52 protein-coding genes and 1 tRNA gene (2 of these 53 running past the window's edge) are annotated in these 57,098 nt (G+C 71.7%); 26 read left to right on the top strand and 27 right to left on the bottom strand.

The window, feature by feature from the left end; translation table 11 throughout:
• A protein-coding gene (locus MILUP08_RS28195) for a hypothetical protein (RefSeq protein ID WP_007464213.1) crosses the window boundary here: on the top strand, positions 1 to 4 show its 3' end. 887 nt of this gene lie to the left of the window's left edge; 4 of the gene's 891 nt are visible here — the last part of the coding sequence; the start codon falls outside the window, past its left edge; its stop codon occupies positions 2 to 4.
• Positions 1 to 1,590, top strand: coding sequence for a replication initiator (locus tag MILUP08_RS28200; RefSeq protein WP_007464215.1), 1,590 nt, complete (start codon positions 1 to 3; stop codon positions 1,588 to 1,590). The genes MILUP08_RS28195 and MILUP08_RS28200 overlap by 4 nt, the downstream gene beginning before the upstream one ends.
• An 87-nt stretch (positions 1,591 to 1,677) precedes the next feature.
• Complete coding sequence (locus MILUP08_RS28205; RefSeq protein WP_007464216.1) at positions 1,678 to 1,881, top strand: hypothetical protein; 204 nt, start codon at positions 1,678 to 1,680, stop codon at positions 1,879 to 1,881.
• The gene (locus MILUP08_RS28210; protein WP_007464218.1) at positions 1,878 to 2,072 is read left to right on the top strand and encodes a helix-turn-helix transcriptional regulator; all 195 of its coding nucleotides are present in this window, start codon (positions 1,878 to 1,880) and stop codon (positions 2,070 to 2,072) included. The genes MILUP08_RS28205 and MILUP08_RS28210 overlap by 4 nt, the downstream gene beginning before the upstream one ends.
• Position 2,073: 1 nt before the next feature.
• Positions 2,074 to 3,315, top strand: coding sequence for a tyrosine-type recombinase/integrase (locus tag MILUP08_RS36990; protein ID WP_007464220.1), 1,242 nt, complete (start codon positions 2,074 to 2,076; stop codon positions 3,313 to 3,315).
• A gap of 213 nt (positions 3,316 to 3,528) precedes the next feature.
• Entirely contained in the window at positions 3,529 to 4,587 is a 1,059-nt protein-coding gene (locus tag MILUP08_RS28220; protein ID WP_039908925.1) for a mechanosensitive ion channel family protein, read from the top strand.
• Positions 4,588 to 4,821: 234 nt separating this feature from the next.
• Positions 4,822 to 6,201: an MFS transporter gene (locus MILUP08_RS28225; protein WP_039906737.1), complete on the top strand. Its 1,380-nt coding sequence runs from the start codon at positions 4,822 to 4,824 to the stop codon at positions 6,199 to 6,201.
• A 110-nt stretch (positions 6,202 to 6,311) separates the two neighbouring features.
• Positions 6,312 to 6,701 carry a globin gene (locus tag MILUP08_RS28230; RefSeq protein ID WP_193376587.1) on the top strand — a complete coding sequence of 130 codons (390 nt, stop codon included), beginning with the start codon at positions 6,312 to 6,314 and terminating at the stop codon, positions 6,699 to 6,701.
• A gap of 34 nt (positions 6,702 to 6,735) precedes the next feature.
• Here MILUP08_RS28230 and MILUP08_RS28235 read toward each other — a convergent pair whose 3' ends face one another.
• The 4 genes from MILUP08_RS28235 to ettA form a co-directional block, all read right to left on the bottom strand.
• Positions 6,736 to 7,320, bottom strand: a complete 585-nt coding sequence (locus tag MILUP08_RS28235) for a type III secretion system chaperone family protein (RefSeq protein ID WP_007464224.1) — start codon at positions 7,318 to 7,320, stop codon at positions 6,736 to 6,738.
• A 132-nt stretch (positions 7,321 to 7,452) separates the two neighbouring features.
• Entirely contained in the window at positions 7,453 to 8,184 is a 732-nt protein-coding gene (locus tag MILUP08_RS28240) for a DUF8185 domain-containing protein (protein ID WP_007464225.1), read from the bottom strand.
• Positions 8,181 to 8,627, bottom strand: a complete 447-nt coding sequence (locus tag MILUP08_RS28245; protein WP_007464226.1) for an acyl-CoA thioesterase — start codon at positions 8,625 to 8,627, stop codon at positions 8,181 to 8,183. Before MILUP08_RS28245 ends, MILUP08_RS28240 begins: the two co-directional genes overlap by 4 nt.
• Entirely contained in the window at positions 8,627 to 10,303 is a 1,677-nt protein-coding gene (gene ettA / locus MILUP08_RS28250; RefSeq protein WP_007464227.1) for an energy-dependent translational throttle protein EttA, read from the bottom strand. Before ettA ends, MILUP08_RS28245 begins: the two co-directional genes overlap by 1 nt.
• 429 nt (positions 10,304 to 10,732) lie before the next feature.
• Here ettA and MILUP08_RS28255 point away from each other — a divergent pair, with 429 nt between their 5' ends.
• Both MILUP08_RS28255 and otsB read left to right on the top strand, forming a co-directional pair.
• Positions 10,733 to 12,133 carry an alpha,alpha-trehalose-phosphate synthase (UDP-forming) gene (locus MILUP08_RS28255; RefSeq protein WP_007464229.1) on the top strand — a complete coding sequence of 467 codons (1,401 nt, stop codon included), beginning with the start codon at positions 10,733 to 10,735 and terminating at the stop codon, positions 12,131 to 12,133.
• A gap of 41 nt (positions 12,134 to 12,174) precedes the next feature.
• Positions 12,175 to 14,739, top strand: a complete 2,565-nt coding sequence (gene otsB / locus MILUP08_RS28260; protein WP_051066075.1) for a trehalose-phosphatase — start codon at positions 12,175 to 12,177, stop codon at positions 14,737 to 14,739.
• A gap of 383 nt (positions 14,740 to 15,122) precedes the next feature.
• Here the strand turns inward: otsB and cobA are convergent, their stop codons facing one another.
• From cobA to cobC, 3 genes are read right to left on the bottom strand one after another with little or no spacing between them, the layout of a single operon-like run.
• Positions 15,123 to 16,403, bottom strand: coding sequence for a uroporphyrinogen-III C-methyltransferase (gene cobA, locus MILUP08_RS28265; protein WP_007464232.1), 1,281 nt, complete (start codon positions 16,401 to 16,403; stop codon positions 15,123 to 15,125).
• A gap of 40 nt (positions 16,404 to 16,443) precedes the next feature.
• Positions 16,444 to 17,523: a nicotinate-nucleotide--dimethylbenzimidazole phosphoribosyltransferase gene (gene cobT, locus MILUP08_RS28270; protein ID WP_039906739.1), complete on the bottom strand. Its 1,080-nt coding sequence runs from the start codon at positions 17,521 to 17,523 to the stop codon at positions 16,444 to 16,446.
• Positions 17,523 to 18,623 (bottom strand): Rv2231c family histidinol phosphate aminotransferase CobC, encoded by a 1,101-nt coding sequence (gene cobC, locus MILUP08_RS28275; protein WP_039908927.1) that lies wholly within the window; start codon positions 18,621 to 18,623, stop codon positions 17,523 to 17,525. The genes cobT and cobC overlap by 1 nt, the downstream gene beginning before the upstream one ends.
• A 122-nt stretch (positions 18,624 to 18,745) precedes the next feature.
• On the opposite strand from cobC, the gene MILUP08_RS28280 reads away from it, so the two are divergent.
• Complete coding sequence (locus tag MILUP08_RS28280) at positions 18,746 to 20,875, top strand: transglycosylase domain-containing protein (protein WP_007464235.1); 2,130 nt, start codon at positions 18,746 to 18,748, stop codon at positions 20,873 to 20,875.
• A gap of 9 nt (positions 20,876 to 20,884) precedes the next feature.
• Here the strand turns inward: MILUP08_RS28280 and MILUP08_RS28285 are convergent, their stop codons facing one another.
• Together MILUP08_RS28285 and MILUP08_RS28290 are read right to left on the bottom strand one after the other, a co-directional pair.
• The gene (locus MILUP08_RS28285) at positions 20,885 to 21,454 is read right to left on the bottom strand and encodes a GNAT family N-acetyltransferase (RefSeq protein ID WP_007464236.1); all 570 of its coding nucleotides are present in this window, start codon (positions 21,452 to 21,454) and stop codon (positions 20,885 to 20,887) included.
• Complete coding sequence (locus MILUP08_RS28290; RefSeq protein WP_007464237.1) at positions 21,451 to 22,857, bottom strand: cobyrinic acid a,c-diamide synthase CobB; 1,407 nt, start codon at positions 22,855 to 22,857, stop codon at positions 21,451 to 21,453. Before MILUP08_RS28290 ends, MILUP08_RS28285 begins: the two co-directional genes overlap by 4 nt.
• Positions 22,858 to 23,029: 172 nt before the next feature.
• Between MILUP08_RS28290 and MILUP08_RS28295 the strand changes: the two genes are divergently transcribed.
• On the top strand, positions 23,030 to 23,851 hold the full coding sequence (locus MILUP08_RS28295) for an SURF1 family cytochrome oxidase biogenesis protein (RefSeq protein WP_007464238.1): 822 nt from the start codon (positions 23,030 to 23,032) through the stop codon (positions 23,849 to 23,851).
• Positions 23,852 to 23,894: 43 nt separating this feature from the next.
• On the opposite strand, the gene MILUP08_RS28300 is transcribed toward MILUP08_RS28295, so the two are convergent.
• From MILUP08_RS28300 to MILUP08_RS28320, 5 genes are all read right to left on the bottom strand, one after another.
• Positions 23,895 to 25,487, bottom strand: a complete 1,593-nt coding sequence (locus MILUP08_RS28300; RefSeq protein ID WP_007464239.1) for an ATP-dependent DNA ligase — start codon at positions 25,485 to 25,487, stop codon at positions 23,895 to 23,897.
• A gap of 88 nt (positions 25,488 to 25,575) precedes the next feature.
• On the bottom strand, positions 25,576 to 25,782 hold the full coding sequence (locus tag MILUP08_RS28305; protein ID WP_007464240.1) for a hypothetical protein: 207 nt from the start codon (positions 25,780 to 25,782) through the stop codon (positions 25,576 to 25,578).
• A gap of 66 nt (positions 25,783 to 25,848) precedes the next feature.
• Positions 25,849 to 27,192 carry a dipeptidase gene (locus MILUP08_RS28310; RefSeq protein ID WP_193376648.1) on the bottom strand — a complete coding sequence of 448 codons (1,344 nt, stop codon included), beginning with the start codon at positions 27,190 to 27,192 and terminating at the stop codon, positions 25,849 to 25,851.
• 36 nt (positions 27,193 to 27,228) lie between these two features.
• On the bottom strand, positions 27,229 to 28,374 hold the full coding sequence (locus MILUP08_RS28315; protein WP_007464242.1) for a M48 family metallopeptidase: 1,146 nt from the start codon (positions 28,372 to 28,374) through the stop codon (positions 27,229 to 27,231).
• A gap of 68 nt (positions 28,375 to 28,442) precedes the next feature.
• Entirely contained in the window at positions 28,443 to 29,105 is a 663-nt protein-coding gene (locus MILUP08_RS28320) for a uridine kinase family protein (RefSeq protein WP_007464243.1), read from the bottom strand.
• Positions 29,106 to 29,495: 390 nt separating this feature from the next.
• Here MILUP08_RS28320 and MILUP08_RS28325 point away from each other — a divergent pair, with 390 nt between their 5' ends.
• Positions 29,496 to 29,897 carry a rhodanese-like domain-containing protein gene (locus MILUP08_RS28325; protein ID WP_039908933.1) on the top strand — a complete coding sequence of 134 codons (402 nt, stop codon included), beginning with the start codon at positions 29,496 to 29,498 and terminating at the stop codon, positions 29,895 to 29,897.
• Between the two features lie 77 nt (positions 29,898 to 29,974).
• Here MILUP08_RS28325 and MILUP08_RS28330 read toward each other — a convergent pair whose 3' ends face one another.
• The 3 genes from MILUP08_RS28330 to MILUP08_RS28340 all read right to left on the bottom strand — a co-directional run bounded on the left by MILUP08_RS28330 (position 29,975) and on the right by MILUP08_RS28340 (position 33,646).
• A complete protein-coding gene (locus MILUP08_RS28330; RefSeq protein WP_007464245.1) occupies positions 29,975 to 31,516 on the bottom strand; it encodes a cobyric acid synthase in 1,542 nt (513 codons plus the stop codon).
• Positions 31,513 to 32,751, bottom strand: a complete 1,239-nt coding sequence (locus MILUP08_RS28335) for a cobalamin biosynthesis protein (protein ID WP_007464246.1) — start codon at positions 32,749 to 32,751, stop codon at positions 31,513 to 31,515. The genes MILUP08_RS28330 and MILUP08_RS28335 overlap by 4 nt, the downstream gene beginning before the upstream one ends.
• A gap of 103 nt (positions 32,752 to 32,854) precedes the next feature.
• Complete coding sequence (locus MILUP08_RS28340; RefSeq protein ID WP_007464247.1) at positions 32,855 to 33,646, bottom strand: single-stranded DNA-binding protein; 792 nt, start codon at positions 33,644 to 33,646, stop codon at positions 32,855 to 32,857.
• 304 nt (positions 33,647 to 33,950) lie between these two features.
• Between MILUP08_RS28340 and MILUP08_RS28345 the strand changes: the two genes are divergently transcribed.
• Both MILUP08_RS28345 and MILUP08_RS28350 read left to right on the top strand, forming a co-directional pair.
• Entirely contained in the window at positions 33,951 to 34,367 is a 417-nt protein-coding gene (locus MILUP08_RS28345; RefSeq protein ID WP_007464249.1) for an HPF/RaiA family ribosome-associated protein, read from the top strand.
• Between the two features lie 154 nt (positions 34,368 to 34,521).
• Positions 34,522 to 35,619, top strand: a complete 1,098-nt coding sequence (locus tag MILUP08_RS28350) for an alpha/beta hydrolase (protein ID WP_083915933.1) — start codon at positions 34,522 to 34,524, stop codon at positions 35,617 to 35,619.
• Positions 35,620 to 35,765: 146 nt separating this feature from the next.
• Here MILUP08_RS28350 and MILUP08_RS28355 read toward each other — a convergent pair whose 3' ends face one another.
• Positions 35,766 to 36,461, bottom strand: coding sequence for a hypothetical protein (locus tag MILUP08_RS28355; protein WP_007464252.1), 696 nt, complete (start codon positions 36,459 to 36,461; stop codon positions 35,766 to 35,768).
• A 158-nt stretch (positions 36,462 to 36,619) separates the two neighbouring features.
• On the opposite strand from MILUP08_RS28355, the gene MILUP08_RS28360 reads away from it, so the two are divergent.
• A tRNA-Arg gene (locus MILUP08_RS28360) sits at positions 36,620 to 36,692 on the top strand.
• A gap of 1,112 nt (positions 36,693 to 37,804) precedes the next feature.
• A complete protein-coding gene (locus MILUP08_RS34055; protein WP_144057033.1) occupies positions 37,805 to 38,746 on the top strand; it encodes a hypothetical protein in 942 nt (313 codons plus the stop codon).
• 231 nt (positions 38,747 to 38,977) lie between these two features.
• On the opposite strand, the gene MILUP08_RS28370 is transcribed toward MILUP08_RS34055, so the two are convergent.
• Entirely contained in the window at positions 38,978 to 40,129 is a 1,152-nt protein-coding gene (locus MILUP08_RS28370; RefSeq protein ID WP_167626072.1) for an ankyrin repeat domain-containing protein, read from the bottom strand.
• A 161-nt stretch (positions 40,130 to 40,290) separates the two neighbouring features.
• On the opposite strand from MILUP08_RS28370, the gene MILUP08_RS28375 reads away from it, so the two are divergent.
• Positions 40,291 to 41,229 (top strand): SMP-30/gluconolactonase/LRE family protein, encoded by a 939-nt coding sequence (locus tag MILUP08_RS28375; RefSeq protein ID WP_007464270.1) that lies wholly within the window; start codon positions 40,291 to 40,293, stop codon positions 41,227 to 41,229.
• Between the two features lie 520 nt (positions 41,230 to 41,749).
• Here MILUP08_RS28375 and MILUP08_RS28380 read toward each other — a convergent pair.
• Entirely contained in the window at positions 41,750 to 42,031 is a 282-nt protein-coding gene (locus MILUP08_RS28380; RefSeq protein ID WP_337588126.1) for a GntR family transcriptional regulator, read from the bottom strand.
• Positions 42,032 to 42,118: 87 nt separating this feature from the next.
• Between MILUP08_RS28380 and MILUP08_RS34995 the strand changes: the two genes are divergently transcribed.
• The gene (locus tag MILUP08_RS34995; protein ID WP_007464279.1) at positions 42,119 to 44,251 is read left to right on the top strand and encodes an RCC1 domain-containing protein; all 2,133 of its coding nucleotides are present in this window, start codon (positions 42,119 to 42,121) and stop codon (positions 44,249 to 44,251) included.
• Between the two features lie 91 nt (positions 44,252 to 44,342).
• Here the strand turns inward: MILUP08_RS34995 and MILUP08_RS28395 are convergent, their stop codons facing one another.
• Positions 44,343 to 45,209 (bottom strand): hypothetical protein, encoded by an 867-nt coding sequence (locus tag MILUP08_RS28395; protein ID WP_144057035.1) that lies wholly within the window; start codon positions 45,207 to 45,209, stop codon positions 44,343 to 44,345.
• Between the two features lie 300 nt (positions 45,210 to 45,509).
• Between MILUP08_RS28395 and MILUP08_RS28400 the strand changes: the two genes are divergently transcribed.
• Positions 45,510 to 46,403, top strand: a complete 894-nt coding sequence (locus tag MILUP08_RS28400; RefSeq protein WP_007464283.1) for a septum formation family protein — start codon at positions 45,510 to 45,512, stop codon at positions 46,401 to 46,403.
• Between the two features lie 6 nt (positions 46,404 to 46,409).
• Here MILUP08_RS28400 and MILUP08_RS28405 read toward each other — a convergent pair whose 3' ends face one another.
• Positions 46,410 to 47,444, bottom strand: coding sequence for a hypothetical protein (locus MILUP08_RS28405; RefSeq protein WP_007464285.1), 1,035 nt, complete (start codon positions 47,442 to 47,444; stop codon positions 46,410 to 46,412).
• Between the two features lie 260 nt (positions 47,445 to 47,704).
• Here MILUP08_RS28405 and MILUP08_RS28410 point away from each other — a divergent pair, with 260 nt between their 5' ends.
• From MILUP08_RS28410 to MILUP08_RS28435, 6 genes are all read left to right on the top strand, one after another.
• Positions 47,705 to 48,088 (top strand): hypothetical protein, encoded by a 384-nt coding sequence (locus tag MILUP08_RS28410; protein ID WP_039906747.1) that lies wholly within the window; start codon positions 47,705 to 47,707, stop codon positions 48,086 to 48,088.
• A gap of 80 nt (positions 48,089 to 48,168) precedes the next feature.
• Positions 48,169 to 48,564, top strand: coding sequence for a VOC family protein (locus MILUP08_RS28415; RefSeq protein ID WP_007464290.1), 396 nt, complete (start codon positions 48,169 to 48,171; stop codon positions 48,562 to 48,564).
• Between the two features lie 118 nt (positions 48,565 to 48,682).
• Positions 48,683 to 49,861 (top strand): sensor histidine kinase, encoded by a 1,179-nt coding sequence (locus MILUP08_RS28420; protein ID WP_007464291.1) that lies wholly within the window; start codon positions 48,683 to 48,685, stop codon positions 49,859 to 49,861.
• The gene (locus tag MILUP08_RS28425) at positions 49,851 to 51,068 is read left to right on the top strand and encodes a hypothetical protein (protein ID WP_007464293.1); all 1,218 of its coding nucleotides are present in this window, start codon (positions 49,851 to 49,853) and stop codon (positions 51,066 to 51,068) included. Before MILUP08_RS28420 ends, MILUP08_RS28425 begins: the two co-directional genes overlap by 11 nt.
• A complete protein-coding gene (locus MILUP08_RS28430; protein WP_007464295.1) occupies positions 51,041 to 51,754 on the top strand; it encodes a response regulator transcription factor in 714 nt (237 codons plus the stop codon). The genes MILUP08_RS28425 and MILUP08_RS28430 overlap by 28 nt, the downstream gene beginning before the upstream one ends.
• Positions 51,755 to 51,825: 71 nt before the next feature.
• Positions 51,826 to 52,539, top strand: a complete 714-nt coding sequence (locus tag MILUP08_RS28435) for a hypothetical protein (protein ID WP_007464296.1) — start codon at positions 51,826 to 51,828, stop codon at positions 52,537 to 52,539.
• A gap of 93 nt (positions 52,540 to 52,632) precedes the next feature.
• Here MILUP08_RS28435 and MILUP08_RS28440 read toward each other — a convergent pair whose 3' ends face one another.
• From MILUP08_RS28440 to MILUP08_RS28460, 5 genes are all read right to left on the bottom strand, one after another.
• Positions 52,633 to 53,385 carry a lysophospholipid acyltransferase family protein gene (locus tag MILUP08_RS28440; protein ID WP_007464298.1) on the bottom strand — a complete coding sequence of 251 codons (753 nt, stop codon included), beginning with the start codon at positions 53,383 to 53,385 and terminating at the stop codon, positions 52,633 to 52,635.
• A gap of 104 nt (positions 53,386 to 53,489) precedes the next feature.
• Positions 53,490 to 55,550, bottom strand: coding sequence for an amylo-alpha-1,6-glucosidase (locus MILUP08_RS28445; protein ID WP_007464299.1), 2,061 nt, complete (start codon positions 55,548 to 55,550; stop codon positions 53,490 to 53,492).
• Entirely contained in the window at positions 55,550 to 55,921 is a 372-nt protein-coding gene (locus MILUP08_RS28450) for an SCP2 sterol-binding domain-containing protein (protein ID WP_007464302.1), read from the bottom strand. The genes MILUP08_RS28445 and MILUP08_RS28450 overlap by 1 nt, the downstream gene beginning before the upstream one ends.
• A gap of 300 nt (positions 55,922 to 56,221) precedes the next feature.
• Positions 56,222 to 56,638, bottom strand: coding sequence for a CBS domain-containing protein (locus MILUP08_RS28455; RefSeq protein ID WP_007464304.1), 417 nt, complete (start codon positions 56,636 to 56,638; stop codon positions 56,222 to 56,224).
• A gap of 92 nt (positions 56,639 to 56,730) precedes the next feature.
• A protein-coding gene (locus tag MILUP08_RS28460) for a TMEM175 family protein (protein ID WP_007464306.1) crosses the window boundary here: on the bottom strand, positions 56,731 to 57,098 show its 3' portion. The gene runs 331 nt beyond the window's last position; only the last 368 of its 699 coding nucleotides appear in the window; the start codon falls outside the window, past its right edge; it ends in the stop codon at positions 56,731 to 56,733.

Genomic DNA, 57,098 nt, shown 5'->3' on the forward strand with positions numbered 1-57,098 from the left:
GTGACGTCCTCGACGTTGCCTCTCGCGCCCGAAACCACCACGGTTTCGGGCACGGGAGCCTCCGCTGAGTCCGCCGGCTACTGGCCCTGGGCTACCCCGACCCGCACCACCCGCAACCTGACCGCCGACGGGTGGGTACGCGGGCACGATCCCCGCACCGTCGCGTCAGGGCGTGCCCGCGCCCAAGACCCCGACTACCCCGAATGGCTCGGCCACGTCCGCGCCGCCTCCGCGTGCAAGCACCCGATCCGCCTGGCCGGGCAGATCCACGTCAACGACGCCGACGGCAACCGCATGGCCACCGTCGACACCGAGGACATGCCCGACGGCGCGATCTACACCCCCTGCGGCAACCGCCGCGCCGCCGTCTGCCCGTCCTGCGCCGAGCTGTACCGACGCGACACCTACCACCTCATCAAAGCCGGCCTGCAAGGCGACCGATGGGGACTACCACCGCTCAACGAGCACATCGCCATCTTCCTCACCGCCACCGCCCCATCCTTCGGGCCGGTGCACCACCGAGTCGTGAAGGTCCACGCCGCCGACTGCCGCAAGAAGGACGGCTGCACCTGCCGGCCCTCGGTCTGCCACCCATTCGGCCGCACCTGCCCCCACGGCCAGGAGCTGCGCTGCGGGCAACGCCACAAGGCCGCCGACACCCAGCTCGGCCAGCCGCTGTGCCTGGACTGCTACGACCACGTCGGCCAAGTCGTGTGGAACCACGAGGCACCCGAGCTGTGGCGCCGCACCATCCAACAAGCCGACCGGGAACTACGCCGCCTCGGCCGCGCCCACGGCGTCGACCTGCGCCGCCGCTACATCAAGGTCTACGAATTCCAGGTACGCGGCGTCATCCACTACCACGCCCTCATCCGCCTCGACGGCTACAACCCCGACTGCCCTGAGGCGATCGTCCCGCCGCCGGCCGGCATCACCCGGCAGATGTTCGCCGACGCCGTGGAAGCCGCCTTCCTCAAGACGGCCTACACCTCCGCGTCGCACCCCGCCAACGGCGGGCAGGGCTGGCACATCGCCTGGGGCGACAAGGGCCTGGACCTCAAGCACGTCAACGCCCCCGGCCACGAAGTCAACCTCGCCCAGATCACCGGCTACATCGCCAAGTACGTCACCAAGAGCACCGAGGTAACCGGCCTGAGCCTGCGCCGCGTCGACGACCTCTCCGTCGAAATCCACGGCGACCCGGGCACCCACCTCGGACGGCTCATCCGCGCCTGCTGGGACCTCGGCGAGCACCCCGACTACACGCGGCTTCGCCGCTGGGCGCACCAGTTCGGCTACGGCGGACACATCGCCACCAAGAGCCGCGCCTTCTCCGTCACCCTCGGTTTCCTCCGGTTGCAGCGGACCATCTGGCGGCGCACCGAGGGCCACCCGCACACCTGGGACGACGAGCAAACCGAGCGGGTCATCTACGAACTCGGCTACCAGGCAACCGGCTGGATCACCACCGGCGACGCCCTGCTCGCCAACACCGCCGCCGCCATGGCCCGCGCACAACACCTCGCCGGCATCGACGCCCTGGCCGACGAACTCGCCGCCACTCGCGCGGTCCGACCCCTGGCCGCTTGACACGTACGTGTCAACGCCAGTGAAGCCGTTCCTTGACAACTCCACAGCGCACGCAACACCCCACCCACCCGACCTGGAAGGAGCGTCATGCCCGCACACCCCCGCCCCCTGGTCGCGGTCCGGCTCATCGGCCCGACCGCCACCGTCAAAGCCCACGCCGCAACCATCGCGGCTCAACTCACCGCCTACTACGGCCGCGAACGGGTCACCTGCCGCACCAGCACCCGTTCCGCCGGCTACAGCGGCGAAAGCCGCGCCTACATCACCCTCAGTCGAAAGGAGCCACGATGACCGCACCCGCCCCTACCCCGACGCCGGACCTCTGGTCGATCGGCGACACAGCGGCGTTCCTGCGGGTTCCCGTTGGCACCCTGTACCAATGGCGGCACCGCCGGACCGGCCCGCGTGCCTTCAAGGTCGGCCGGCACCTGCGCTACGACCCGGCCGACGTCCGGGCCTGGCTGGAAGATCAGGCGGCCTGACATGGCAATCGATGACCTTTGGTATCTCAAGAAACGCAACCCGGATACGAAGAAGTTCATCCCCTCGAAGCGACACGGCCGAGGAAAGCGCTGGCGAGTGCGCTACACCGACGCCGACAACAACGACCGCGAAAAGCTGTTCGACCTCAAGCGCGACGCGGAAACCTTCGACCTCAACTGTCGCTCGGGCGTCGCCGCAGAGGTCAAGGTGAGCCGCGAGATAGGCCAGCTCACCTTTGCTCAATATGCGCAGCGGTGGCAGGAATCACGCGAGTCGGGGTGGAGTGTGGAGACCCGCCGACGTGTTCCGCAGAATCTTCGGAAACGTCTTCTGCCGGCTTTCGGCGAACAATCCATCCGATCGATCACCCTGACCGATGTGATGGCCTGGCTCGGTCGACTGCTGGACGATCACACCGCGAAGTCATCCATCGGCCTCTACTTCGGCGTTCTCAAGACCATCATGAACGCTGCCGTCGTCGACAAGGTGCTTGACGACAACCCCTGCGACGGCGTGAACCTCTCGCACGTGCTGCGGGGGATGTCACGGGCACCGAAGTGGGTGCCGACCGAGGACCAGGTGCTCAAGCTCGCCGGGGTCGTACCCCGACGATTCCGTGCGGCCATCTGGCTGGGAGCCGGCGAAGGGTTGCGCATCGGTGAAGTCCTGGGCATGGAGAACAGCTCGCGGTGCATGGATGTTGCCGCCGAAGAGTTGCATGTTGTCCAGCAGTTGCGGCACTCCCGGGAGCACTTCGGAGGCTTCTACCTTGCCGCGCCAAAGAGCGGATCGGCCGGGACAGTCGATCTGGACGCCGTGGTCGCCGAGGAAGTGACCGCTCACGTCAACGAGGTTGGCCCCGTCGAATTTGAACTGCCGGACATCACCAGCGACAGGCGGGTCACCCGTCCTGCGGCTCTCCTGTTCACCACCACGCGAGGAAAGCTGATAACCGATCGGTATTGGTCGGAGCTGTGGGAGGACTGGCGATCAGCCGCAGACTGGCCCAGAGAGGGAACGTTCCACTCCCTTCGCCACTTCTTCGCCACCACCCTGATGAGCAACGGCGTCGAGCCCCAGGAGGTGCAGCACGCACTGCGGCACGCCAGCCTACGGATCACGCTGGAAACCTACGTGCACTGGCTGCCGAAGAAGGACCGGCCGCGCGGCCTGATCGGGCAGATCCTCCGCCCCGCCAAGGGCAGTCGGACCGGCCCTACCGGTGACCAAGATCAGCATTAGTTTGTGCCCTGGTTGTGCCGGATGATCTTCCCTCAGCGTCCTTGCAGGTCAGAACCGGTCCGGGTTGCCCAATCAGGGATTGCACGTACTAATCCGGGGTCGGACATGAAGCTCTTTCCCGCACCTGTCACGATGGCCGGTTCGCCCCGGTCCGACCCGGCGCTCGGGCGCATCTCACCCGGCCGGTGGGTCGGCGGCGGCAGGTCCGCGACGTTGCGGTACGAAGACAGGGTGAGTGCCGCCAGCGTGACGCCCCTTGCCCTGCCCGACGCCGTATCGGTGAACTGTCAGGGCAGCACCTCCTGTGAATGGATCTACGGGATCACCAGGTCGGCCTGGTTCGCCGAGGGCAGCTACTGGATCCTGCTCAAACCGCTGCGGGTGCTGCTGATACTGGCGCTGGCGATGGTGGCCCGCTGGGCGCTGCACCGGACGATCAACCGGCTGGTCCGGACGACCACCGACGGCGCGGTGCCGACCATGCTGCGGCCGCTGCGCGAGCGGGTGCCCACGGCCGCGGTCGACCCGGCCGAGTTCGTGCCGGAGCGCCGCCGGCAACGGGCCGAGGCGATCGGCTCGGTGCTGCGCAGCCTGACCACCGCGTTCGTCTTCGGCATCGCGTTGCTGATGATCCTGCGCGAGTTCAGCTTCGACCTCGCCCCGCTGCTGGCCAGCGCCGGGATCGCCGGCGTCGCCCTGGGCTTCGGCGCGCAGAGCCTGGTCAAGGACCTGATCGCCGGGCTCTTCATGCTCATCGAGGACCAGTACGGCGTGGGCGACAACGTCGACCTGGGCGAGGCGACGGGTGTCGTGGAGTCGGTCGGGCTGCGGGTCACCACGGTCCGCGACGGACGCGGCGTGCTCTGGTACATCCGCAACGGCGAGATCATTCGCGTCGGCAACAAGAGCCAGGGCTGGGCGCTTGTGGTCGTGGACCTGCCGATCGGCTTCAGCGGCACCGAGGAGGCAAACGCCGTGCTGCGGACGGCGGCGGCCTCGGTGGCGCTGGACCCGGAGCTGTCACCGCAGATCGTGGAGGCGCCGGAGGTGCTGGGCGTCGAGCAGATGACTGTCGACGGCGCCGTGATCCGTACGGTGGTGAAGACGACTGCCGACGGCCAGTTCGCGGTGGGCCGGGAGCTGCGCCGCAGGTTGGCGGAGGCGCTGGAGAACTCGGGCATCACCGCGCAGATCGCCGCCGCCCGCATCTATCCCGGTGTGTCGAGCCGGCCGCTGCCGGAGGGTGAGACCGGCCAGGGTGGCGCCACCTGACGCCGGCGACACTGGCCGGCAATACAGGGGTCGCGAGCCGCTCGGCCCCTCAGGTATCGTCCGTTCGTTCAGTCGGGGATGCGACGAGCGAGCCGTTCGCACTAGCTAGTTGTCAGACGATCGGGCAGAATCCCGAGCACGCGTTCCCGCCGGAGCGTGGTCACATCCTCGCTGATCAGTAGATCTGACGAGTGTTCCCGGCCCGGCCGCCACGAGTTGCCGTTCCGGGGGCCGATGGAGGCGACGGTGCCCGACGAGCGACCTTCCGCGGAAGGCCCGGCCACTTTTCGCGAAGTGTTCGCCCAGCGCGAGTTCCGCGCTGTCTTCACCGCCGGGGCCCTGTCCTGGGTCGGTGACTACGTCGCCAAGGCCGCCGTGACCCTGCTCGTCTACCAGCAGACCAGGTCCGTCGCGCTCTCCGCCGCCGCGTTCGCGGTCAGCTACCTGCCGTGGTTGCTCGGCGGCCCGCTGCTCGCCGCGCTTGCCGAGCGGCACCCGTACCGCCGGGTGATGGTGGCGTGCGACGTCATCCGCATGGTGCTGATGCTGCTCATCGCCCTCCCCGACCTGCCCGTTCCGGCGCTGCTGGGGCTCCTCTTCGCCGCCACGCTGGCCAACCCGCCGAGCCAGGCCGCGAAGTCCGCGCTGCTACCGCAGATCCTCGCCGGGGACCGGCTGGTGGTCGGGTTGTCGCTGAACGCCAGCATCGGGCAGGCGGCCCAGGTCGTCGGTTACCTGCTCGGCACCGTCGTCGCCTCGATCGACCCGACTGTCGCGCTGCTGTTCAACGCGGCCACCTTCGGCCTGTCGGCGCTGCTGGTCCGCGTCGGTGTGCGGGAGCGACAGGCCACGATGACCAGCGCGCACCGCTCGCACCTGCTCCGGGAGACGGGCCAGGGGTTCCAGATCGTATTCGGCACGCCGGTGCTGCGGGCCATCGCGGTGCTGGTGTTCAGCGCGCTGCTGTTCTCGATCATTCCGGAGGGGTTGGCCGCGGCCTGGGCCAACAAGGGCTCGCACGGTGGCATGGACGCGGGCACCGCGCAAGCGGTGATCATGGCGGCCAACCCGGTGGGCTACATCCTGGGCGGGCTGCTGGTGAGCCGGCTGTTCGGCCCGACCCGCCGACTGACGCTGATGCGACCCCTCGCGGTGTTCTCCCCGCTGGTGCTGGTGCCGGCGCTGTTCGACCCGCCACCGCTGGTGGTGGCGTTGCTGGCCGCCCTGTGCGGGTTCGCGGTCGCCGGGATGATGCCGATGGCCAACGGGCTCTTCGTCCAGGCTCTGCCGGACGGGTTCCGGGCCCGCGCCTTCGGCGTGATGGCCACCGGCGTGCAGGTCATCCAGGGTTTCGCGGTGCTGGCCACCGGGCTGCTCGCCGAGCGGTTCTCCATTCCGGTGGTGGTCGGGGTCTGGAGCGCCGCCGGGGTGCTGCTGATGACCATCGCCGCCCTGCGCTGGCCGGACAAGCAGACGGTGGACGACGCCATCGCCAGGGCCGCCGCGGCCAACGCCGAGCCGACGCCCGATCCGGGCGGTACCGCCGTCGGCGCCACACCGACGGGCGCCCACCTCCGGCCCGCCGACGGCCCCCGCCGGCACGCGGTCACCTGATCGCGACGGCGTGAGCGGACGCACGGTCTCCGGGTCGGGCCGGCGGCTGACGCACCTGGCAGGATGGAACGGTGAACCCCGCAGGTGAATCCGACCGTCCCGCTGCGTCGATGACCCTCTTCGAAGCGGTCGGCGGCGAACCCACCTTCCGCCGGCTGGTGGACGAGTTCTACGTCGGCGTCGCCACCGATCCCCTGCTGCGACCCATGTACCCGGAGGAGGACCTGGGCCCGGCGTCGGACCGGTTGACCCTGTTCCTCATGCAGTACTGGGGCGGGCCGAACACCTACTCCGCTCAGCGCGGGCACCCGCGGCTGCGCATGCGGCACGCCCCGTTCCGGATCGGCGTGGCCGAGCGGGACGCCTGGCTGCGGCACATGCGCCAGGCGGTGGACCGGCTCGACCTGGAGCCGCAGCTCGCCGTCGCCCTCTGGGACTACCTGGAGCGGGCCGCGTACTTCATGGTCAACGCCATGGAGGACCCGGCCGAGCGCGCCTGACGGCGCGCTCGGGGCACGGAGGCCGCGGGCGGCCTCAGAGCAGCGCGCCCTCGTCGTGCAGCCAGTCCACGAAGCTGGTGGCCACGGCCGCACCGCAGTCGAGCATCTCGACCAGCAGAGCGTCGTGGGTGCCGGCGCCCAGCGGCACCTGCAACTCGGCGTAGATCGGCAGTTGCCCGCGCTCGGTCGGGTCACCGATGTACGCCTTGCAGAAGCGGCGGGTGTGGTTCCACTCGTTGACCACCCGGTAGGCCCGGTCGGCCCAGTCCGGCGGAACCGTGGCGTGCGGGCGGGCCCGCATGACCAGGATCTCGTCCTCGGGGCCCTCGAGGGTCACCAGCACCGCGTGCCGCTCCCACATGGCCAGCAGGTTGCCGTCGCCGTCGGCCAGGTAGCGCACGTCGAGCAGGTCGAGTGCGTCACAGACGCGGCGCAGGCTCACCGGCTCGATGGTCGCCGGCATCTCGGTCAGTACGGGTCGGTCGCTGCCCGGGCAGTCGTCCCCCGGCTGGCGAGGGTTCGGCGGTCCGACCCGGACCGCGCTGTCCACTGTGATCCCGCTTCGGGTTTCCGGATCGCCGCCGTCGGCGGGACCGGGGCGCCATGACCACCACGGCATCGCTCGTCGCACCTCACTCCCCAGCGGATCCAGCCGCCTACGGTGCGTTGGATCCGAGGATGGACGGTACCCGGACAGCCGGGTTGAAGCATCCCCCCAACGGCCGCACCGGCCCAGAAGAATGAGCAGGGGTCATCCGTTCGGATGAGGGGTGAGGGGTGTCACGGCAAGATCGGTGGCCTTCTGCAACCAGGCCGCTCCGTATGGTGCCACCAGGCCCACCCAACGGCCGGCCACCCGCACCTGCACCTCGGAGCGGGCCGGAGGACCGGCCGGGTCGCCGACCGCGCCGAGGAAGCCCATCCGGACCAGGCCCTGCACCAGCCGCTGCGGCACCTCGACGGCGGGGCCCGGCGGATCGTCCGGTGTGACCAGCACGGCCACGTGGTCGAGCAGCGCGTCGCGCAACGCGCGCTGACCCACCGCCCGGCCCGCCACCCCCTGCTCGCTCGCGGTGCGCAGGGTGCCCGCCGCCGCGTCGGCGATCCGCCGCAGCTCCACGCCGGGCAGCACCTCCACCGACTCGCTGCGCGTCGGTGGCAGCGGCCAGCGCCACTGCGCGTCCCGGCGGGCCGGCAACGTCGCGCCACCGCGCTCCAGCTCGGCAAGCAGGTCGGCGGCGCCCACGGTGACGTCTCCGGCCGCCGCACCGGCGACCGTCCGGGCCACCAGCACCTGCCACGGCAGCCGGGCGAACAGGGCGACCCGGCCGGGTGCGCCGGCCGGCCGCAGCCGGACCGGCGCCGCCCGGTCCAGCCGGACCAGCCGGGCCAGGAAGGCGCCCGCGTCGGCCACGCCTGTCACGCCGTGCCCGGACGGCGACGCCGCCACCCGGTCCGGGCCGGCGGTGCCCGGTCCCGTCACGCCCCGCCGCCCTGCGGGGCGTACGTGAGCAGGAAATCCCGCTCCTCGGCGGTGATCCGCCGGGGCACCTGGCGGGTCAGGTCGAACGGCACCAGCACCGAGCGGGCGCGACTGGCCAGCACCTCGCCGTCGTACAGCTCGTACGCGACGGTGAACCGCGACGCCTTGATCTCCTCCACCCACAGCTCGATGCGGACGGTGGGGGCGGCCTCCGCGGTGGCCCGACCCAGCGCGTAGTCGACCGGGCGCAGGTAGTCGACCTCGTGCCGACGGATCACCACTCCGTCGGCGAACGAGCCCACTCCCCAGGCCCGGCCGCCGGCGAACATCAACGCCACCCGTGCCTCCTCGTAGAGCGTGAGGAAGCGCGAGTTGTTGACGTGGCCGTACGCGTCCAGGTCGGACCAGCGCAGCGTGCAGTGGTAGACGAACCGGTCGGACATCAGTCGCGGGTCAGCTTGCGGTAGGTCACCCGGTGCGGCCGGGCAGCCTCCGCGCCGAGGCGGTCGATCTTGTTCTTCTCGTACGCCTCGAAGTTGCCCTCGAACCAGAACCACTTGGCCGGGTCCTGGTCGTCGCCCTCCCAGGCCAGAATGTGCGTGGAGACGCGGTCCAGGAACATCCGGTCGTGGGAGATGACCACGGCGCAGCCGGGGAACTCCAGCAGGGCGTTCTCCAGGCTGGAGAGCGTCTCCACGTCCAGGTCGTTCGTCGGCTCGTCGAGCAGGATGACGTTGCCGCCGATCTTCAGGGTCAGCGCCAGGTTGAGCCGGTTGCGCTCGCCGCCGGAGAGCACCTTGGTCGGCTTCTGCTGGTCCGGGCCCTTGAACCCGAACGCGGCGATGTACGCCCGCGACGGCATCTCGACCTTGCCGACCATCAGGTAGTCCAGCCCGTCGGAGACGACCTCCCAGACGGTCTTGTCGCCGTCGAGGCCCTGCCGGTTCTGGTCGACGTACGACAGCGAGACGGTGGGGCCGACGCGGACCTCGCCGCCGGTCGGCTCCTCCAGCCCGACGATGGTCTTGAACAGCGTGGTCTTGCCGACGCCGTTCGGGCCGATGATGCCGACGATGCCGTTACGCGGCAGCGAGAACGACAGGTTGTCGATCAGCAGCCGGTCACCGAAGCCCTTGCTGAGGCCGTTCGCCTCGATCACGGTGCTGCCCAGGCGCGGGCCCGGCGGGATCTGGATCTCCTCGAAGTCCAGCTTGCGGGTCTTCTCCGCCTCGTTGGCCATCTCGTCGTACCGGTCCAGGCGGGCCTTGGACTTGGTCTGCCGGGCCTTGGCGTTGGAGCGGACCCACTCCAGTTCCTCGGTAAGGCGCTTCTTCATCTTGGCGTCGCGACGACCCTCGACGGCCAGCCGGGCGGCCTTCTTCTCCAGGTAGGTGGAGTAGTTGCCCTCGTAGCCGATGGCCCGGCCGCGGTCCAGCTCCAGGATCCAGCCGGCCACCTTGTCCAGGAAGTACCGGTCGTGGGTGATCGCCATGACGGTGCCGGCGTACTTGGCCAGGTGCTGCTCCAGCCACGAGACGCTCTCCGCGTCCAGGTGGTTGGTGGGCTCGTCGAGCAGCAGCAGGTCGGGCGCCTCCAGCAGCAGCTTGCAGAGCGCCACGCGGCGCCGCTCGCCACCGGAGAGCTGGGTCACGTCGGCGTCCGGCGGCGGGCAGCGCAGCGCGTCCATGGCGAGTTCGAGCTTGGAGTCGATGTCCCACGCGTCGGCGTGGTCCAGCTCCTCCTGGAGCTTGCCCATCTCCTCCATCAGCTCGTCGGAGTAGTCCGTCGCCATCTGCTCGGCGATCTTGTTGAACCGCTCCAGCTTGGCCTTGGTCTCGGCGACCGCCTCCTCGACGTTGCCGAGGACGGTCTTGGCGTCGTTGAGCGGGGGCTCCTGGGCGAGCATGCCGACGGTGTAGCCGGGCATCAGCCGGGCCTCGCCGTTGCTCGGCTTGTCCAGCCCTGCCATGATCTTGAGGAGGCTGGACTTACCGGCGCCGTTCGGGCCGACCACACCGATCTTGGCCCCCGGCAGGAAGCTCAGCGTCACGTTGTCGAGCACGACCTTGTCGCCGTGCGCCTTGCGCGCCTTTTCCAGGACGTAGATGTACTGGGCCACGGTGCGGGCTACCTCCGTCGGTTTGCTGTCGCCTGAGTCGGCGGCGCGGCGCGGGCTGGGACCTGCACCCGCCGCCGCCGGCCGGGAGCCGGCCGCGCGCACGCCATCGTCAATCCTGACAGGTACGGCGCGCTTCGCCCACATCACCCCGCCCCAGGAGTACGCGGAGTGCGATCGTCAACCCATGATCCACTCGACTTTATGGAAATCGGGCCGTCCCCCACGCCGGAATGCACCAGTTTCAAGAAACCGGAGTCGATCACCCCGGTGGTCATCGACCTCTGGACCGGCGCGGCTGTCGACAAGATCACCTTCAGGATTCGGTGCGTGTGGGGCGGGTAGGAGACTCCGGCACGGGGCACAAGACGCCGCAGCTACGCTCAGTACGCTCATCGCGGTGGACCCGTCAGCACCCGGAGGTGGCCGATCGTGACCGTCCGTAGCTCCTTTGTCGTAGTGGCGAACCGTCTGCCGGTCGACGAGGTGAGCACACCCGAGGGACGGCAGTGGCGACGCAGCCCCGGCGGGCTGGTCACCGCGCTGCATCCCGTGCTCGCCGAACACCAGGGCACCTGGGTCGGCTGGGCCGGCGGCACCGGCGCCGCCCCCGAGCCGTTCGACCTGGAGGGCATCCGGCTGCACCCGGTCCCGCTCAGCGCCGAGGAGTTGGAGCGCTACTACGAGGGCCAGTCCAACGCGACGATCTGGCCGCTCTACCACGACGCGGTGGAGACACCTGCGTACAAGCGGCGCTGGCGGGAGGCGTACCGCCTGGTCAACGCCCGGTTCGCGGAGGCCGCGGCGGACGTCGCGGCCGAGGGCGCGACGGTCTGGGTGCAGGACTACCAGCTCCAGTTGGTCCCGGCGATGCTCCGCGAGCTGCGTCCGGACCTGCGGATCGGGTTCTTCCTGCACATCCCGTTCCCGCCGATCGAGCTGTTCATGCAGATGCCGTTCCGCACCGAGATCCTGCGCGGCCTGCTCGGCGCGGACCTGGTGGGCTTCCAGCAGCGGCTGGCCGCGCAGAACTTCGTCCGGCTGGCCCGGCACCTGCTCGGGCTGCGCTACGAGGGGCAGATGATCCAGGTCGACGGCCGGCAGGTGAAGGCGGGCGCGTTCCCCATCTCCATCGACACGCAGGAGATGGAACGGATGGCCGCCGACCCGGCGATCCAGGCGCGGGCCAAGCAGATCCGCGCCGAACTGGGCGACCCGAAGACGATCATCCTGGGCGTCGACCGGCTGGATTACACCAAGGGCATCGAGTTGCGCCTCAAGGCGTTCCGCGAGTTGCTCGCTGACGGAAAGTTGACAGTTCCGGACGCCGTTATGGTGCAGGTGGCCACGCCGAGCCGCGAGCGCGTCGAGCACTACCAGGCACTTCGGGTCAAGGTCGAGCGCGAAGTTGGTCGGATTAATGGCGAATTCGGCCGAGTCGGCGTGCCTGCCGTGCATTACCTCCATCAGTCGTACAGTCGCAGTGAACTGGCCGCGATGTACGTTGCTGCGGACGTGATGATGGTGACCCCGCTGCGAGACGGTATGAATCTGGTAGCCAAGGAGTACGTCGCATCACGCGCCGACCAGGGCGGTGCGCTCGTGCTCAGCGAGTTCGCCGGCGCCGCAACGGAGCTGCGCCAGGCCTTCCTGTGTAACCCGCACGACCCGGACGCGGTCAAGGACGCCCTGCTCCGGGCCGTGCACGTGGAGAAAACCGAGGCACGCCGCCGGATGCGGACAATGCAACGTCACCTGCGTACCCACGACGTGGGGCACTGGGCCAAGTCTTTCCTCTCCGAACTCGGAGTTCCCGAGGCGGAGGCCGCGTGAACACGTCCGTCAACGACGGAGCGGCGATCGCCACCGGGGTGATGGACCCCGAGCTGCGCTCCGCCATCGGCCGGATCGCCCGGGTTCCGCAGCTCCTGATCGCCTGCGACTACGACGGCACACTCGCGCCGATCGTGGAGGACCCGAGCACCGCCGTACCGCTGCCCGAGTCGGTGGCGGCGATCCGCGCGCTCGCCGCGCTGCCGCAGACGAGCGTGGCAGTGGTCTCCGGCCGGGCGCTGCGGGACCTGGCCGCGCTCTCCCGGCTGCCCAGCGAGGTGCACCTCGTCGGCAGTCACGGCTCCGAGTTCGACATCGGCTTCGTCGAACGCCTCTCCCCCGAGCTGGTCGCGGTACGCCAGCAGGTGCGCAACGCGCTACGCGAGATCGCCGCCGAGCACCCGGGCATCCGGCTGGAACGCAAGCCGGCAAGCGTCGCGGTGCACACCCGGGGCGTCGACCCGCAGGTCGCCGCCGCGGCCATCGAGGCGGTCCGCAACGGCCCGGCCACCTTCGACGGCGTCACGGTGACGCAGGGCAAGGAGGTCATCGAGCTGTCCGTGGTGGCCACCCACAAGGGCACCGCCGTCGACCAGCTCCGGACCCAGCTCTCGGCCAGCGCAGTGCTCTTCATCGGCGACGACGTCACCGACGAGAACGCCTTCGGCAACCTGCACGGTCCGGACCTGGGCATCAAGATCGGCCCCGGCGAGACCAAGGCCGGCTTCCGGGTGGCTGAGCCCATCGAGGCCGCCCGCGCGCTCGGGCTGCTGCTGGAGACCCGTCGACACTGGCTGTTCGGCGAGCGGGCGGTGCCCATCGAGCGGCACTCCATGCTTGCCAACGGTCGTACCGTCGCGTTGCTCACGCCGGAGGCGAAGGTCAGCTGGCTCTGCCACCCCAAGCCGGACTCGGCGGCGATCTTCGCCGACCTGGTCGGTGGCAGCCCGGCCGGTCACTTCAGCGTCGCCCCGGAGCGCGGGGGCATCCCGCTGGGCCAGCGCTACCGCTCCGGCACGATGACAGTCGAGACCCGGTGGTCCGGGCTCACCGTCACCGACTGGCTGGACAAGCCGGCCCGGGAGACCACTCCGGACGACAGCCCGGCGGTCATCACCGGCGACTCGACCCTGATCCGGGTGCTCACCGGCAGCGGTCGGGTGCGGGTGGAGTTCGCCCCGCGCCCCGAGTTCGGTCAGGTCGCCGTGCAGATGCAGCCGCTCGGCGACGGACTGCTGGTGCTCGGCTCGAACGAACCGGTCGCCCTCTACTCCCCCGGGGTCGAGTGGCAGGTCAACAACGACGGCGGGTACGAGACAGCCAAGGCGATCGTCGACCTCTCCGCCGCCGGCGGGCAGGTCGTGCTGGAGCTGCGCTTCGGCACGCACAGCCTGGAGCACCACCGGGTGCCGATCCACGAGCGGCAGGCCGCGGCCGAGCAGCCGTGGAAGGACTGGGTGGCCTCGCTCCGGCTGCCGTCCACGTCCCGTGACCTGGTGGCCCGCAGCGCGCTCACCCTGCGCGGGCTCTGCCACGAGACGACCGGCTCGATCCTGGCCGCGGCGACCACCTCCCTCCCCGAGGAGCTGGGCGGCGTCCGCAACTGGGACTACCGCTACTGCTGGCTGCGCGACGCCGCGCTTACCGCCCGCGCGCTCGTCGACCTCGGGTCCATCGAGGAGGCCGAGGCGTTCCTGCGCTGGGTCGACGGCTGCATCGAGCGCACCGGCGGCCACCCGGAGCGGCTGCACCCGCTCTACACGATCGACGGCTACGAGTTGGGCGCCGAGGCGGTCATCGACACGCTGCCCGGGTACGCCGGCTCCCGGCCGGTCCGGGTCGGCAACCTCGCCAACCACCAGCTCCAACTCGACGTGTTCGGCCCGATCGCCGACCTGATCGCGGCCGTCGCCGACGCCCGCGGCTCGGTCCGGGACGACGAGTGGCGGGTCCTGGAGAACATGGTCGAGGCGGTCCGCCGCCGCTGGCACGAGCCCGACCACGGCATCTGGGAGGCCCGGCTGCCACCCCGGCACCACGTCTTCTCCAAGGTGATGTGCTGGATGACGGTCGACCGGGCGCTGCACGTGATGCGCCAGCACGGCGGCGAGGACCGGTCCGAGTGGAAGGACCTGCGCGACCGGATCGGCGCCAACGTGCTGGAGCACGGCTGGCACTCCGACGTCGAGGCGTACAGCGTCGCGTACGGGGACGAGGACATGGACGCCTCGTCGCTCTGGATCGGGCTCTCCGGCCTGCTCCCCGGCGACGACCCGCGCTTCCTGTCCACCGTCCTGAAGATCGAGGCGGACCTGCGCAGCGGCCCGGTCGTCTACCGCTACCACTGGGACGACGGCCTGCCCGGCCGCGAGGGCGGCTTCCACATCTGCACGGCGTGGCTGATCGAGGCGTACCTGCGCACCGGTCGCCGCACCGACGCCGAGGAGCTGTTCGCGCAGATGGTGCTCACCGCCGGCCCGACCGGCCTGCTCCCCGAGCAGTACGACCCGCTCGCCGAGCGCGGCCTGGGCAACCACCCGCAGGCGTACAGCCACCTGGGGCTGATCCGCTGCGCCCTGCTGCTGGACAACATGCTCAAGCAGTAGTCGACCGACAGATCCACGACGGGCCGGAGCAGCGCCGCTCCGGCCCGTCGTCTGTCCGGCCCGTCGTCTGTCCGGCCCGTCGTCTGTCCGGCCCATCGCCTGCCGGCCCGTCGTCTGTCCGGCCCCGCACGGCGCTGCGCTGCGCTGCGCTGCGCTGTCTGGCTCGCTGGCTGGCTGGCTGGCGTCACCGGCGCAGGGTCAAGGACCACCTGCGGGCCCTTTGCTCTGCTTCAACCGGCGCACCAGTCAGAGCCCGTTTGTGGTGCGTGGATTGAAGCAGAGCAAAGGATGTGGGAAGGGGGTGCCCACCCCGGGCCGGAATGCCCTCCAGCGCGGGCGCCATTCGAGGCCGCATCGCTCGCGGCACCGACGCGTGCCGGCTGTCAGGCGTCGAGGGCGTCCACCACGTCGCCCACCACGACGACGGCGGGCGGCCGGAGGTCGGCGGCGAGCAGGTCGGCGGCCACCGCGCCCAGCGTGGACCGCAGGACCCGCTGGGTGCCCGTGGTGGCCTCCTGGACCACGGCGGCGGGTGTCTGCGGCGACCGACCGTGTGCGATCAGGGTGGCCGTGATGGCGGCGAGGTTCTTCAGCCCCATCAGGATCACCAGGGTGCCGCGCAGGCCCGCGAGGGCGTCCCAGCGCACCAGCGAGGCCGGCGAGTCGGGTGCCACGTGGCCGGAGACCACTGTGAACTCGTGCGCCACCCCCCGGTGGGTGACCGGGATCCCGGCCGCCGCCGGGGCGGCGATCGAGCTGGTCACCCCGGGAACGACTGTCACCGGAACGCCGGCCTCGGCGCACGCCAGCAGCTCCTCGCCACCACGACCGAAGACGTACGGGTCGCCGCCCTTGAGCCGGACCACGACGGCGCCGGCCAGGGCCCGGTCGACCAGGATCCGGTTGATCTCCTCCTGGGCTCGGGACGGGCCGTAGGGGATCTTCGAGGCGTCCACCAGCTCGACGTCGGCGCGCAACTCGTCCAGGAGCAGGCCGGGCACCAACCGGTCGGCCACCACCACGTCGGCCTCGGTGAGCAACCGCCAGCCTCGCACGGTGATCAGCTCCGGGTCACCCGGCCCCGCCCCCACCAGCGACACCCGCCCGGCCCGCCGCCCACCGCTCGTCCCGGTCGGAGCGTCGGGCCGGTCCTGCGCCGAAGCGACTCCGTCCGGGGCGACTCCACCCGGAGCGACTCCGTCCGGAGCGAGGCGGGCCGCGAGGAGGTCACGGATCGCGTCGCGGACGGTCATCGCCCGCCGGGGATCCCCGCCACCGAGCACGGCCACGGTGACCGGGCCGTGTCGGGTCACCGCCGGGGTCCACGCCGTGGCGGCGGTCCGGTCGTCGGCCCGGACGCAGAAGATCCGCCGCTCGGCGGCGACGGCGCTCACCGCAGCCGCCGCCATCTGATCGTCGATCGCCACCTGGACCAGCCATGCGCCGTCCAGATCCTCGGGCACGAACCGGCGCGGCACCCAGTGCAGCCGACCCGCGTCCACCCGGGCCTGCAACGCCGGGGTCAGCTCCGGGGCCACCAGCAGGACGTCCGCGCCGGCATCCAGCAGCGCCGGCACCCGCCGGGTGGCGACCGCGCCGCCGCCCACCACGACCACGCGCCGCCCGTCGAGCCGCAGGCCGAGAGGGTACGGGCTGGCGCTCACGCCGCACCACCGGGCCGGGCCGCCCGTTCGTCTGACATGGTCACTTCTCGGCCACCCCGGCGGAGTCGAAGGTGGCCACGTCGTGCAGCACGCGGACGGCGCCGGTGACGACCGGCAGCGCCAACAGGGCGCCGGTGCCCTCGCCGAGGCGCAGGCCCAGGTCGATGAGCGGATCGAGTCCGAGGTGGCGCAGCGCCACCGTCGCGCCCGGCTCCGCCGAACGGTGCCCGGCGACCATGGCCGCGACCGCGTCCGGTGCGAACGCGGCGGCGGCGAGCGCCGCGGACACCGCGATCACGCCGTCCAGCAGGACCGGCGTCCGGCGGGCCGCGGCGCCCAGGATCAGCCCGGCCAGCGCGGCGTGCTCCAGGCCACCGACGGCGGCGAGCACGCCCAGCGGGTCGGCCGGATCGGGTGTGTGCCGGGCCAGCGCGGCCCGCACCACGGCCACCTTGCGGGCGTACGTCGGGTCGTCGATCCCGGTGCCCCGGCCGGTGGTGTCGAGCGGGTCGGCGCCGGTGAAAGCGGCGATCAGCACCGCCGCCGGGGTGGTGTTGCCGATGCCCATGTCCCCGGTGAGCAGGATGCCGGCGCCGGCGTCGATCAGCTCGTCGGCGACCCGGATGCCGGTCTGCACCGCCGCCAGGGCCTCGTCGCGGGTGAGCGCGGCGGTCACCGTGAGGTCCCGGGTGCCCCGGCGCACGGAGGCGGCGACCAGTCGGGGCGCGGACGGGTCGGCCGGACCGGACGCCTCGCCGACGGGCAGCGGGGTGGCGACCCCGACGTCGACCACGGTGACCGAGGCCCCGGCCTGCCGGGCGAACGCGTTGACGACCGCGCCGCCGGCCAGGAAGTTGCCGATCATCTGCGCGGTGACCTCCTGCGGCCACGGGCTGACCCCCTGGGCGTGCACCCCGTGGTCGCCCGCGAAGATCGCCACGGCGGCCGGCTCGGGGATCGGCGGCGGGCAGGCCCCGGCCAGCCCGGCGAGGCGTACCGACAGGTCCTCCAGCAGGCCCAGCGAGCCCGCCGGCTTGGTCAGCCGGCCGTGCAGCTCGCGGGCGGCGGCCATCGCCGTCTCGTCCAGTGGGCGGATGGCCGACATCGTGGTCTCCAGCATCATGCCTCCATGATCTCGCGCAGCACCTCGATGAACGCGTCGGTGGTGTCTCGGTCGCGTACCGCCACCCGCAGCCAGTCCGGGCCGAGGCCGGGGAAGGTGTCGCCCCTGCGTACCGCCCAGCCCCGATCGCGCAGGGCCTCCCGGACCCGGCTCGCGTCGGGCAGGTGCAGCAGGACGAACGCGCTCGCCGGGCGGCCCGCGACGCGTACACCGGGAAGGTCGGCCAGGCGCGCGACCAGGTGGTCGCGGTCGGCGGCGAGGTCGGCGGCGATCGCGCGTTCGGCCTCGACCGCGACCGGAGTGGCGCAGGCCGCGGCGGCGGCCAGCGCGGGCGTGGAGACGGCCCAGAGCGGCTGGACGGCGGCCAGGCGGGACAGCAGCTCCGGGGCACCGAGCAGATAGCCGATCCGCAGCCCGGCCAGGCCCCACGTCTTCGTGAGGCTGCGCAGGACGAGCAGGCCGGGCAGATCCCGCCGCTGCGCCAGCGACTCCGGCTCGCCGGTGTGCGCGTCACCCGTGGTGTCGGCGAACGCCTCGTCGACCACGAGTATCCGGCCCGGACGGGCGAGCGCGGCCACGGTCCGCGCGGGGTGCAGCACGGACGTGGGATTCGTCGGGTTGCCGATCATCACCAGGTCCGCGTCGACGGGCACCACCGACGGATCGAGCCGGAACCCGTCGTCCGGGTCCAGCAGCACCCGCTCGACCGGGTGGCCGGCGGCCCGTAGCGCCGCCTCCGGCTCGGTGAACTGCGGGTGCACCACCACGGGTCGGCGGACGCCGCGCAGGGCCTGAGCGATCAGTACGAAGCCCTCGGCGGCGCCGGCGGTGAGCAGTACCTCGTCCGGGTGACGCCGGTGCCGGGCGGCGACGGCGGCGCGGGCCGCCGTCGGGTCGGGATAGCGGGCCAGGTCGGTGAGGGTGGCGGCGATCGGGTCGGCCAGCCAGGCCGGCGGCGGCGCCTGGCGGACGTTGACGGCGAGGTCGATCAGCCCGGCGCCCACCTCGGAATCGCCGTGGTGCGCCAGATCCGGCTCCTCGGTGGCCGTCCGCTCGGCCACGGCGACCGGGTACGGCCCGCTCGGCTGATCACGCATGTCCGCGATCCTGCCGGGAAGGTGGCCGGCGGGACAGTCGATGTCGGCGTAAGCCACGTCACCACCTCGCGGGTTTATGAGTTCTTCTCATGTACGAATCGGAAATGTCATAACTTTGCCACGTGAGCAACCGACCCCTTGCTGCCGCTGGTCGACTCGTTCCTCTACTCCGCGCCGGTCTCATCGCCGGCATCGTGATCGCCGCCGCCGGGTACCCGCTGGTCGCCCTCACCGGGCTCGGCGCGAAGGCCACCGCGCACGCCGTGGAACAGAAGACCAGACTGCTGACCACCGCCCTGCCCGCCGAGACCTCGTACGTCTACGCCGCCGACGGCAAGACCGTGCTGACCATGTTCTACGAGGAGTACCGGCAGTACACGAAGCTGTCGGACATGTCGCCGAACATCCAGCAGGCGATCATCGCCGCCGAGGACTCCCGCTTCTACCAGCACCACGGCGTCGACCCCAAGGGCGTGGCCCGCGCCTTCGTCGCCAACGCCCGCTCCGGCGGCTCCCAGGGCGCCTCGACGCTGACCATGCAGTACGTCCGGATGGCCCTACGGGACAGCGCGACCACGCCCAAGGAGGTCCAGGAAGCCACCCAGCAGACAAGCATTCGCAAGGTCAAGGAGATGCGGATGGCGCTGGACCTGGAGAAGGAGATGAGCAAGGAACAGATCATGGAGCGGTACCTGAACTCGGCGTACTTCGGACACCGGGCGTACGGCATCTACGCGGCCAGCGAGATCTTCTTCTCCAAGACCCCGAAGGACCTCACCCCGGTCGAGGCCGCCACCCTCGCCGGACTGGTCAAGTCCCCCTCCGAGTACGACCCGGCCGACTCCGACCAGAAGGAGGCCACCGGGCGGCGCAACTACGTGCTGGACCGGATGAGCCAGCTCGGCTACCTCTCCCCCGACTCGGCGGCCGCGGCGAAGACCGAGCCGATCCGACTGAAGCTGACCAACCCGCCGAACGACTGCGCCTCGATCACCGAGAAGTACAACAGCTGGGGCTTCGCCTGCGACTACCTGAAGAACTGGTGGAGTTCACAGCCCGCGTTCGGTGCGAACCGGCTGGAGCGGATGGACAAGCTGCGCCGCGGCGGCTACCGCATCGTGCTCAGCATCGACCCGAAGATCCAGGCGGCGGCGGAGAAGAACGTCGGCGCCAAGGAGGGCACCGGCAGCCCGTTCGCCAACGGCATCGTGGTCTCCGAACCGGGCACCGGGCGGGTGAAGGCGATGGCGGTGAACCGGAACTACTCCCTGGATCTGGCCGACAACCCACCCAGCTCCAACCCCGAGGCCGGACCGAAGGTGAAGGCCAACTATCCGAACACGGTGGCGCCGCTGCTCGGCGGTGGTGACCTGCCGGGCTACCAGGCCGGGTCGACGTTCAAGATGTTCCCGATGCTCGCCGCGCTGGACTCGGGGATGACGCTGTCCACCTCGTTCAACGCCCCGTACCGCTACAAGTCGAACGTCTACGACGGCTGGGCGCCCTCCAACGCCAGTGGCGCGATGACCGGACAGCAGACCATGTGGTCCGGCTTCGGCAAGTCCGTCAACACGTACTTCGTGTGGCTGGAGGAGAGGGTCGGCGCGGACCGGGCGGTCCGGCTGGCCGAACAGCTCGGACTGCGCTGGCGTACCGACGTCGACCGGGAGCAGGCGTCCCCGGGCAAGGCCAAGAAGTGGGGCGCGTTCACCCTGGGAGTCTCCGACGCCACGCCGTTGGAGATGGCGAACGCCTACGCCGCGGTCGCCGCCGACGGCCGCTACTGCGAGGCGATCCCCGTGCAGGCGATCATGAACCGGGACGGCACGACTGCCACGTACGCCACTCCGGGCGGTCTGCACCGGGAGGTCGCCAAGCCGCGCTGCCGCCAGGTGGTAAGCGCCGACGCCGCCCGGGCGGCCACCGACGCCGCCCGCTGCCCGACCGGCGACCGGCCGGCACGCGGCGGCTGCGGCGGCTGGTCGACAGCCGACAGCGTCCGGGGGACGGTCGGCCGTCCGGTCGCCGGCAAGACCGGCACCACGGACAGCACCCGGTCCGCGTGGTTCGTCGGCTACACGCCGGAGCTGGCCGCGGCGAGCTTCATCTCCGACCCGGACAATCCGTTCAACGCCGTCGGTGACGGGCAGTCCCAGATCCCGATCGCGGCGGTCGCCGAGACCCTGCGCGACGGCCTGAAGGGCACGCCGACCCGCCAGTTCACACCACCGTCGGACGCCATCGTGGGATGACGGCGCGGATCAACGCAGATCCGCCGCCACGAACGACCAGAGTTCGAGGTCGACCCGGCCACCGCCGACGAAACCGGCGTTGCGGAGCAGCCCCTCGTAGCTGAAGCCGGCCTTCTCGGCGACCCGGCGCGACGCCAGGTTGCCGGGGGCCACCCGCAGCTCGACCCGCTGGAAGCCGTGCTCCAGGATCAGCGCGATGGCCACCGCGTCCACCGCCTCGGCGGCCAGGCCGAAGCCCCGCGCGTGGGGTGCCATCGCGTAGGAGACCTCGGTGAGCCGGGCGCCCCAGTCGGTGCGCCGCGTCCAGAGGGAGCCGACCACCTGGTCGTCCTCCCGGCGGACCACCGCGTAGTGGTCGCCCTCGCCGCTGTCGCGCCGCTGCCGGGCCAGATCCGTGCACCAGGCGTGCCCGTCGATCGGCCCGGAGTCGTCGGCCAGCGGCAGCCACCGCCGGGTCAGCTTGTCGGCGAAGATCTCCCCGGCCGCCGACGCGTCCGCGGCCGTCAGCCGACGCACCTCCGTACGCGGGGTGGAGACGGTCAACGCCGGAAACCGGCGGACCGCCAACTCACCGATCACGCGGGCACCACGGGAGGCTGCGCGGGCGCCGCCTCGGCAGCAGCGGGCTCGCTTACCGCCGCCGCCACCACCCGGGCGGCGGTCGCCGCGTGCCCCGCCCAGTGCAGGGTGAGCTGCGAGGCGTGCACGTTGCGCCACACGAACCCCTCCGGTGTGCCGCCGTCCCAGCTCCACGCCGGCCGCTGACCGGCGCGCGGGGTGAGCACCGCCCGGTGCTCCTTGTGCCCGACGACCACCGTGTCGCGCGCGGCGACCACGCTGTCGGTCTGGGCGGTCGCCTCCCGGTAGCCCACCACGAGGCCGTCGCGACTCACGCCCACCGCGTCCAGCACACCGCACATCGGCAGCCCGTCCAGCTCCCGGGCCAGCCACAGCAGGCCGGCGCCCTCGGCGACCACCGGCCGGCCGGTGCGGGCCAGCTCGGCCACCGCGATGCACAGCCGGCGGTTGGCCGACAACTGCTCGGCGTACGACTCGGGCAGCGCGCCCCCGACGACAAGCGCGCGGGTGCCGACCGGCAGCGCCTCGTCGCGCAGCGGATCGACGGTGACCACCTCGGCGCCGGCGGCGGTCAGCAGCTCGGCGGTCTCCGGGTGGCTGAAGCTGCCGCCCGGCCCACCGGCAAGCGCCACAAGCGGGCGCTGCGCCGGGACGACAAGCTCGCCGAGCGCCTCCTGCGGCGACCAGGCCGCCGCCGGCAGGGGCGGAGCCGAACGGGCCAGCCCGAGCAACCGCTCCAGATCGACGGTGGCGGCGACGGCCTCGCCCAGCCGGCGCACCGCACGGACCGCGTCGGCCGAGGCGTCGACCACCGGCGCCACCCCGTGTCGGCGGGACGGCAGCACGGCCGGCAGGTCCTGGCGACGCAGCGCGCCGTAGACGGGCACGCCCACGTCGTCAAGTGCCTCGCGCAGCATCGCCTCGTGCCGCGACGACGCCACCCGGTTGAGGATCACCCCGCCCAGCCACAACTGCTCGTCGTACGAGCGGAAACCGTGCACGAGGGCGGCCACCGACTGCCCCATCGCGGCCACGTCGACCACCAGCACCACCGGACTGCGCAGCGCGGTGGCCGCGGCGGCCGTGGACTCCTGCTCCGGGCGGCCACCGACGGAGTCGTACAGGCCCATGCTGCCCTGCACGACGGCGAGCGCGGCCCCCGCGGCGCCGTGTGCGACGAGCGGGGCGAGCCGGTCGACGCCGACCAGCCGGGGATCGATCACCCGACCGGGCCGACCGGCGGCGAGACCGAGGTACGCGGCGTCGACGTGGTCCGGGCCGAGCTTGAACCCGGCGACGTCGACACCCCGCTCGGCGAGGGCGGCGAGCAGCCCGATCGCCAGCGCGTTCTTTCCGTGCCCGGAGGACGGTGCGCTGAGCACCAGGCGCGGCACGACGGTCACATCGACTCCTCGCTGGCGGCGGCGGGAACGCGACGGCCGACCGGGGGGGTCGATCCGTCGGCGTGACGATACCCGCCCGGCCCGGCGCGCGAGCACCGCCAACCGGGGCCGCGCGCACCGTCCCGGCCCGGTCGCGGTGAGTGGCCCCGGTCATACGGGTAGCCTCGGTCCCGTGTACCGGTTCCTGCTGAGCCCACGCTGGTTGGGCGCCCTCGCGCTGACCCTGGTCGCCGCCGCCGTCATGGTGTGGCTGGGCAACTGGCAGCTGGACCGCTACCGAGGCCGTACCGAGATCAACGAGCGGATCGACGCGGGCGAGCGGATGGCCCCGGCGCCCCTGGCCGACGCGTTCCGCGCGCCCACCGGCGGCCCCGGGACCGCAGGCCCGGCCCCCGCGAAGGACAGGGTCTGGACCCGGGTCACCGCCACCGGCAGGTACGACCCGTCGAACACCGTCCTGGTCCGTGGTCGGACTGTCGACAGCCGGGTCGGCTTCGAGGTGCTCACCCCGCTGGTGCTCGCCGACGGCAGCGCGCTGCTGGTGGACCGGGGCTGGATCCCGCCCGCGCCGGGCGGGGCGACCGCCCAGCCGTCGGTGCCCACCCCGCCGGGCGGCGACGTGACTGTCAACGGCCGGGTGCACGAGACCGAGAGCGGCGCCGGCACGGTGGACCGCCGCGACGGCCGGCTGGAGACGCGGCGGATCGCCGTGTCGCGCCTGGCCCGCGAGCTGCCCTACCCGGTCTACGGCGGCTACCTGCTGCTGGACGAGCAGACCCCGCCCGCCGACGCGGTGTTCAATGCCGTGCCGGTCGGGCACACCAACAACTGGCAGAACTTCGGCTACGTCGTGCAGTGGTGGCTGTTCGCCGCGATGGCGCTCTTCGGCTACGGCTGGGTGGCCCGCCGCGAGGCACGCCGGGCCGCCGGGCTCGACAAGGCGACGGCCCCGCTGGACCGGGCGGCCGAGCCGACGCCGAGCGCGTCCGCCTGACCGGGCGGCCGGCCCGGCGCGACGCCCGGGCCGCTGCGGCCCGTCAGCCGCTCAGCCGGCCGGCGTGGATGGCGCGGACCGCGTCGATGGTGTCCGCCTCGGCGGCGGACTTGTCGTCGCGGTAACGCACCACGCGGGCGAACCGCAGCGCCATTCCACCCGGATAGCGGGTGCTCGTCTGCACCCCGTCGAAGGCGATCTCCACCACCTGCTCCGGACGGACCCGGACCACCCAGTCGCCGCGCTCCACGGCGAGGTCGAGGAAACGCTCGGTCTGCCACCGCAGCAGTTCGTCGGTGAGCCCCTTGAACGTCTTTCCGAGCATGACGAAGTCGCCGGTGCGCGGGTCACGGGCGCCCAGATGCAGGTTGGACAGCCAGCCCTTGCGCCGGCCGCTGCCCCACTCGACGGCGAGCACCACCAGGTCGAGGGTGTGCCGTGGTTTGACCTTGACCCAGGCGGCGCCGCGCCGGCCGGCGTCGTAGGGGGCGTCCGGCGCCTTGACCACCACGCCCTCCTGCCCGGCGTCGAGCGCGGCGGCGAACGCCGCGCCGGCCTGCTCCGGGCCGTCGACCTCCATCCGCCCGACCAGCAACGACGAATCGACCGCGCCGGCCAGCGCGGCCCACCGCTCCCGGCCGGGCAGATCGATCAGATCCTGGCCGTCGAGGTGCAGCAGGTCGAAAAAGTATGGAGTGAGCACTGTCGCGCCGGTGCTGGCGGCAGCGGCGAGCACCGCCGGGGCGACAGGTGTCCGGCCGGTGGTGCTCGGTGTGGTGCGCCGGGCGGCCCGGCTGGAGGTCTGCTGGAACGGCAGCGGGCGACCGGTCTCGTCCAGGCCGATGGCCTCGCCGTCGAGCACCAGCTCCCGGCCGGGCAGGGCGCGGACCGCCGCGACCACCTCGGGCACCCGGGTGGTGATCTCGTCGAGGCTGCGGGTGAACACGGCGATGTCGGCGCCGGAGCGGTGCACCTGGATGCGGATGCCGTCGAGCTTCACGTCGACCACCGCGGGCGTGCCGGTCGCGGCGAGCGCCTCGTCGACCGAGGGTGCGCTCTGCGCGAGCATCGGCGCCAGCGGCCGGCCGACCTGGAGGCCGAAGCCGGCCAACTCGGCGGCCCCTCCGGCCAGCGCCGCCACCGCCACGGCACGCAGGTCACCGGCGAGCAGCAGAGCCCGGCGAACCGTCGCCACCGGCACCTCCGCGGCCCGGGCCACCGCGTCGGCGAGCAGCCCGGCCTGGGCGCCCTGCCGCAGCTCGCCACCGAACAGGCCGGTGAGCAGGCGCTGCTCGTCGACAGTCGCCGCCGCGTAGAGGGCGCCGAGCAGAGCCCGGCGGCGGGCCTGCGACCCGGCGCCCTGCACGGCGGCGATCTGCTCGATGGCGGCGTCGACGGCGGCCACGGTAAGCGTCGGCTCGGCGGCCGGTGGCGGCAGGTCACGCAGACTCGCGTAGCCCACGCCGGTCTGCCGCTGACGCAGCTCACCGGCGAGATAGCCGGCGCCGGGCTCCACCTCGGCCGGGTCGAGCCGGCGCAGCGCGTCGGCGAGCAGCTCCACCTTGGCCCGCCGGCCACTGGTGGCGCCCACGGCGGCGGAGGTGGCCGCCAGGTCGATGAACCGCACGAAGCCCATCCTGCCAGCCACCTCCGACACCGCCCGGGCATTGCCGTGCCCGGGCGGTGTCGGCGCGGTGCCGCAGCCCACGAGGGGGCGGCGGGAATCAGGCGGAGACGGGCTCCTCTATGCGCAACCCTCGGGCGCGAACCTCGCCCGCGACCCGGGAGAGCACCGAGTCGAGGGCGACCAGGGCGGCGGACAGCTCACCGAGCTGGTCGTTGAGCGTGTCCTCGGACCACGCGGAGACGTCGACGTCCCCCAGTGCGCTGACGGCGGCCCCCAACCGGGCCATCACCTCGTTCGTACTCATGTTCGAAAGGCTATAACAACCAGTCCGCCGACACGCCGAAAACCCCTGATCAGGGTCGAAAGATGTCTAGACCCCCGCCGCGGCGACATTGCCCAGCAACAGCGCCTCGGCGAGGCAGACCCGGGCGAACTCGCCGAGGTGCAGGCTCTCGTTCGGACCGTGCGCGCGGGCGTGCGGGTCCTCCACGCCGGTCACCAGGATCGCCGCCTGCGGGAACATCTCCTGGAAGGTGGCGATGAACGGGATCGAACCGCCGATGCCGACGTCCACCGGGTCGGTGCCGTCCCAGGCCGCCCGGAACGCCGAACGGGCGGCGTCGAACATCGGCCCGGACGCGTCGATCACGCACGGATTGCCGTCGTGCTCCAGGCTGACGGTCACCTGGGCGCCCCACGGGGCGTGCTTCTCCAGGTGCGCGCGCACCGCCGCGTACGCCCGCTTGGGGTCGTCGCCCGGGGCGAGGCGGATGCTGAGCTTCGCCTTCGCGGCCGGCACCAGGGCGTTCGGGGCCTCGCCGGTGGGCGGCGCGTCGATGCCGAGCACCGCCACCGCGGGCTTGGTCCAGAGCCGGTCGGTGATCCGGCCGGTGCCGATGAACTGGACGCCCTCGGCCAGCCCGGCCTCGGCGCGGATCCGGTCCTCGGGGTAGTCGACGGTGGCGCCCTCCCGAGCGACCAGCCCCTCCACCGCCACGGAACCGGCGTCGTCGTGCAGGGTCGCCAGCAGGCGGACCAGTGCGGTGAGCGCGTCCGGCACGGCGCCACCGAACATGCCGCTGTGCACCGCGTGGTCAAGCGTGCGCACCTCGACGAAACAGTTGACGACGCCGCGCAGCGAGGTGGTCAGCGCCGGTACGCCGATGTCCCAGTTGCCGGAGTCGGCGATCACGATGACGTCCGAGGTGATCTCGTCGCGGTGGTCGATCAGCAGTTGCTCAAGCGAGTCGGAGCCGTACTCCTCCTCGCCCTCGATGAACAGCACCACACCGACCGGCAGCGCGTCCCCGTACGCGCGCAGCGCCGCGACGTGCGCCATGATGCCGGCCTTGTCGTCGGCCGCGCCCCGGGCGTACAGGCGGCCGTCGCGCTCCACCGGCTCGAACGGGTCGGACTCCCACAGCGACCGGTCGCCGACCGGCTGCACGTCGTGGTGGGCGTAGAGCAGCACGGTGGGCGCACCGGGCGGGGCGGCCCGACGGCCGATCACCGCGGGCTGCCCGCCGGAGCGCACGATGTCGACGTCCAGGCCGCAGCCGCGCAGCAGTTCGGCGACCGCCTCGGCGGAACGCTCCACGTGTGAGTGGTCGAAGCCCTCGAAGGCGATGCCGGGGATGCGGACGAGACGTTCCAGGTCGGCGCGTACGCCGGGCATCTCCCGCTCGACGGCGGCCCGCACCTCGGACTCGGACATGATCGGTGAGGTCATGACCGGAATCGTATGCCGGCCTTACCCGGGCGTGCCGGCCGAGCCCGTACCGTCACCGCCGCCCGCCGGGCCGGAACCCGTCCGCGCGCCCGGGGCGGCCCGGCCGGCGCGGTGGGCGCGGCCGGCGGCCTCGGTGGCGGCGTCCATCCAGGAGCGGGCCCGGCCGGCCGTGCCGCCCACCCACTCGCCGACGTCGCTGGCCCCGTCGCCGAGGCGGCGCAGCAACCCGACAAGCGGGTCGGTGGAGCTGTTGAACTCCTCCCGGTACGACTCGGCGGCGGCCTTGATCTCCTCGGAGACGCTCGTCGAGCCGTCGTCGTCGCGGCGCGGATAGTCCCCGGCCAGCACCCGCCCGTACGCCCCGGAGTCGATCCACTGCCGCAGCTGCGCGGCCCGCGCCACAGGCGTCGGGTGGGTGCTCCACGCCGTCATCCGGACCTTGTGCAGACTGTCGCGCAGGTCGCCGCCGCCGGCGTACTCGGCGGCCTGCTCCAGGAACGCGGTCGTGTCGATCTGCGACAGGTCACCGCCGCCCGCGAGCTTCATGAGCAGCCGCAGCGCGGCGGCCGGGTCCTGGCCGGCGAGCAGGCCGGCCCGGTCGGCGGACAGCTCGGCCTTGCGCCACCACTCCAGCATCGCCGCGATGATCGCCCGCAGCGCGAGCGCCCCCACCGGCAACCAGCTCAGGTTGGCCGCCCACCGGGTGAGGATCATGAGCATCGTCTTGTAGACCGCGTGCCCGCTGCCCACGTGCCCCAACTCGTGGCCGAGCAGGCAGCGCAGCTCGTCCTCGTCGAGCTGCTGCACGCACGCGGAGTTCAGCACGATGAACTGCCGGTCCAGACCGACGGCCTCGGCACCCAGCCAGGGCGACTGCGTCACGTACAGCTCGGGCAGCTCCGCCACGTCGAGCGCCGCCGCGGCCTCGGTGTAGCGCTGCCACACCGCCGGATACTGCCGGTGATCGACGCGGATGCCGGACGCCAGCACGGACAGCCGGAAACCCCGCTCGTTCCACATGCCGAAGAACGCCCGCACCACGTCGTCGAAACCACGCAGCTCACGCAGCGCGACCAGGGCGCCCCGGTCGGCCGGATGCTCCCAGGCCCGCGAGCTGATGCCCGTGAGGGTGATGCGGCGCCGCGCCGGCGCGTCCGCTGCCGTCATGATGGGTCCCCCGTTCGCCGTGACTCCTCGCATCGTGCCGCAGCGGTAGGCCGGCGTCCATGCCCCGGTCAGCGGACCCGCGCGTAGTACCGGGACACGTCGAGCGGCAGCGTCGGCGCGCCGTCGACCACCAGGTCGGCCCGCGCGGCGGTGTCGTCGGCGGCGAAGTGCGCCCGCTCCCCGGCATGCCAGCGGCGCAGCTCGGGCAGGATCTCCGGCCCGTCCCGCTCGACCGCACGGGCCAGCCGCAGCGGCGCCGGCGCGGTGACGAAGACGGCGAGGGTCAGCTCCGGCCGGACGACGGCACGGGCCGCGCTGACCCCCTCCACGATCAGCACCGGCGGCACCGGCAACGGCACCGGGCGGGGCAGGAAGCACCGCCGCACCCAGCTGTAGCGCCGGTAGGCCCCCGGCTGTCCTCGGCGCAGCGGCGTCAGCACCCCGGCGTCCAGACGAGGCCAGAAGGTGAGCTGGTCGTCCCAGCCGTCGAGCAGGTCGTCGGTGTGCACCACCGGCGGACGCCCACCGGGCAGCGCCGCCAGGGCGTCCGCGAGGTGCGCGGCGAACCGGCTCTTGCCCGCGCCGCTCGGCCCGTCGATCGCGACCAGCCGGGTCCGCCCCAACCGCGCCGGGGCCGCGAGCACCCGACGTGCCAACTCGGTGTACGCCTCGACGACCACCACCGGCGGCCCCTGCGCGCCGGATCGCCCGGTCGGCCCGCCGCCGTCCATCCCCTCGTCCCCGCCCCCGTGTCCGCCCTGGTCCCTGCCCCCGGCCCGCGCCGTCGAGCTCGCGCCGCTGCGGGCGTTCTTAAGTAAGCCCCCTGGTGACGATGCCGTGCACGACCGAAGTATGCCCCGCCCACGCCCCACTGGCGGACGGTCACCGCCCAGATCAACTCGGCTTCCGTGATCCCGGGGTGTCCTCGCCGGCGGGACACCCCGACATCATGAAACCCGAGTCGATCACGCCGGTTGCGGCGGGATGACACGTCCGGCTGACGCCCCGGGTCGGCCATTCTCACGTCCGGGGGAATTGGGGCGGTGACGGGTGACGGGCGGCCCGTTCGGCGCGCGGGCCGATGACCGAGTCGGCATGATCGGGTGGTGCTCCGAGACGTGATGAGCCCCGGCATTGACGCCCTGCTCGAACAGGCCCGCGCCGGGCTGCACCGATTGACTCCACAGCAGACCGTCGAGGCGGTCCGCGGTGGCGCTCTGCTGGTCGACACCCGTACCGACACCCAGCGCCGCGAACAGGGCGACCTGCCCGGGGCGGTCGTCATCGACCGCACGGTGCTGGAGTGGCGGCTCGATCCGGCCAGCGCCTGGCGCATCCCGGAGGCCACCGCCTACGACCGGGAGATCGTGGTGGTGTGCCGCCAGGGCTACAGCTCCAGCCTGGCCGCCGCCAGCCTGCAGACGCTCGGCCTGCGTCGGGCCACCGACATGATCGGCGGCGTCGACGCGTGGCTGGCCGCCGGCCTGCCCACCACGGACCGCCCCGCCGACATCCGGCCCTGAACCGCCCTGCTCCGCGTCGGCCGCGCCCCGCCGCTGGAGATCGCGCTGGAACCGCAGCTCGCCGCCCCGGGTCGGGCTCAGGCCGGCGGGGCACCCGGCGGGATGAAGGGGAGGCCCGGGGGTGCGCCGCTCTCGATGAGGCGCCAGAGGGCATCGGTGTCCAGGTGCTCCTCGACGAGGTCGCCGAGCAGGTCGAGCGAGCCTTCCCGGGCGGCGGCGAAGCTGGTGGCCGGCGCGACCCGGAACCCGGTGCGCCCCGCCAGCCGGGCCGCCTCGGTGAGGAACCAGCGGCGGAACCCGTCGGACTCGAACGCCCCGTGCCAGTGCGTGCCGTGCACCGCACCGAGCACCGCGCCCTCACCGCTGCCGTCGGCCCCGGTCAGCAGCGGGGTCAGGGCCGGGTCGGTCTGCGAGACGTACCCGTGGTGGATCTCGTAGCCGCGGACCGCCACGTCGCCCGGACCGGTGCCGACCGACTGCCGGACGGTCTTGCGGGGGTCGAAGGTGACCTCGATGGGCAGCAGGCCGAGCCCGGGCACGCTGCCCTGTCGACTCTCGACCGGGTCGTGGATGGCCCGCCCGAGCATCTGGAAGCCGCCGCAGAGGCCGAGCAGCGGCTTGCCGGCTGCCACGTGTCTGGTCACCGCGGCGGCGAGGCCGGTCTCGCGGAGCCAGGTGAGGTCCGCGACTGTCGACTTCGAGCCGGGCAGGACGATCAGGTCGGCGGCGGCCAGTTCGGCCGGTTCGACGGTGAGGCGTACGCGCACGCCCGGCTCGGTGGCGAGGGCCTCCACGTCGGTGGCGTTGCTGATGCGGGGTAGCCGGACGACTGCCACGTCCAACCAGTCGGTGCCGTGCGGAGCGGCGGGGCGGCCGAGCACCCGGCCGTAGGCGAGCGAGTCCTCCGCGTCGAGCCAGAGGTCGAGCGACCAGGGCAGCACCCCATACGTGGGACGGCCGGTCACGTGACGCAGCATGTCCAGCCCGGGCTGGAGCAGGCCGAGGTCGCCGCGGAACTTGTTGATCACGAAGCCGGCGATGAGCGCCTGGTCGGCCGGATCGAGCAGGGCCACCGTGCCGAACATCGAGGCGAACACGCCGCCCCGGTCGATGTCGCCGACCACGATGGCGGGCAGGTTGGCGTGCCGCGCGAGCCCCATGTTCACGTAGTCCCCGGCCCGCAGGTTGATCTCCGCCGGACTTCCGGCGCCCTCGCAGATCACCACGTCGTACGCCGCCCGCAACTCGGCCAGCGCCGCGTACGCGGTCTCGGCGAGCCGGGGCCGCAACTGTCGGAAGGTGCCGGCGGTGATCGTGTCGACCGCCGTACCGAGGAGAACCACCTGGCTGGCCAGGTCGCTACCGGGCTTGAGCAGCACCGGGTTGAAGCGCAGGTCCGGGGCGAGCCCACAGGCGGCGGCCTGCATGGCCTGGGCGCGGCCGATCTCACCGCCGCGTCCGTCCGGCCCGACCACGACAGCCGAGTTGTTCGACATGTTCTGCGCCTTGAACGGCGCCACCTTCACGCCCTGCCGGTGCAGCCACCGGCAGATGCCGGCGGTGAGCACGCTCTTGCCGGCGTCGGACGTGGTGCCGGCGACCAGCAGCCCACCGCTCATCGCCCGCTCACCCGCCCCGCCGCGCCACGAACCAGGCCATGCCCCGACCCGGCCCCGCCGGGCAACAGGCCGCCTCCCCGCCCGGCCGTCCGCAAGCCACCCCCGGCCTTGGCCTGGCCGGACAGCAGGCCGCCGACAAACCCGGCCCGGCCGGACAGCAACCCGCTCCCGGGCCTGGGGCCGACGGCCCGAAAGCTGCGGCGGGCGACGGCGCCGGCCAGGCGGCCCACGGTCACCGGGTACGCGGCCGCCAAGCCGAGTGCGGCCAGCCCGACAGCGCCGGAGATGCGGGCCGCCCGCTTGAGGTGTCGCGCCTCGGGACGGGGGCCGTCGCCCAGGAACGGGCGGACCTCGGAGCGCCCGAAGTACATGTTGCGGCCACCGAGGCGGACGCCGAGCGCGCCGGCCATCGCCGCTTCGCACTGCCCGGCGTTGGGGCTCGGGTGATCGTTGCGGTCCCGTCGCCACACCCGCCAGGCGCGCTCCCGGTCGCCGTTCGCGACAGGCGCGACGGCGATGGTGAGGAGCCCGGTCAGCCGGGACGGCACCAGGTTGAGCAGGTCGTCCAGCCGGGCGGCCGGGGTGCCGAACCGCGCGTAGCGCTCCGATCGGTGCCCGACCATCGCGTCCAGGGTGTTGGCGGCGCGATAGCCCAGCAGACCGGGCAGGCCGGCGACCGCACCCCAGAGCAGCGGCGCGACCACCGCGTCGGAGGTGTTCTCCGCGACCGACTCGACTGTCGCTCGGGCCAACTCCGACTCGTCCAGGGTCGAGGGGTCCCGCCCGCAGAGGTTGCCGAGCCGCAGTCGGGCGGCGGGCAGGTCACCGTCACGAAGCGTTCGACCCATGACGGCTGCCTCGCGTCGGAGCGTACGACCGCCCAGCACGGTCCAGGTGCCGGCGGCGACGAGCACCGCGCGGCTCACCGGCCGGCGCCGGGTTGCCGCTGCGGCGACCGCCCCGAGCACCACGGGCCCACCGACGGCCAGCACCGTGAACACCGCGCCGGCCGTCCGGTCCGGCCGGTGCAGGCGACGCTCCAGAGCGCCCGCCACCTGGCCGAACCCGGCTACCGGATGCCACCGTTGAGGGTCGCCGAACAGCCTGTCCAGCGCGTAACCGGCCAGCAGGCCCACCGCGTTCGCCACCGGTGCTGTCCGTCGCACGCGTACCACCCCCCGGCCGGCCAGCCTAGACGAGCAGCCGGTGCGCCGGCCGCGACCGCCGTGTTCCATCGACCTCACCTCCGCCTGTTCCCGTCACGCGGGGTGACGACGCCCGTCGCGTCGCCACCCCGCCCCCGTCGTGCCGCCCGTGCCGGCCGGCCGGGCCGAGCTGTCACGCCGGCTGCGCGACCCGCCCCCGGCCGCGCCGGCCCCGACCGGACGGCGGAGCCTCCGGCCGGCCCTCGTCGGGCACCGGCCCCAACTCGTCGTCGGGGTCGTCCTCCGGGTCGGAGTCGTCCGTGCTCACCGCGAGGGTCAGCTCGTCGTCGAGGGCCGCGCGACCGTCCCCGCCGCCGGCGGAGAAGCCGTCGTCGAGGGAGACGTGGTCGAGCGGGCCGTGGTCGAGCGGGCCGTGGTCGAGCGGGCCGTGGTCCAGCGGGCTGGTACGCAGTGAGCCGTACTCCGGCAGCTCGAAATCGTCGTCGAGCGGTCGGTCGTCGAGCAGCACCGGCGCCTGGTCGTCGGGCACCGGTTCGGTGGGTTCGCCGTGCACGTGGCTCTCGGTGGCCGCGTCCTCGACGATGCTGGTGGTCGTGGTCGGCCGGTTGCGCAGGAAGCGGGCCCGCCCCCGGGACAGGTCGTGGCCGACGGCGACCGCCTCCAGCTCGTAGAGGGTGCGGTGGTTGCCGGCGTCGTCGGTCCAGTCGCGGGTGTAGAGCCGGCCGCAGACCACCACCGGGTCGCCGACCATCACCGAGGCGGCCACGCCCTCGGCGAGCTTTCGCCAGCAGTTGACGCGGACGCGCAGGGAGTTGCCGTCGACCCACCGGCCGCTGTCGCGGTCGAGCCGGCGGGCGGTGGAGGCGACCTTGAAGTTGGCCACCAGGGTGTTGCTCTGGGTCGTACGCCGCCACTCGGGCGCCGTCAGAATATTGCCGACAATCGTGACGTACGTGTCGAACATCGTCCCTCCAGGGGGTCAAGGTCTGCCAGCGCGAGTCGACTCGACACCGAGCATCGACACTGACTGCGCCCACCGCGAGCGCCCATCTCCCACCTGTGGATGACGAGGCCACCTGTGGACAACGCCCTGATCACACCCCCGCTGTGGTACGGCCGATTCACCTGTCCGGGCGCCGACGGTTCCGGAGCCGTCCGAACTGGGTATGGATTTGATCAACGCACCACCGACAAGCTCCACGTCGACGAGAGGTCAGCGCCATGATGATCACTACTTCCGGCTCCGCAACCGCTACCGAGGTGCGGCGATGAGCGCCGTGGCGAACCCGGCGACCGTGGCTGAGTGCCTGCGGGTGGGCGCGGGGTTCTCCCAGGGCGACCGCAACTGGATCGCGGAGCAGTTCGCCACCCTCGACGCCCGGCTGGCCGGCTTCCACGCCGACGCCACCGAGCTGGAGGTCTCGGTGAAGGACCGGGAGGCCCGGGGTCAGAAGGTCACCCTGGAGTGCTGGATCGCCGGCCGGCAGAAGATCGTCACCACCTCCGCCGAGGAGGACCTACACGCCGCCCTCAACGACGTCCGCGACGACCTGCGCAGGCGGCTCAACGACGCCAAGACCCGGCAGGAGCCGCGGCACAACAAGCACCTGCGGGACGTCCCCCAGCCGCAGGGCGAGGTCGACGAGTCCGAGGACCCGGCCCGCGCCGACGCGGAAACGGCGTAACCCACGCCCCGCCTCCGCGATCTTGCACTTTCCGCCCCGACACAAGGCGCCACCAGCCGCGATTCGGGAGCCGAAAGTGCAGGATCGCGGGGGCAGGCGGGCGGGCGTCGACCAGGGCTACCGCCGGGTAGGTCGGCGGCGTAGCGTCGCGTTCGTGGAACCGGACGTGTTGGGGCCGCCGTACGAGCGGCAGACGATCGACCTGGGCACCGACGACGAAGGCCCCGTCGTCGCGACACTGGTCCGGCGGCGGGCCGAGCGCCCCACCGGGCGCGCTGTGCTCTACGTGCACGGCTTCGTCGACTACTTCTTCCAGACCCACCTGGCCGACTTCTTCGCCGAGCGTGGCTGGGACTTCTACGCGCTCGACCTGCGCAAGTACGGCCGCAGCCTGCTCGCGCACCAGACGCCGAACTTCTGCCGCGACATCAGCGACTACTTCCCCGAGCTGGACGCCGCCGCCGAGATCATCCGCTCCGACGACGGGCACGACACCCTGCTGGCGATGGGCCACTCCACCGGCGGCCTGATCCTCTCGCTCTGGGCGGACGCCCGCCGCGACGCCGGCACCGTCGACGGTCTGGTCCTCAACAGCCCCTTCTTCGACCTCAACGCCCCCTGGGCGATCCGTCGACCCCTCGCGGCCGCCGTCTCCCGGCTGGGCCGCAGGGCGCCGCACCGCATCCTGCCGTTCGGCCTGGGCACGGTGTACGGCGAGAGCCTGCACGCCGACCACCGCGGCGAGTGGACCTATGACCTGGCGTGGAAGCCGCTGGCCGGGTTCCCGGTGCGGGCCGGCTGGCTGAACGCGATCCGCACCGGTCAACGCCGGCTGCGCGCCGGCCTGGACATTCCGGTGCCGGTGCTGCTGGCCTGCTCGACCCGCTCCTTCCGGGGCACGAAATGGCACGACAACGCGACAGTCGCCGACGCCGTGCTGGACGTCGAGCACATGGTCCGCTACGCGCCCCGCCTCGGCCGGCACGTCACACTGGCCCGCTTCGACGGCGGGCTGCACGACCTGACGCTCTCCGGTCCCGCCGTACGCAAGAAGGTCTTCGACGAGGTCGGCCGGTGGGCCGAGGCGTTCCTGGCCGCCGGCCCGACCGCCCCGGCCGACCCCGCGACGACCGAGGCGAACCCGATCAGCACCGCCCCCACGGACCCCGTCCCGACCGGCGACGGCCCCCGGGTGCCGGGCAGCCGGCAGCCGACGGCCGATCGCGCCGAGGTGACGCCCGTCGGCGACTGACACCCGCCGAGTCCTGCCCCGAGCCGAGACGGCGGCCGTCCCCGACCGACGCGCGCAGCGCCCGCCCTCAGCTCAGGCGAGCGGGCTGGCCGCAGATCGCCGACGCGTCCGACCGGGCCGGCGGGACCAAGCGGCGCTGTCCCGACTCAGGTGTCGCCTGGCGTGGCCGGGAGGACGGCCCGGATCCGGTCGAAGGTCGCGACCGGGTGACCGTCGACGCCGGGCAGCACCAGGCCCAGGCAGTACAGCGCCACCTCCCCGGCAGCGTCGGGCTGCACGACGAAGACGGGTGCCCCGACGTACCCCGCCGGCAGTTCGCTGGTGATCCGCACGTCGTCCCCGTCGCGGACCACGCGCTCGATCCCCACCTCCAGGGGGCGCGAGTCGTCCTCGCGTACCCCATGGGCCAGCACGAAAGCGGAACTGCCCTCGGCGCCGAGGGCCGCGACGGCCTCGGGCCCGGCGGCGATCGTGGCCGGGACCGGCTGCACGCGCCACCGCCAGCCGCCGTCGCCGGCGTAGCGGTGCAGGCCGGCGGTCGGCAGCACCGCGACCCCGTCGCCGGGGAACCGGGCCCAGCCGGGCACGATCTCGCTCTCCGCGACGGCGTCCGGCGCGACGCCGGCCGGCTCGGTGACGCTCGACCGTAGGCCCAGCTCACCGCCCGGAGCACCGACCAGGTCGGCCGCCGTCAGCAGCGCCTCCCCCACCGGGTCGTCGCCGTCCTGGAAGAAGAAGGCGGTGCCGTAGGCGTCGGCGGTGCGGTACGGCAGGATGGCACGGCCGACGACCTGGCACAGCTCGTAGGCGACGCCGCTCTCGGCGTCGGGGTCCAGCAACACCAGCCGAGGGTACGGGCCGCGGCGTGGTCGACCTGCGGGAACCCGGATGCCGGTCACCCGACCTTCGTGAGACCCTGCTCGACGACGCGGACGGGGGCACCCTTTACCCCGGCGTGCCCGGGGTCGGCGGTACCCTTCTGGCGCGACATCCACGCCGCGCGCCCGTAGCTCAGCGGATAGAGCAGGGGACTTCTAATCCCAAGGTCGTAGGTTCGAACCCTACCGGGCGCACAGGTACTCCCTCGATCTGGCCGGCTCGCGTGGGCTATTCGTGGTGCGAGCTCGCTACGGTGGCGTCGAGGCAGTCTCGAACGGACGCACCAAGCGCCAGCGCGGCGAGATCGAATGCTCCCCAGCGGGTCACTTCAGGTGAGGGTCTATCGCCGGCGTCGACCCAATCAGCGGCAAGCGGCACTACCTCGGCGATCGTCTTCTAAGTCTCCAGAGCGGCCATCGCGGCTGAGCTGTGAAGCGGGGCCGGAGCCGGCTGACGCAACCCTCCTGCTAGGACTAGGCCGACTCGGCAACTCGCCGCTGGGTGGGCATGATGATTCCATGCGCTTGCTAGTGCTTGGTGGGACATGGTTCGTGGGACATGCGATCGTCACGGCCGCCGAAAGTGCCGGCTGGGTGACCACCTTCAACCGAGGCACCTCTAATCCCTTCCCGGCGGCCGTTTTCCTTTGAGGGGTGATCGGACCCAACCGGAAGACCTGGCACGCCTCGCTGCCGCCGGCCCTTGGGACGCAGTGGTCGACACCTCGGGCTACGTGCCGAGCAATACTCTCGCGGTGACACACGCGCTCGCGCCGGTAGCTACCCGCTACGTCTTCATGTCAACGCTTAGCGTGTACCACGACTGGCCGGTGAAGCCGCTCAGCGAGCAATCCGAGGTGCTCTACTGTCCGCCAGACGCTGGCCCGGACTACGGAACTCGGCCGGCTGCTCACCGGACAGGCCTGACGCTGGCGCGGCGATCACGTCCTACGCACCAGCCGCAACGAGCGCGGCGACCGGGCCGTGTTCTGGGTCGAACGCCACCAGGCTGAAACCCGCTGAACCAGCTCCGCATCTCCGCAACGCCGCACCAACCCTCCACCACCAGGGGAAACACCCTGCGGAGATCAGACCATCAGGAACCATCGATCTCCGCATCTCCGCAACCTGCTTCGGGGATGAACCCCGATTGCGGAGATGACCCCTCACCAGCACTCCGCATCTCCGCAAGCATCTGCCCAGCTCACAGCCATGTTTGCGGAGTTGCGGAGGTGGTTCAGCCCTTCCCGACCAGGAGGCGACCGGAGCAGCCCGTCGCACGCCTGTGCCAGAGTGCCCCTGTGCGAATGACCGACGATCGCGGCCAAGTGCTCGATGCTGAATTCTCCGTAGAATCCGATGGCGATCACGTCGCTGTGATCCTCGAAAGCATGAGCGGCCGCGCCACGGGCAGAGCAGCTAGGAACACTGACTATCGGGCCGCGCTAGAACTGATCTTGCAGCGTCTCAAGGACCGCCGAGCTGTCATCGAGACAGCAATCGTCGACTCCCAGCGCACCCAGCTACTTCCTGAGTCGAGCCGTAGCCTGATCAGTGAGCCCGTTCGCTTGGTCGATGTTCCCGAACCTCACGGGCTCCGACGAAAGCTGACCAACGCCCAAACCACGATCGGGCAAGCGTCCACCGCCCGGCGCCCCGGCAACAGCACCAAGCGGATTCGGCTCCGTCTCAGCGTCCCCGGCTACGACTCCTCTAGCTCGGCTCGGCTGGCGGTCGATCTCGCCGCAGGATCGTTGACCACGGCAGCCAGCGGGCCCGATAGCCTCCCAGCCGACCCGGACGAGTTGCGGAAGGCGATCAAGGACTTCCCAGGCGATCCCGACGGCCGTCGCCTCGCCGCATACCGACGAGAGCAAGCCCAGCTCAAGCGACGCCTCCGTGACATCGGCGGAGCGGCGTGCGCGCTCTGCGGTCGTGAACTGCCACCACAGTTCCTCGTCGCCGCCCACATCAAGAAGCGCTCCGAGTGCACAGAAGCCGAGAAGCTCGACTACGACAACGTGGCAATGCTCGCCTGCATCCTCGGGTGCGACAGCCTCTACGAACACGGCTTCGTCACGGTCCAACCCGGGGGCGTTATCGAGGTCAGCCCACAGGTAGCGCTCTCCCCCGCGGTCGCAGCTCACTGTCGCACCGTGTTGACCAGGGAGACGACCGACTGGTGGTCCCCCAGCCGAGAGCCCTACTTCGCCTGGCACAGGGGCCACACCTTCCGGCGCTCTGCGTAGCCAACACTGAGCGGTCCTCCGTCGCCTCCGACGGAGCGAGTCACCCGGGGACGCTCGGACATGGGGCTACTCGTGGTGCGAAGTGCAGGCGATCGGAGCGGTTGGAGTGGCTAGAGGAAGAGAACCCGCAGCCAGAGAAGGCTCTGAAACTAGAGACCAATACGCGAACGCCACTTCTAATCCCAAGGTCGTAGGTTCGAACCCTACCGGGCGCACCACCGTCGCCGCAGGTCAGCGCAGTTGGGCGTTGAGTTCGTCGAGCGCATCGTGGACATACTCCTGCCCGAGACCGTCCGGCAGCGTGACACGGACCGCGTAGGCGAGTTCCACGAGCGCCTGCCGCACCGTGGCCAGCTCCGCCGCGGTCAGCTCGATGCGGTGCCACGACCCCCTGGGCGACTTGGCCGGCTCGTCGACGAGGCGGCGGGCGACCGTCTGGGCCAGCGCGTACGGGGTGCCGGTCCGCGTGTCCCACTCGTTGTCGCCCAGCTCCTCCACCGCGCACGCGACGAGCTGCCCCCAGCGGCGGAAGTCCGTCGGATCGCCGCGCAGCTCGTACCCCGTGGGATGCAGCCGCACAGCCGTACGGGCGATCGGTACGTCATCCAGGCCGGCGCTCCTCTCGCCGAGTTGGAACTGGATGCCCTGCCGCTGCCAGCCCCGCGCGGTCTCCAGCGCTCCCGCGGGGTCGGCCCCGGCCAGCAGCAGCGCGTGGCTCACGACCTGCTCGTCCCGTTCGATGGCATGCATCAGCGCGGTGTGCCCGGTGCCGTCGACCACGTTCGGATCAGCGCCCGCGGTCAGCAGCACGTCGACGGCGGCATGGTCACCGCGCCGAGCGGCGAGGATCAGTGCTGGAGTGCCGTCGGAGCGCCGGGAGTTCGGATCGGCGCCGTGGCTGAGCAGGATGCGGATGGTGGCGGGCGCAACCGGTCCCAGCACCGCCTGCACGATCGGGACCTCCTCGCCGGGCGCCACACCGGCACCGAGGTCCAGCAGGTACCGCAGGACCTCCAACGCCGCCGGCTGGGGTCGGTGCCGGGTAGCGGCGATCGCGGTGGCGAGAAGGCTGCCACGGTCGGTGCCCTCGACCTCAAGGGCGCCACGATCGACGAGGAGCCGGACGACGTCGAGATGACCGTTGCGCACCGCCGACCGCAGCGGCGACTCGTACTGCGGCCGCCTCGCCCGCAGCGACGCCCCCGCAGCCGTCAGCAACCCCGCGATTTTCAACTGCCCCGCAGCCGCCGTCTCGGACAACAAGGTCGTATAAGGGCTGGAGGGGGAGTCGGAGTCGGGGTCGGCGCCGTCGGCGAGCGCTTTCGCCACGGCTACCGGATCGGCCGCTTGGACGGCAGCAACAAGCTCTGCATCTTGATCCACGACGGCGACCCTATGTGGCGCGTGTCGGGAGGACACCTCGATAACCGCAGGCGGCATGGCGGCGGACAATCTCAATCCATCGACGGTCGTACAGTGGGGAACGTCCTGGCCCCAGTGATCGTGGCGGGTGTGTCCCCCTCTGCCCGCCTGGAAGGAGCACAGTGAACCGTCCCTTCAGGACCGCGTTCGGCGTCGCCCTGACCGCCGCCCTCCTGACCTCCGTCGCCGCCGCGCCCGCCCAGGCGCACGCCGGGGGCCGACCGCCGGCCGTCGTCGACCTGCCGGACGGCTTCCAGCCCGAGGGCGTCGCCACCGCCGGCCGCTACGCGTACTTCGGTTCCCGCGCGACCGGTGAGATCTACCGCGCCGACCTGGTGACCGGCCGTGGCACGACGATCAGCGCACCCACCGGCACCCCGTCGCTCGGCCTCAAGATCGACCCGCACGGCCGGCTGTTCGTCGCCGGCGGCACGGCCGGTGACGCTCGCGTGCTCGACACCCGCACGGGCGAGGTGCTGGCGCGCTACCAGTTCGCCACCGCCCCGACGTTCGTCAACGACGTCGTCCTGACCCGCGACGCCGCGTACTTCACCGACTCCAACCGGCCGGTGCTCTACCGGCTGCCGCTCGGTCGCGGTGGCGCGCTACCGCCTGCCGACGGCTTCACGACCATCCCGCTGACCGGCGCATACCAGCAGGTCGGCTCCGGCGTGAACATCAACGGCATCGTCGCCACACCGGACGGCAGGGCGTTGATCGTCGTCCAGTCCAACACGGGCACGCTGTTCCGGGTCGATCCGGCGACCGGTGCGACCACAGTCGTGGCAGTGCCCGGCTACACCTTCACCAACGGCGACGGCCTCCTGCTGCTCGGCCGCACCCTCTACGTCGTGCAGAACAGCCTCAACCAGATCGCGGTGGCCACGCTGAACCGCGCTGGCACCGCCGGAACGGTCACCGGCACGATCACGGACCCGGGATTCGACGTGCCCACCACCGTTGCCAAGGCGTTGGGCCGGCTCTACCTGCCCAACGGCCGCTTCACCACGCCACCGACCCCGACCACGCCGTACACGGCCGTCGCGGTCCGCGCCCACTGAGGATCCCAACCGATGAGGTACGCCGGCAGGGAGCTGGGCGCCCGTACGCTCACGTCCCCGCCGGCCGGGACCTGGACGAGTAATTCCTAACCCTGGCTGGGGCGGTGGGCGCATCTGGCGGCCGGCGGTGACCGTCGGTCACCTCCGTGGGGCGGACACGGTCGTGAGCGGTATACCTCAGAGTCATATTCATACCTCTGAGGTATACCGCTCAACAGCACATCGACACGGCGGTTAGCCACAGCGATGGCCACCGCGCTTCGCCGCAACCCCTGCCCCGCCTTGGGCCTGTGAGGCTAGCTGCCGATCACCGGCCCGGTCGGCCGGGTTCAGGGTCGATTTGGGTTAGATCGACGTGATGCTCGACTGGGCGACGTCTAGACCCGGTGTATTCGGTGAGCGTGAACCGGCGGTGGTCATCGGTGGGGTGGACGATGACGGCGACGCTGCTGTCGTCTGAGAAGCGCAGCGTGAAGACGGTTTCCTGGTCGCACAGGAACGCGAAGCCGTCGCGGTGTGGTCAGCCTTGCTCGGCTACGAAGGTGCCCCGCGCGTGCACGGTGACGACCAAGCCTCGGTCGCGCAGGTCGCGCATCGCCATCCGGACGGTTCCTCGGGCCACGCCGTACGTCTGCTGCAAGTGGAGTTCGCTCGGCAAGGGCTGTCCAGGGCGGAGCTTGCCCTCCTCGATCTGCTTGGCGAGCAGGTCAGCCAACTGCCGGTAGAGCGGCAGGTTGTTGAGCGGGCTCGTCATGGGCGGCAGCGTAGACACGCACATGATCTGTCCGCCGAAACGCTCCACCCCTCTATCATGTTGGCGAAATCGCCCCTTGGCGTCTCGCTGCCACGTACGTTGAGCAAGATTTCTGCATCTTGCCGAGGTGGGGTAATGAAACAGTTTCGGACGGGCTTTCTGCCGGATGTCCGCTCGGGGCGGGCCCTGTTTCGCGGGCCCCGTAAGAAGTTTGCAGCGCTTGCGGTGTTGACGATCGGCCTGGGCATAGCGTTGACCGACCCCCTGCCAACACTCGCCCAGCATGCGGCTGCGGCCACTCCGCCATCTGGTGCTGCAACTGGGATTGGTCTCGCTTGGGGACGGGACGGTTATGGCGCGCTCGGGGTGGGGACGGCGACCCTTGATGACAAGCTGAGCCCGGTGCGGGTTCACCTGCCGACCGGGACCACGATCAGCGATGTTGCGGCTGGAGCAGTTCATAGTCTGGCGTTAACCTCAACTGGCACCGTACTAGCGTGGGGAACCAATTACTACGGCGTTTTAGGGAACGGCACCAAGACCGACAACAGCGCCCAGAACGACAGCTACGTGCCTGCGGCGGTACACCTGCCCGCCGGCACCACGGTCACGTCAGTTGCCGCCTCTAGCACTTACAGCCTCGCGTTGACCGCCACCGGCACGGTGCTGGCTTGGGGCAATAACGATCAAGGGCAGCTGGGGAACGGGACTAACACTGACAGCTACCTACCCGTGCCCTTGGCGCTGCCGGCCGCCACCACCATCACCGCCATAGCCGCTGCCACCAATCACGGCTTGGCGCTCACATCCAATGGCACGGTGTTGGCTTGGGGATCCAACGGATCCGGCCAACTGGGGAACGGAAACACCACGAACAGCAATACCCCCGTTACAGTAGCCCTGCCGGCCGGCACGACGATTACCGCCATCGCCGCAGCCGGAAGTCACAGCATGGCGTTGACCTCCACGGGAACCGTACTCACCTGGGGCCAGGACACCGTTCTGCCCATTCCGATAGTTTTTCCCGCTGGCATCACGATCACTGCCGTTGCCAGCGGCAACGACCACAGCCTGGCATTGACCTCCACGGGCAAGGTGTTCACCTGGGGCGCGAATTATTTTGGCTCTCTGGGAAACGGGACTTTCGCTAACAGCAGCGTGCCCGTGCCAGCAAGCGTGCCGACTGACACCACAATCACAGCGATCGCGGGTGGCAACGCCCAGAGTCTGGCACTGACCTCCACCGGAAAATTACTTGCTTGGGGCCGAAACAACTACGGCCAGGTGGGAAATGGCACCAGAACTGGCTCATGGCCCGGGATGGGCGTCTCTGTACCGGTGCCCGTCAGCCTGGCGGCTGACACGAAGATCACCACCATGGCCGGCGGCTACTATCACAGTCTCGCTGTCGCGGCAGAACGGGCCCCCACCTCCACCATCGCCCTGCGGGCATCTCCGTCGACCCCTGACACCACCCAACCTGTCACCCTCACCGCTACCGTGACCTGCACCGCTGGCACTCCAACGGGGACCGTCACCTTCCTCGACGCCAGCAACACCCTCGGCAACGCCACCCTCTCCGGCAGCACTACTGCCACCGCCAGCTTGACCTCCGGCAGCCTCTCGCCGGGAGGCCACGCCATCACAGGCCGCTACGACGGCAATGACCTCTGCCCCGGCCAACAATCCGAACCGCTGACCGTTGAAGTGGTCCTGCCCGAATGCACCCTCGACCTGGCGGCCACGCCTCCCGGCCCGTCGACTGGTGAACCCACCGCGCTGACGGCCGAGGTAGCGTGCGCCGCTGCCACGACAGGACTCACCCCGACCGGAACCGTGACCTTCCTCGACGGCATAACCACCCTGGGCGCGGCGCCCCTTTCCGCCGGACCCACGGCCACAGCGACCTTGACCACCAATCGTCTTTCCACCGGAAGCCACACCATCATGGCCCGCTTCAACGGCAGCGGCCCGTTCCGCGACGCAACGGCACAGTCGAGCGTCACCGTCACCGTCGCACCGTCGGATCCACAGCCCTCGCCGTCGGACCCACAGCCCTCGCCGTCGGACCCACAACCCTCGCCGTCGGACCCACAACCTTCCCCGTCGGGCCCACAACGTCCGTTGCCCGTAACGGGAACCAGCCTGCCGACCAACCTCGGCTCCGGGCTCCTGCTCCTGCTCGCCGGCGTTGCATTTGTCCTCGCCAGCGCAATGGGTAGGTGGCGGCGGCGATCGGGACTGTTGGACGAACGGCGTAACTCCTGATCAAGGAGCAGCACTTGCTCCCTGAAGGATTGATGGCTGCCGTTGCCTGCCCCAGCTCGTGTGAAGGGTGTTCCGCTGCGGTCACGCGGCATCAGGCGTCGAGGGGCGGGATCCGCCAGACGGTCGCCGAGGAGGACTCCCCATCCCAGAGGTCGGCGGCGAACACGTCCTCTGTGACACCCAGCGCCATCGACACCTCGACGTCGCCGGACTGGGAGGGCGGATTCAGGCTGATCCACGCGACAGGGCGAAGCTCGCCCGAGCACAGCAGCAACCCGTGCTCGGAGGTTTGCACGAGGATCCGCTTGTCGCTCAGGAAACATCCGTACAGGTCGAACGCGAATTCTTCCAGTGCCAGATCGTCGGCGTGCAGTCGAGCGACGGTACGCCCGCTCGGCCATTCCAGGAGGGATATCTCGTCGTCGAAGCTGGGGTGCGGCATGAGCAGCAGACGGTCTCCGGACGGCGCGAAGCTCGTCGACACCACGTCCTCGGCGATCAGCTCCACGGTGATCCGGTCGCCGGCCACCCGCGCGGCATAGATCGCACTGCCGTCCTGCCCCATGCCCGCGTCCAAGACCACCGATCCGTCGTGCGGGTGTGGCACGGCGATCACGCCGGCGTCCGCCACGTCGAGAACGGCCTGGTCGAGGATGCGGCCCGTGCCCAGATCAACCAGGACCACCAGGTGTTCGCCCCTGGTGTCGTACTCCCGGCCCTGATGTTCCTGCCGTTCGATCATCGGCGCGGTGACGAGCAGACGGCCGCCGGGCAGCAGCGTCGCGGAATCGGCCGCCGCGACGTCGAGCGCGATCGGCCCTCCCGCCGTGATGACGATGACCGAACGGGTGTCCGTGACGACGACCGTCGCCAGATCCGGAGTTGCCGCGAGGAGTTTGGCCGTCGGTGGCACGTCCAGGTCGAGCCGCCGGATGGGCTGCAACTGCTCGTCCAGCACGCTGACCACCCCGTCGAGCAGGCGGTACCTGACCACCGGCTCAAGCGACAGTGGCGCCAGATCATGACCCAACCGCAGGCCGGGGACTGGACCCACCCACTCCGCTGCGATCCGCTGCACGCGATCATCCTGCCAACACCACACGAATGGCGATCAGCGGGTCGCGCCGCCACCGGGGCACCCACGTGGCCGGCCAGGTGCGGCGAACGGTGGATCAAACCCCACCGGAAGCGGGTGCTGAGCCGTCGCGTCGGTGCCATATGCTGCCCGCGTTCACACGGGGGCCACGGGGAGAATCACATGCGACGGCACGGCAGGGCAGCGCTGACGGCTGCGATCCTCACGGCGGCACTGGCAGGCTGCGGCACGCCGGCCGGCACGGACGGCGACCTGTCCGACGACTGGCGGCCGATGGCGGCGGCGCAGCAGTTCGCCCCGAAGGCCGGCGAGTGCCACAAGATCCCCGGCGCAACCGCCTACCTGAGCAGCTACACCCCGGTGGACTGCGCGAAGACACACCTGCTGGAGACCTTCTACGTGGGTACGTTCACGGGAGCGCTGGCCGCGCGTACGACCCCGCCTGCGGTCTATTCGGCGACGATGCGTTCCACGTTCGCGGACTGCGACACCCGGGCCAAGCAGTTCGTGGGCGGCGACTGGCGCAACGCGCGACTGTCGGTGCAGGTCGCGCCGACGTCACCTGCCGGCTGGTCAGGTGGCAGCCGCTGGTACCGGTGCGACATCTTCGAGCTGGACGAGGTCAACGGCCCGAACGGCGCGACCGACGGGGCGAACGAACGGGTCGGCTCGCTCCGCAACGTGCTGGCCAGCCGCTCGCCGCTGATGCTCGGCTGCATGAACGAGGACAAGTGGCACATGTTCCGGCCGGTCGCCTGCACCAGCGGGCACCAGTTCGAGTACGCCGGCATCTGGACCGCCCCCGACCGCTCCTGGGACGACGCCACAGGTGACGCGGCCTCCGTTCACAACGCCTGCCGCATCGTCATCGCGCGCTTCGCCAAGGTGCCGGCCGATGGCAAGCTGGTGTATCGCACCGGCACCGCGTACCGCTTCCCGTCGCAGCAGCTGTGGGACCGCGGTGACCGCGGGGTGCGCTGTTACTACTGGTCGAGCGGCACCACGGTCAAGCGGTCGATCGCCGGCGGCGGCACGAAGGCGCTGCCGATCCGCTGAGGCGGGTCAGATCGGGCCCAGCAGCGCCGCCAACGTCGCGTCGCCCTGCCCGAGTTGCGTCCCACCGGCTGCTGCCACGACCACGAACCGCCGGCAGGCGTCGAGTTCGACGTACCACTCGGGCTCACCGCCGTCCAGGGACCGGAGCACCGCGAAGCGGGACGCGGGGGTGGCACAGTCGGCCGCCGGCCGGGTGGTGGTCAGCGCCCGGAGCGCCTTCGTCTGCCGCTCGGTCGGCAGCGGCCCGCCGTACACGAAGTCACCTGCCGGTTTGCCGCCGCCCCGCTCGGACGGGGGCACCTCGTAGACGCAGAGGCGCAGCGGCCCGACCGTCGGATCCGCGCCGGGCACGACACGTCCGGGGCGGCCGAGGTGGGTCTCCACCCACACCATGTCCGACCAGCGCTGCTCGCAGCCGGCGGTCTCGGCCTCCGACGATTCGACAAGCCCGACGGTACGACTGTCGACAGTGGTCAGCCGCAGTCCGTCCAGCGCGGCGCGCACCTCCGGGCGCGGCTTGCCGCAGACGTCCGTCGGCACGTACGGCCGCAGCCAGCGTCCCTGGTCGTCGAGCAGCGCCAGCCAGGGTGGGATGACCAGGTCGGCGGTGCAGGCGACCTCCCCTCGGCCCCGGACCTGGTCGGACAGGCGCAACGCGGCCACCAGCGCGCCGATCTCGTCGGCGCGGCGCTCGGTGGCCACCTGCTCCCGGCCGCCACCGGCCCCTGGCCGGACCTCGCGACCGCAGAGCACGGCGGCGACCGGGACGAACGCGGGGGCGATCCGCCCGATCTTCGGCTCGACCCCGGCCGGCGTCGCCCCGCCCGGCGATGCCGCCGACGGCCCGGCGGACCCCGGCGGTACGGGCAGCACGACGCCGGCCCGCGGTGCGCTCTCGGCGCAGGAGGTCCACTTCTCGACGATCTCGGCCGGGCCGGGATCGCGGGGCGAGTTGGCCGGCCCCGCGCAGCCGCTCAGTGCCAGACCGCACAGCCCCATGCCGAGCAGCGCCGCCGCCAGTGTCGTTCCGCCCGAGCGCATCCGGCTCACCACCTCTCGCCAGGAGATGAGACGGCCGATGCCGGTGCCCGGTTCCGGACGGCCGGCCCGACGGACGAATCCGACGGAGCCGGGAACGCGTGCCGGTCCTGCGACGTCGCATCGGGATGGATGCGAAGACTCTCGCCCGTACGGCCGCCCTCGCCGGGGCGACGCTGCTGGCCACGGCAGGCTGCGGAGGATTCGCCAGGTCGACGAACCCGGCGCCTCCTCCGGGACGCGGCAGCGCAACGGCAGGTCCCGTGGTCTCGCACCCGCCGCCCAGCGCGACACCAGAGGCCATCCGCCTCGTCGACGAGGACCTGGCCGACCTGCACCTCTGGGTGAGCAATCAGTCGTTCGACGACGACCGGGTCACCGTCACCGTCAGCATCGACGGCACCCGGCTCGTCGATCAGCCCTTCGACGTGCAGGGCCAGCACAACTGGATCCTGTTCCCCGTCAAGCTCCCGCCGGGCAGCCACGAGGTGACCGCCACCTCGCAGACGGGCGCCGAGACGCACCAGCGGTTCACCATGCCCGAGAGGGGACGCCGCTACGCCGTGATCGACTACTGGACCGACCCGGGCCGAGACGGTCGTCATCTCAATTGGCTCGTCAAGTCCCACCCGATCGGCTTCCAGTAGCGGAGCCGACCGAGAGTGACGTCGCCGACCCTGGGCGACGCCGCAGGTCGGGCCGGGTCGGTCGTCGGCATGATGGCCGGATGGCACATCTGGGACTGATCGCGGTGCTGGTACGCGAGTACGACGAGGCGATCGACTTCTACGTGGGCGGCCTCGGCTTCGACCTGGTCGAGGACACGGCCCGCCCGGACGGCTCGCGCTGGGTGGTGGTGCGACCCCCGGGGGCCCGGGAGACGGCGCTTCTGCTGGCTCGGGCGAGCAGCGACGAGCAGCGGGCGCGGGTGGGTGACCAGACCGGCGGTCGGGTCGGCCTGTTCCTGCACACCGAGGATTTCGCCCGGGACCACGCCCGGATGGCCGCCGCCGGGGTGCGGTTCCTGGAGGAGCCACGGCACGAGGCGTACGGGTCGGTGGCGGTCTTCGTCGACCTGTACGGCAATCGGTGGGACCTGATCCAGCCCCGCAGCGCAGAGTGACGACAAGGCGACACCATGCGTACGGTGGGTGAACGCTCACCGTACGCCATGCTATTCTCCGATGTCGATCTCTGCCGCGCGGACCCGGACCGGGTCGTTGTCGGAAGGACAGCTCCCGATGCCGGCGACCGCCGCCCCGACCGTGCCACCGCCCGCCCTGGATAATCCGGCCGGCGGGGCGTTGAGCCTCATCTTCACCACACTGCCGGCGCTGCTGCGGCTGACGTGCGGGCTGGTCGGCGCCGCGGTGGCGCTGTCGGTGCGTACCCCGCCGGTCGACGAGGCCCTACTGTTGCCCGGCGTGGCCGCGCTGACCGGATGGTCGCTCTGGTACGCCGGCCGCGCGGTGCGCCACGGGATCACCCCGGCCCTGGTCGCCGGTGACGTCGCTGTCACCGCGCTGGCCTGCCTCCTCATCCCTCACCTGGTCGCGCCCGAGGTGCTGCCCGGCGAGGGCAGTTGGATCGCGGTGCTCGCCAGCACCACTGTCATCAACACGCAGGCCACCGCACCGGCCCGCTGGTCGGTCCCGGCCGGGCTGCTGGTCACCGTCACGTACGTGGTGGGCGCACAGGCCGCCGGCAACCCCGCCGAGTCCCGGGCCCACGCCGCGACCCTGCTGGTGCAGACGGCCTGCACGGCGATGATGGCGGGTGTGATGCGCCGCCGGATCGGGCGGGCCGACCGGGCGTTCGCCGAGCATCATCGGTTGACCCGGGAGGCGTTGGTCGCCCGCGCCGCCCGGGAGGCGGAGCGCCAGCAGAATCGGGACCTGCACGACACAGTGCTCGGCACGCTGACCATGGTGGGGCTCGGCGCGGTGGCCGGCCCGTCGGCCTCCTTCCGCGACCGGTGCGCCGCCGACCTGCGTACTCTCGTCGCGTTGACCGACCTCGGTCCGGCGCCCGGCGACGGCCCGGTGCCCCTCGACGGCCGGTTGCGCACGGTGCCCGACCGGCTCCCCGAGCTGCCGGTGGGCCTGGAGCTGGCCTCCTGCGCGGTGCCCGCCGGGGTGGCCGACGCGATCACCGAGAGCGCCTTCGCGGCACTGTCCAACGTGGTCCGGCACGCGCCCGGCGCGCGGGCCACACTGCGGTTGACCCGCGACGCGGTCGCCGTCGTGGTCGAGGTGGTCGACGACGGCCCCGGCTTCGACCCGGCCGTCGTCCCCCGGCACCGGTACGGGCTGCGCGAGTCGATCCACGGTCGGATGGCGGCGGTCGGCGGGCGGGCCGAGGTGCACTCCGCGCCCGGAGCGGGCACCCGGATCCGACTGGAGTGGCCCGGTGTCGGCTGACCTCGGCGCCTCGGCGGAGCGCACCCGCACCCGCAAGGCGGCAATCCCGGGACCGCAGCCCGGTCCGGCCGACGGGTCCACGCCGCTCGAGCCCGCGGTGCTCGCCGCGCCGGCCGCGGTGGCGCACGCCTCCGACCGCGGTGCTCGGATCGTCGCCGTCGCCATCGCGTTGGCCTGGCATGTCGCGATCGGACTGCCGGCGGTGCTCGCGAGCCGGACGCAGTTCGCCGCGCCGACGGTGGTGCTCGGCGGCTGGATCCTGGTCGCCGTGACCGGGGCGGTGGCCGGCGTCCGACTGCTGCGGAGCGCGCCGCTGCCGCCCTGGCCGCTCGCCGGGTTGCTGCTGGCCGTCGACGCGGCCGTCTTCGCCGCGGTCGGCGAACGACAACTGTTCGCCGCCGCGAACTGGGTGTGGGGCACGCTCGGCTGGTTCTTCGTGCTGGCGCTGTGGGGCCGACGGATCGGCGGCCTGCTCGCGCTGCTGACGACGCACGCGTTGATCGCGCTCGGCGCCGTCCTCGCGCACGGCCCCGGCGCGGCCGACCTGGCCCGCTACACCATGTACGTCTACGGCACCTTCTCGCTGCCGGTGGCGGTCTTCGTCGGCAGCGCGGTGATCGTCGGCCTGGCCCGGGACCGGGCCGCCGCGGCTGCCGCCATGCACACGCTCGCCGCCGAGCGGGCCGCCGCCGAGCGGGGCCGGCAGGAACGCCGTGACCGGCTCGCCCTGGTCGGCGCGGCGGCCGGACGGGTGCTCGGCGAGTTGGCCGCCGGGGAGGTCGACCCGGCCGACCCGGAGGCGCAGCGCCGCTGCGTGCTGGCCGCGGCCCGCCTACGCCGCCTGATCGCCGAGTCCGACGACGTGCCCGACCCGTTGCTGCACGAGCTGCGCGCCGCCGCCGACCTGGCCGAACGCAACGGGCTGCCGATCGACCTGGTCGCCATCGGCAACCCACCACCGCTGCCGGTGGAAATCCGCCGCCGGCTGGCCGACCCGCTCACCGGCCTGCTCGCCGACGCCCGGGGGTGGGCCCGCCTGACCGTCGTGTCCGGCCCCGGCGAGGTGGTGGTCAGTCTGGTCACGCCGGACCGGGAGGGGCCGGACGCGACAGGCCCTCCGCTCGGGGAGCACGAGGACGGGCCGGTGCAGCACCTCTACGAGCGGGACGGGGACATCAGATGGGCGCAGACCCGGTGGTTGGGGTGACAGGTGACCGGCTGATCGGCGTGGCGATCGTCGACGACCACCCGGTGGTCGTCGAGGGGGTGCGCGCCTGGCTCGCCAGCGAGCCGCGACTGACCGTGCTGGCCACCGGCGACGACCCGGACGAGGTGTTGCGAAGGGCCCCGGACGCCGACGTCGTACTGCTCGACCTGCGGCTGCACGGCCGGATGGCGCTGGACAAGCTGGCCGAGCTGAGCGCCACCGGGCGACGGGTGGTGGTCTACTCGGAACACACCGACCCGGAGACGATGCTCGCGGCGCTGGACGCCGGGGCGGTGGCGTTCCTGGCCAAGCACGAGGGCCGGGAGCACTGCGTGGCGACAGTGTTGGCCGCGGCGAGCGACCGCCCGTACGTGCCGCCGGCGCTGGCCGGGGCGATGGTCGGTGATCCGCGACCGGACCGGCCGATGCTGTCCGACAAGGAACGTGAGGCGCTGCTGCTCTGGTTCCAGTCGATGTCCAAGGCGTCGGTGGCCCGCCGCATGCAGATCAGCGAGCACACGGTGAAGCAGTATGTGGACCGTGCGCGGATCAAGTACACCCGGGCGGGGCGGCCGGCAGCCACAAAGGCGGCGCTGCTCGCCCGTGCGATCGAGGACGGGCTCGTCCGCCCGGAGGAGATCGGCATCTACCGGTCACAGGCGACGCACGACCGGCCGACCCCCTAACGGGCGTCATGACAGTGGCCGACGGATCGGCGAGGCTCAACCCACAGCCAGCTGACCGGGAGGTCGTGACGATGCACGGCGACGCGTCCCCCTTCTTCATCGGCCCACACCGCTTCGACGCGCCGGACGACGACGTGGGCCCGACCCTCGACCGGCGTTACGACATGCGACCGCTGCCCGGCGAGAAGGTGCTCGGCAGGCACCGGCTGCTCGTCGCGGGTTACCTGCTCGGGCCGACCGAGACACGACGCGGCTGGCAGCTTCCCGGGCCGGTCTCGGTGACCGTCACCGACCAGCGAATCTGCTGGGTGGGCACCGGCTCGCAGCTGTCCCTGGTCGCCGACGACACGCCCCGGTCCCGGCTCGCGGGGCGGCTGACCGGTCTGATGACCGGTCAGATCCGCTGGCAGTGGCCGTCGCGGCTGGAGCTTCCCCCCACCGATCCGGCACAACTGATGATCGTCTGCGACGCGTTGCGCACCATCCAGCAGCCGGCGCTGGCCCTCGGCGGGTCACCTGGTGAGGTCGTCGCGCTGGCCCGGCAGGTGCGCCGGGCGGTGGCCATGTTCCGGCTCACCCGCCCGCAACTCGTCGACCTCTCCGCCCAGGAGCGCGACGTTCTGCTGCTGCGGGCCGGCCCCGCGCTGCTCGCCGGGGAAACCCGGATCACCCTGCCCGGCTCGCTGCCGGTGGAGTTCCGCTCCCGGGACGACTACTACCGCTCGGGGCCGGCGCCGACCTCCTGGGACGGTTTCGCAGGCGGCGCAGCCTCCGGGCGTTGGTGACGCGCAGCGCCGGGCGTTGGAGACGCGCAGCGCCGGGCGTTGATGACGCGTGGCGTCCGCCCGCGCCGGTCACACGCGGCGTCCGGGTCGTCGTCAGAGGCTGGGGGTGCGTTCCTCCCCGGCGGCGTCCAGCGCGGCGGCCTCCTCGGGCGTCGGCGCGGTGCCACCGAGGTGCGCCGGGAGCCACCAGGTGTCCTCCGGGCCGGCGGGGGCGTCCGGGTAGTCGCGCTGGGCCCGCTCGACGAGCGCGCTCAGCTGGGTGGTCAGCTCGGCGGCCAGCACGTTCGGGTCCGGGAAGTCCGCCGGCTGGATCGGCTCGCCGATCAGGATGGTGATGGGCGTGTGCCTGCGGGTGAGGGTGCGCGGGCGGCCCTTCGTCCAGAGCCGCTGCGTGCCCCACAGCGCGACCGGCAGCACCGGCACCTTCGCCGAACGGGCCATCCGGACCGTTCCGCTCTTGAGCTCCTTGACGGTGAACGACCGGCTGATCGTGGCCTCGGGGAAGACGCCGACGACCTCACCCTGCTTGAGCGCGCCCACGGCGGCGCGGAACGACGCCGCGCCGGCCTGCCGGTCCACCGGAATGTGCCGCATGCCGCGCATCAGCGGGCCGGAGATCTTGTGCGTGAAGACCGAATCCTTCGCCATGAACCGAACCAGCCGGCCCGACGCGTTCGCCCCCAGACCGGCGAAGATGAAGTCGAGGTAGCTGACGTGGTTGCTGGCCAGCACCGCCCCGCCCGTGCGGGGTACGTGGTGGGCGCCCTCGATGGTGATCTTCAGGTCGAGGACCCGGAACAGCGTCTTGGCGGTGGCGATAACGGGCGGGTACACGAGCTCCGGCATCCGCAGAATCTACCCTGCCCGTCTGGAGATCGGCTGGGTGGCGGCCCGGCGGCGTACCGGCGGCGACGCGTGTGGCCCGTCGCCGCCGGTACGCCGGTCGTGGCTCAGTCGGCGAGGCTGTGCAGATCGAGCCGGCCCCGGGCGAAGGCGTCCACCCGGCCCCAACGACCCGGAATGTCCAACACCTCGATCCGGCCCATCCCGACCGGCAACCGCGGTTCGACCGCGAGGTGGCCCTCGTGCGGTTCGAGGCCGAGCATGGTGCGCAGCAACAGCAGCGGCGTACCTGTCGACCACGCCTGCGGGCTGCACGCGGTCGGATACTCCACCGGGAACTTCGTCAGCTCCCGCGGGTAGCCGCCGAACGCCTCCGGCAACCGCCCGTCGAAGTAGGTGGCCGCGTCCAGGATGCCGTTCGCGATGGTGGCGGCCTCCTCGCCGAAGCCGTACCTGCGCAGACCCCACGCGATGAACGAGTTGTCGAACGGCCAGATCGTGCCGTTGTGGTAGCCGATCGGGTTGTACCGCGTCTCCCCCTCGGCGAGGGTCCGCACCCCCCAGCCGGAGAAGAGCCGCGGCCCCACCAGGTGCTGCGCGATCTGCTCCGCGCGTTCGGGGAGGACGATCCCGCTCCACAGCAGGTGGCCGATGTTCGAGCTGAGGACGTCGCACTGGCGACCGTCCGGATCCAGGGCCAGCGCGTAGTACCCGCCGTCGGCCACCCACCAGTCGCGGTTGAACCGCTCCTTCAGCTCCGCCGCCTCCCGCTCCAACTGGGCGGCGAACTCCGGGTCACCCCAGAACTCGCGGGCCATCCGCGCCCCGCGGACCTTCGCGTCGTACGCGTACCCCTGCACCTCGCAGGTCGCCCGGGGAAAGGGCGGAAGGGTGCCGTCGGAGTAGGAGATCGAGTCCCAGGAGTCCTTCCAGCACTGGTTCTCCAGCCCGGTCTCGGTGTTGCGCCGCTCGTACCAGATGTAGCCGTTGCCGATGAGGTCGGCGTAGCTGTCGATCCACCTCAGCGCGGCCCGGGACTCCTGTTCCAACTCCTTGACCAGCGCCACGTCCCCGGTCCACCGCTCGTACTCGTCGAGCAGCACGACGAACAGGGGGGTGGCGTCCACCGACCCGTAGTAGGGCGAGTGCGGTTGCTCCTCGAAGGCGGCGGTCTCCCCGTAGCGCATCTCGTGCAGGATCCGCCCCGGATCCTCGTCCCGGAAGTCGTCGAACCGGCTGCCCTGCAGGGACGCCAGGATGCGCAGTGTCGTCTTCGACAGTTGCGGCGTGAACGGCAGCGTCTGCAGGCAGGTCAGGATGCTGTCCCGGCCGAACATGGTCATGAACCAGGGCAGACCGGCGGCGGGCAGTGTCGCGCCACCGAGCGAGAGCGGCGAGAAGCGCAGCGCCGCCAGGTCGATCAGGCTGCGCCGGTACGTGCTGGCCACCCGACCGTGCTCACTGTTGACCTTGGGAGCGTCCGCGATCCACTGCTCCAGATCGTGTTGCAGGGCCAGCCGCTCGCCGCCGTGCGCCCGCAGCCCCATCCGCAGGTCCCGGTCCCCGGGCCCGACGGCGCGCGTCTGCACGTCGATCGTCGCCTCCCACTGCTGGTTCGGCTCCAGATGAATGGTGTACGCGAACCCCCGGCTGTCGTACCGGGCCGACACCGACGACGAAATGATCGTCTCGCGTCGGAAGTTGCCCCGGCGGTAGCCCAGGCGCAGCTTGTCGGCCTCGACCTCGGTGTAGATCTCGCCCTTCTTGTTCAGGATCTCGTCCTTGACCTGGAACAGGTCGGCGAAGTCGGACGCCGCGTCCATCCGTACTTCCAGGTCGACCGCCTTCTCGTCGTGGTTGAGGATGGTGAGCTGCTCCCGGAAGCTGCCACCGACCACCCGCTCCCGGATGATCGACAACTTCGCGTCCACGTAGTGCGTGGCCATCCCCGGCACGAGAAAGAACCGGGACTCGAAGTACTGGAGGTCGTCGTACGAGAGCGAGTTGAGGCGTTCACCGTTCACGCTCAGCACCCACGTGGACAGGAACCGGGTGTCGATGGAGAAGAGCCCGGTCGGCTCGCTCGGCGTCGCCTCGATGTCACCGGTGTCCTCGCAGACGACGAACGTGTTGCCGTCCAGGATCCGGACCGTGTTGCCCTGGCCCATCAGTGCACCTCCCCCGCGAAGCGGCGGCGCGGCCCGCGGGCGTCCGGCGACCCGGGGAAGATCCGCTCCACCTGCACCACCAGCCGGGCGTCGCCCGTCACCGTCATGTCCCCGCGCAACAGGGCCGCCAGGCCGTGCTCGCGGCCGTCGGCGATGTCGTCGAACAGCACCGGGCTGGCCCCGATCACCGTGTCGGCCTCCCGGTCCTCCTGGGTCACGTCGAGTCGCCCGTGGTCGATCGCCAGCAGCCAGTGCCGGGTCTGCGCCCCCTCGTGCAGGTCGAACCGCACTGTCCCGGAGGTCTTCGCCAGCAGAGGCTCGTACCCCCGCCGGTCCAGGTCCTCAAAGAACCTCGTGGTCGCGTCCACCATCGGGTCCACTCCTCCCAGTTGGCCGGGCCCGGGATCCCACCCGGCGCGCTCGCCTCGCGCGCACGGCCGGCGTTGCACGTCCGAGCACGGGTCCCCGCCCACCCACACGGTCAACCTCGCCCAGTTCGGGTGAGCCGGCGCGTCGTGTCGGTCGCCGGCAGTAGCCTCCCGGCGATCGGTGGCAGTTCAGCAGGGCGGTGCCCGGTGTGTCGGGTTGCTCAGCTGCCAACGATCAAGGGAACGAGACGCCAGCGCGCCGGCCCTCCCCGGGGGGAGGGCCGGCGCGTTCGCGGCGGACGATCAGTTGTTCGGGTCGTCGGCGCTGATGTCGGCAAGCACCGACTGCGGTTCGCGCTCGACCGCGAGGTCGCCCATCGAGACCAGACCGATCAGGCGCCCGTCGTCGATCACGGGCAGTCGGCGTACGGCGTAGGTGCGCATCAGGTCCGCGGCGGACACCGCGTCGTCGTACTGGCTCACGGTGATCACATCGCGGCTGGTTATCTCGTTCAACCGGGTCGAGCCCGGGTCCATGTTCTCCGCGACACCACGGACCGTGATGTCCCGGTCCGTGACGATACCGACGACACTGTCGCCATCGGTCACCACCACGTCGCCAATCGCGCTGTCGCGCATCTCCTGAGCGGCGGCGATAAGCGTGTCGTTGCCGTCCATCGTCACCAACCGGGTCGTCATGAACTCTCCGACCGTTGTCATGGTGCTCCCCTCTCGGTGTCGGCACGACCCGTCTACCCGCCGCCCGGGAGGGGGTAACGCCGATGGCCCGGTGGCTGTCCGGGGCGAGCCGGCTATCCGCGCGGGCGGCGCAGGCGGTGCAGTTCGTAGAGACCACTGCTGGTCAGGCTGTAGAAGAGCGGGAGCAACAGGAAGATCGTCAGCGCGAACAGCGGGTCCGTGACGAATCCGATGAGAACTGCCAGCCCGTACCCCAGGATCCCGACCGCGGCCCGCGCCCGTTCCGCGGGGAAGAACCCCCGCGACACCGCCGGGTCGACCAGGTCGTGCCGGCGGGTCAGATAGTGGTACAGAACCAACCAACTCGCCGAGAGCAGCATGCCGGCCAGACCGTAGAGGGCGACGCCGGTGCGCTCGTCGGCCCGGTCGCCCTGCCGCACGGCCTGCGAGACGATCGAGGTCGCGAACGGCAGCAGCGCCG

Source organism: Micromonospora lupini str. Lupac 08, from assembly GCF_000297395.2.
In the GTDB taxonomy this organism is placed as follows: domain Bacteria; phylum Actinomycetota; class Actinomycetes; order Mycobacteriales; family Micromonosporaceae; genus Micromonospora; species Micromonospora lupini.

Bases quoted from the DNA above. Each gene is read 5' to 3' on its own strand.
- MILUP08_RS28205 (WP_007464216.1), top strand. From the start codon at position 1,678: ATGCCCGCACACCCCCGCCCCCTGGTCGCGGTCCGGCTCATCGGCCCG.
- MILUP08_RS28210 (WP_007464218.1), top strand. From the start codon at position 1,878: ATGACCGCACCCGCCCCTACCCCGACGCCGGACCTCTGGTCGATCGGC.
- MILUP08_RS36990 (WP_007464220.1), top strand. From the start codon at position 2,074: ATGGCAATCGATGACCTTTGGTATCTCAAGAAACGCAACCCGGATACG.
- MILUP08_RS28225 (WP_039906737.1), top strand. From the start codon at position 4,822: ATGGAGGCGACGGTGCCCGACGAGCGACCTTCCGCGGAAGGCCCGGCC.
- MILUP08_RS28230 (WP_193376587.1), top strand. From the start codon at position 6,312: ATGACCCTCTTCGAAGCGGTCGGCGGCGAACCCACCTTCCGCCGGCTG.
- MILUP08_RS28235 (WP_007464224.1), bottom strand. From the start codon at position 7,320: ATGCCGTGGTGGTCATGGCGCCCCGGTCCCGCCGACGGCGGCGATCCG.
- MILUP08_RS28245 (WP_007464226.1), bottom strand. From the start codon at position 8,627: ATGTCCGACCGGTTCGTCTACCACTGCACGCTGCGCTGGTCCGACCTG.
- otsB (WP_051066075.1), top strand. From the start codon at position 12,175: ATGGACCCCGAGCTGCGCTCCGCCATCGGCCGGATCGCCCGGGTTCCG.
- cobT (WP_039906739.1), bottom strand. From the start codon at position 17,523: ATGCTGGAGACCACGATGTCGGCCATCCGCCCACTGGACGAGACGGCG.
- cobC (WP_039908927.1), bottom strand. From the start codon at position 18,623: ATGCGTGATCAGCCGAGCGGGCCGTACCCGGTCGCCGTGGCCGAGCGG.
- MILUP08_RS28300 (WP_007464239.1), bottom strand. From the start codon at position 25,487: ATGGGCTTCGTGCGGTTCATCGACCTGGCGGCCACCTCCGCCGCCGTG.
- MILUP08_RS28305 (WP_007464240.1), bottom strand. From the start codon at position 25,782: ATGAGTACGAACGAGGTGATGGCCCGGTTGGGGGCCGCCGTCAGCGCA.
- MILUP08_RS28310 (WP_193376648.1), bottom strand. From the start codon at position 27,192: ATGTCCGAGTCCGAGGTGCGGGCCGCCGTCGAGCGGGAGATGCCCGGC.
- MILUP08_RS28315 (WP_007464242.1), bottom strand. From the start codon at position 28,374: ATGACGGCAGCGGACGCGCCGGCGCGGCGCCGCATCACCCTCACGGGC.
- MILUP08_RS28320 (WP_007464243.1), bottom strand. From the start codon at position 29,105: ATGGACGGCGGCGGGCCGACCGGGCGATCCGGCGCGCAGGGGCCGCCG.
- MILUP08_RS28325 (WP_039908933.1), top strand. From the start codon at position 29,496: ATGAGCCCCGGCATTGACGCCCTGCTCGAACAGGCCCGCGCCGGGCTG.
- MILUP08_RS28330 (WP_007464245.1), bottom strand. From the start codon at position 31,516: ATGAGCGGTGGGCTGCTGGTCGCCGGCACCACGTCCGACGCCGGCAAG.
- MILUP08_RS28335 (WP_007464246.1), bottom strand. From the start codon at position 32,751: ATGGAACACGGCGGTCGCGGCCGGCGCACCGGCTGCTCGTCTAGGCTG.
- MILUP08_RS28340 (WP_007464247.1), bottom strand. From the start codon at position 33,646: ATGTTCGACACGTACGTCACGATTGTCGGCAATATTCTGACGGCGCCC.
- MILUP08_RS28345 (WP_007464249.1), top strand. From the start codon at position 33,951: ATGAGCGCCGTGGCGAACCCGGCGACCGTGGCTGAGTGCCTGCGGGTG.
- MILUP08_RS34055 (WP_144057033.1), top strand. From the start codon at position 37,805: ATGACCGACGATCGCGGCCAAGTGCTCGATGCTGAATTCTCCGTAGAA.
- MILUP08_RS34995 (WP_007464279.1), top strand. From the start codon at position 42,119: ATGAAACAGTTTCGGACGGGCTTTCTGCCGGATGTCCGCTCGGGGCGG.
- MILUP08_RS28400 (WP_007464283.1), top strand. From the start codon at position 45,510: ATGCGACGGCACGGCAGGGCAGCGCTGACGGCTGCGATCCTCACGGCG.
- MILUP08_RS28405 (WP_007464285.1), bottom strand. From the start codon at position 47,444: ATGCGCTCGGGCGGAACGACACTGGCGGCGGCGCTGCTCGGCATGGGG.
- MILUP08_RS28415 (WP_007464290.1), top strand. From the start codon at position 48,169: ATGGCACATCTGGGACTGATCGCGGTGCTGGTACGCGAGTACGACGAG.
- MILUP08_RS28420 (WP_007464291.1), top strand. From the start codon at position 48,683: ATGCCGGCGACCGCCGCCCCGACCGTGCCACCGCCCGCCCTGGATAAT.
- MILUP08_RS28430 (WP_007464295.1), top strand. From the start codon at position 51,041: ATGGGCGCAGACCCGGTGGTTGGGGTGACAGGTGACCGGCTGATCGGC.
- MILUP08_RS28435 (WP_007464296.1), top strand. From the start codon at position 51,826: ATGCACGGCGACGCGTCCCCCTTCTTCATCGGCCCACACCGCTTCGAC.
- MILUP08_RS28440 (WP_007464298.1), bottom strand. From the start codon at position 53,385: ATGCCGGAGCTCGTGTACCCGCCCGTTATCGCCACCGCCAAGACGCTG.
- MILUP08_RS28445 (WP_007464299.1), bottom strand. From the start codon at position 55,550: ATGGGCCAGGGCAACACGGTCCGGATCCTGGACGGCAACACGTTCGTC.
- MILUP08_RS28450 (WP_007464302.1), bottom strand. From the start codon at position 55,921: ATGGTGGACGCGACCACGAGGTTCTTTGAGGACCTGGACCGGCGGGGG.
- MILUP08_RS28455 (WP_007464304.1), bottom strand. From the start codon at position 56,638: ATGACAACGGTCGGAGAGTTCATGACGACCCGGTTGGTGACGATGGAC.